The sequence below is a fragment of the Mycobacterium sp. IDUB_24 genome, from assembly GCF_055419385.1.
In genome coordinates this window covers 961,339-1,014,311 of the sequence record NZ_JBVAXO010000002.1, presented here as the reverse complement: position 1 = coordinate 1,014,311, position 52,973 = coordinate 961,339, and the positions used below count along the sequence as shown (strand labels likewise).

42 protein-coding genes (1 of these 42 running past the window's edge) are annotated in these 52,973 nt (G+C 64.5%); 10 read left to right on the top strand and 32 right to left on the bottom strand.

Annotated elements, in window-relative coordinates:
• A partial coding sequence (locus ACZYZF_RS12500) for an AMP-binding protein (protein ID WP_463835835.1) occupies positions 1-1,860 on the bottom strand: 1,860 nt, incomplete at its 3' end.
• Positions 1,861-1,891: 31 nt separating this feature from the next.
• On the bottom strand, positions 1,892-2,122 hold the full coding sequence (locus ACZYZF_RS12495; protein WP_166904687.1) for an MbtH family protein: 231 nt from the start codon (positions 2,120-2,122) through the stop codon (positions 1,892-1,894).
• A gap of 661 nt (positions 2,123-2,783) precedes the next feature.
• Here ACZYZF_RS12495 and ACZYZF_RS12490 point away from each other — a divergent pair.
• Positions 2,784-4,190, top strand: coding sequence for a cytochrome P450 (locus tag ACZYZF_RS12490; protein ID WP_463745951.1), 1,407 nt, complete (start codon positions 2,784-2,786; stop codon positions 4,188-4,190).
• A gap of 16 nt (positions 4,191-4,206) precedes the next feature.
• On the opposite strand, the gene ACZYZF_RS12485 is transcribed toward ACZYZF_RS12490, so the two are convergent.
• The 3 genes from ACZYZF_RS12485 to ACZYZF_RS12475 form a co-directional block, all read right to left on the bottom strand.
• Positions 4,207-5,472, bottom strand: coding sequence for a glycosyltransferase (locus ACZYZF_RS12485; RefSeq protein WP_463835833.1), 1,266 nt, complete (start codon positions 5,470-5,472; stop codon positions 4,207-4,209).
• A 20-nt stretch (positions 5,473-5,492) separates the two neighbouring features.
• Entirely contained in the window at positions 5,493-6,332 is an 840-nt protein-coding gene (locus ACZYZF_RS12480) for a TylF/MycF/NovP-related O-methyltransferase (protein WP_463835832.1), read from the bottom strand.
• Positions 6,333-6,549: 217 nt separating this feature from the next.
• On the bottom strand, positions 6,550-7,458 hold the full coding sequence (locus ACZYZF_RS12475) for a class I SAM-dependent methyltransferase (RefSeq protein ID WP_463746003.1): 909 nt from the start codon (positions 7,456-7,458) through the stop codon (positions 6,550-6,552).
• 279 nt (positions 7,459-7,737) lie between these two features.
• On the opposite strand from ACZYZF_RS12475, the gene ACZYZF_RS12470 reads away from it, so the two are divergent.
• Complete coding sequence (locus ACZYZF_RS12470) at positions 7,738-8,526, top strand: GAP family protein (RefSeq protein ID WP_463745948.1); 789 nt, start codon at positions 7,738-7,740, stop codon at positions 8,524-8,526.
• Positions 8,527-8,566: 40 nt separating this feature from the next.
• Here the strand turns inward: ACZYZF_RS12470 and ACZYZF_RS12465 are convergent, their stop codons facing one another.
• Together ACZYZF_RS12465 and ACZYZF_RS12460 are read right to left on the bottom strand one after the other, a co-directional pair.
• Positions 8,567-9,349 carry a methyltransferase domain-containing protein gene (locus ACZYZF_RS12465; RefSeq protein ID WP_463746002.1) on the bottom strand — a complete coding sequence of 261 codons (783 nt, stop codon included), beginning with the start codon at positions 9,347-9,349 and terminating at the stop codon, positions 8,567-8,569.
• A gap of 160 nt (positions 9,350-9,509) precedes the next feature.
• Positions 9,510-10,790 (bottom strand): glycosyltransferase, encoded by a 1,281-nt coding sequence (locus ACZYZF_RS12460; RefSeq protein WP_463745947.1) that lies wholly within the window; start codon positions 10,788-10,790, stop codon positions 9,510-9,512.
• Between the two features lie 261 nt (positions 10,791-11,051).
• Between ACZYZF_RS12460 and ACZYZF_RS12455 the strand changes: the two genes are divergently transcribed.
• Positions 11,052-11,807 (top strand): GAP family protein, encoded by a 756-nt coding sequence (locus tag ACZYZF_RS12455; RefSeq protein ID WP_463745946.1) that lies wholly within the window; start codon positions 11,052-11,054, stop codon positions 11,805-11,807.
• Positions 11,808-11,828: 21 nt separating this feature from the next.
• On the opposite strand, the gene ACZYZF_RS12450 is transcribed toward ACZYZF_RS12455, so the two are convergent.
• The 9 genes from ACZYZF_RS12450 to ACZYZF_RS12410 form a co-directional block, all read right to left on the bottom strand.
• Complete coding sequence (locus tag ACZYZF_RS12450; RefSeq protein WP_463745945.1) at positions 11,829-13,106, bottom strand: glycosyltransferase; 1,278 nt, start codon at positions 13,104-13,106, stop codon at positions 11,829-11,831.
• Positions 13,107-13,214: 108 nt separating this feature from the next.
• The gene (locus ACZYZF_RS12445) at positions 13,215-14,639 is read right to left on the bottom strand and encodes a hypothetical protein (protein WP_463835830.1); all 1,425 of its coding nucleotides are present in this window, start codon (positions 14,637-14,639) and stop codon (positions 13,215-13,217) included.
• A gap of 3 nt (positions 14,640-14,642) precedes the next feature.
• Positions 14,643-15,611 (bottom strand): sulfotransferase family protein, encoded by a 969-nt coding sequence (locus tag ACZYZF_RS12440; RefSeq protein ID WP_463745943.1) that lies wholly within the window; start codon positions 15,609-15,611, stop codon positions 14,643-14,645.
• Positions 15,612-15,660: 49 nt separating this feature from the next.
• The gene (locus ACZYZF_RS12435; RefSeq protein ID WP_463745942.1) at positions 15,661-15,999 is read right to left on the bottom strand and encodes a hemophore-related protein; all 339 of its coding nucleotides are present in this window, start codon (positions 15,997-15,999) and stop codon (positions 15,661-15,663) included.
• Positions 16,000-16,099: 100 nt separating this feature from the next.
• Positions 16,100-18,967 carry an MMPL/RND family transporter gene (locus tag ACZYZF_RS12430; protein WP_463835887.1) on the bottom strand — a complete coding sequence of 956 codons (2,868 nt, stop codon included), beginning with the start codon at positions 18,965-18,967 and terminating at the stop codon, positions 16,100-16,102.
• Between the two features lie 40 nt (positions 18,968-19,007).
• The gene (locus ACZYZF_RS12425) at positions 19,008-21,908 is read right to left on the bottom strand and encodes an MMPL/RND family transporter (RefSeq protein WP_463835829.1); all 2,901 of its coding nucleotides are present in this window, start codon (positions 21,906-21,908) and stop codon (positions 19,008-19,010) included.
• Entirely contained in the window at positions 21,905-22,315 is a 411-nt protein-coding gene (locus tag ACZYZF_RS12420; RefSeq protein ID WP_463746001.1) for an MmpS family transport accessory protein, read from the bottom strand. Before ACZYZF_RS12420 ends, ACZYZF_RS12425 begins: the two co-directional genes overlap by 4 nt.
• Before the next feature lie 490 nt (positions 22,316-22,805).
• Complete coding sequence (locus ACZYZF_RS12415; protein WP_463835828.1) at positions 22,806-23,591, bottom strand: hypothetical protein; 786 nt, start codon at positions 23,589-23,591, stop codon at positions 22,806-22,808.
• 10 nt (positions 23,592-23,601) lie between these two features.
• Positions 23,602-24,498, bottom strand: coding sequence for a hypothetical protein (locus ACZYZF_RS12410; RefSeq protein ID WP_463745938.1), 897 nt, complete (start codon positions 24,496-24,498; stop codon positions 23,602-23,604).
• 224 nt (positions 24,499-24,722) lie between these two features.
• Here ACZYZF_RS12410 and ACZYZF_RS12405 point away from each other — a divergent pair, with 224 nt between their 5' ends.
• Complete coding sequence (locus ACZYZF_RS12405; protein WP_463835827.1) at positions 24,723-26,051, top strand: adenylate/guanylate cyclase domain-containing protein; 1,329 nt, start codon at positions 24,723-24,725, stop codon at positions 26,049-26,051.
• On the opposite strand, the gene ACZYZF_RS12400 is transcribed toward ACZYZF_RS12405, so the two are convergent.
• Genes ACZYZF_RS12400 through ACZYZF_RS12365 form a run of 8 tightly spaced genes read right to left on the bottom strand, consistent with a single transcriptional unit; the run spans position 26,048 to position 33,732 of the window.
• Positions 26,048-26,533: a Dps family protein gene (locus tag ACZYZF_RS12400; RefSeq protein ID WP_463835826.1), complete on the bottom strand. Its 486-nt coding sequence runs from the start codon at positions 26,531-26,533 to the stop codon at positions 26,048-26,050. The genes ACZYZF_RS12405 and ACZYZF_RS12400 overlap by 4 nt on opposite strands.
• Positions 26,534-26,592: 59 nt before the next feature.
• Positions 26,593-28,377: a DUF2339 domain-containing protein gene (locus tag ACZYZF_RS12395; protein ID WP_463835825.1), complete on the bottom strand. Its 1,785-nt coding sequence runs from the start codon at positions 28,375-28,377 to the stop codon at positions 26,593-26,595.
• A 43-nt stretch (positions 28,378-28,420) separates the two neighbouring features.
• A complete protein-coding gene (locus ACZYZF_RS12390; protein ID WP_463835824.1) occupies positions 28,421-29,080 on the bottom strand; it encodes a response regulator in 660 nt (219 codons plus the stop codon).
• The gene (gene macS / locus ACZYZF_RS12385) at positions 29,080-30,237 is read right to left on the bottom strand and encodes a MacS family sensor histidine kinase (protein WP_463835823.1); all 1,158 of its coding nucleotides are present in this window, start codon (positions 30,235-30,237) and stop codon (positions 29,080-29,082) included. Before macS ends, ACZYZF_RS12390 begins: the two co-directional genes overlap by 1 nt.
• Positions 30,238-30,293: 56 nt before the next feature.
• Positions 30,294-31,151: a sulfurtransferase gene (locus tag ACZYZF_RS12380; RefSeq protein ID WP_463835822.1), complete on the bottom strand. Its 858-nt coding sequence runs from the start codon at positions 31,149-31,151 to the stop codon at positions 30,294-30,296.
• Between the two features lie 10 nt (positions 31,152-31,161).
• Positions 31,162-31,914 carry an amino acid ABC transporter ATP-binding protein gene (locus tag ACZYZF_RS12375; RefSeq protein ID WP_463745999.1) on the bottom strand — a complete coding sequence of 251 codons (753 nt, stop codon included), beginning with the start codon at positions 31,912-31,914 and terminating at the stop codon, positions 31,162-31,164.
• 17 nt (positions 31,915-31,931) lie between these two features.
• Positions 31,932-32,837 (bottom strand): amino acid ABC transporter permease, encoded by a 906-nt coding sequence (locus tag ACZYZF_RS12370; protein WP_463835821.1) that lies wholly within the window; start codon positions 32,835-32,837, stop codon positions 31,932-31,934.
• Between the two features lie 7 nt (positions 32,838-32,844).
• The gene (locus ACZYZF_RS12365; protein ID WP_463745931.1) at positions 32,845-33,732 is read right to left on the bottom strand and encodes an ABC transporter substrate-binding protein; all 888 of its coding nucleotides are present in this window, start codon (positions 33,730-33,732) and stop codon (positions 32,845-32,847) included.
• Between the two features lie 207 nt (positions 33,733-33,939).
• Here ACZYZF_RS12365 and ACZYZF_RS12360 point away from each other — a divergent pair, with 207 nt between their 5' ends.
• The 6 genes from ACZYZF_RS12360 (at position 33,940) to ACZYZF_RS12335 (ending at position 40,867) form a co-directional block, all read left to right on the top strand.
• Positions 33,940-34,530: an HdeD family acid-resistance protein gene (locus ACZYZF_RS12360; RefSeq protein WP_463745930.1), complete on the top strand. Its 591-nt coding sequence runs from the start codon at positions 33,940-33,942 to the stop codon at positions 34,528-34,530.
• Positions 34,531-34,615: 85 nt separating this feature from the next.
• Positions 34,616-36,115, top strand: a complete 1,500-nt coding sequence (locus tag ACZYZF_RS12355) for a cytochrome ubiquinol oxidase subunit I (protein WP_463745929.1) — start codon at positions 34,616-34,618, stop codon at positions 36,113-36,115.
• An 11-nt stretch (positions 36,116-36,126) separates the two neighbouring features.
• Positions 36,127-37,176 carry a cytochrome d ubiquinol oxidase subunit II gene (gene cydB / locus ACZYZF_RS12350; RefSeq protein ID WP_463835820.1) on the top strand — a complete coding sequence of 350 codons (1,050 nt, stop codon included), beginning with the start codon at positions 36,127-36,129 and terminating at the stop codon, positions 37,174-37,176.
• A 50-nt stretch (positions 37,177-37,226) separates the two neighbouring features.
• The gene (gene cydD, locus ACZYZF_RS12345; protein WP_463745998.1) at positions 37,227-38,780 is read left to right on the top strand and encodes a thiol reductant ABC exporter subunit CydD; all 1,554 of its coding nucleotides are present in this window, start codon (positions 37,227-37,229) and stop codon (positions 38,778-38,780) included.
• The gene (locus tag ACZYZF_RS12340) at positions 38,767-40,299 is read left to right on the top strand and encodes an ATP-binding cassette domain-containing protein (protein WP_463745927.1); all 1,533 of its coding nucleotides are present in this window, start codon (positions 38,767-38,769) and stop codon (positions 40,297-40,299) included. The genes cydD and ACZYZF_RS12340 overlap by 14 nt, the downstream gene beginning before the upstream one ends.
• Before the next feature lie 10 nt (positions 40,300-40,309).
• Entirely contained in the window at positions 40,310-40,867 is a 558-nt protein-coding gene (locus tag ACZYZF_RS12335; protein ID WP_463835819.1) for a DUF4190 domain-containing protein, read from the top strand.
• 6 nt (positions 40,868-40,873) lie between these two features.
• Here ACZYZF_RS12335 and ACZYZF_RS12330 read toward each other — a convergent pair whose 3' ends face one another.
• The 8 genes from ACZYZF_RS12330 to trpA form a co-directional block, all read right to left on the bottom strand.
• Complete coding sequence (locus tag ACZYZF_RS12330; protein WP_463745925.1) at positions 40,874-41,746, bottom strand: acyl-CoA thioesterase domain-containing protein; 873 nt, start codon at positions 41,744-41,746, stop codon at positions 40,874-40,876.
• Between the two features lie 15 nt (positions 41,747-41,761).
• Positions 41,762-43,180, bottom strand: coding sequence for a pyruvate kinase (gene pyk / locus ACZYZF_RS12325; RefSeq protein ID WP_463745924.1), 1,419 nt, complete (start codon positions 43,178-43,180; stop codon positions 41,762-41,764).
• Between the two features lie 24 nt (positions 43,181-43,204).
• Positions 43,205-44,707 (bottom strand): glutamate synthase subunit beta, encoded by a 1,503-nt coding sequence (locus ACZYZF_RS12320; protein WP_463745923.1) that lies wholly within the window; start codon positions 44,705-44,707, stop codon positions 43,205-43,207.
• Positions 44,700-49,265, bottom strand: coding sequence for a glutamate synthase large subunit (gene gltB / locus ACZYZF_RS12315; protein ID WP_463835818.1), 4,566 nt, complete (start codon positions 49,263-49,265; stop codon positions 44,700-44,702). Before gltB ends, ACZYZF_RS12320 begins: the two co-directional genes overlap by 8 nt.
• Before the next feature lie 85 nt (positions 49,266-49,350).
• Entirely contained in the window at positions 49,351-49,764 is a 414-nt protein-coding gene (locus ACZYZF_RS12310) for a DUF2752 domain-containing protein (RefSeq protein ID WP_463835885.1), read from the bottom strand.
• Positions 49,754-50,152 carry a TM2 domain-containing protein gene (locus ACZYZF_RS12305; RefSeq protein ID WP_463835817.1) on the bottom strand — a complete coding sequence of 133 codons (399 nt, stop codon included), beginning with the start codon at positions 50,150-50,152 and terminating at the stop codon, positions 49,754-49,756. The genes ACZYZF_RS12310 and ACZYZF_RS12305 overlap by 11 nt, the downstream gene beginning before the upstream one ends.
• Before the next feature lie 27 nt (positions 50,153-50,179).
• Positions 50,180-52,675, bottom strand: coding sequence for a prolipoprotein diacylglyceryl transferase (gene lgt, locus ACZYZF_RS12300; protein ID WP_463835815.1), 2,496 nt, complete (start codon positions 52,673-52,675; stop codon positions 50,180-50,182).
• A protein-coding gene (trpA, locus tag ACZYZF_RS12295) for a tryptophan synthase subunit alpha (protein ID WP_463835814.1) crosses the window boundary here: on the bottom strand, positions 52,672-52,973 show its final stretch. 487 nt of this gene lie beyond the right edge of the window; 302 of the gene's 789 nt are visible here — the last part of the coding sequence; its start codon lies off the right edge, out of view; its stop codon occupies positions 52,672-52,674. Before trpA ends, lgt begins: the two co-directional genes overlap by 4 nt.

Here is a 52,973-nt window from a genome sequence, read left to right as displayed (position 1 = left end):
CCGCGTCACATTGCGATGCGGAATCGCCACCCCCTTGGGCACACCCGTGGTGCCCGAGGTGTAGATCAGATACGCAATGTCGTCGGGCGCCGGCACCACCGACAGCGGAGTGCTCGGCTGCCCGTACACCGCACGGTCGTGAACATCGATCACCGTCAACCCATGTCCGTCGAGCCGATCTACCAGCTCGGCGGTGGTCACGGCGACGACCGGACGGGCATCGGCCAGCACGAATTCCAGCCGTGCATCGGGCACCGAGGGATCGATCGGAACATAAGCCGCACCGGTTTTCAGCACACCCATGATCGCCACGATCGCGTCGACCGAACGCGGAAAAAGCACCGCCACCCGCCGACCCGGACCGACACCCAGCTCGACAAGCAAGTGCGCCAACCGATTCGCAGCCGCATCGAGCCCGCGATACGACATCGAACGATCGCCGAAACTGACCGCCACCGCACCAGGATCACGAGCCACCTGCGCGGCGAACAACGCGGGGATTGCGGCTGGAGACCCCGCCGCCGCCCCATTTAGCGCCGCCCGGTTATCCCAGCTGTCCAGCTCGGTGAGCTCATCACGGACGCCGATCGCGGAAATCGACCGTCCCGGGTCGACTGTCATGGCCATCAGCACCCGTTGGAAACGGTCCGCCAAGTCGCTTGCGTCGCAGCCCGCGAACAGCTGACCTACGCCAGTCATGCTGAGAAGGAGATCCTCACCCTCCTGGAGGAACACGAGACCGAACTGATCCACCAGACCGGTGTGGGTCACCGTCCCCGACCCGAAGGCACTGCCGAAGTAGGCCACGGGGATCGTCGGGATGAAATTGATCGCGGCCCGGGTCGACGGCTGTCCTGTCCCCTGGAAGCGCGCTTTGTTCTCGATCGCGCGGAGCGGGAATCGCTGATGGCGCATCGCTTCCTGGATCCGCGTGTCGACATGCTTGCAGAACTCGGCCACCGTCGACTGCGGTGACGTTGTCAAAACCAATGGCAAAACTCCGGAAACCATCCCGGGCATCAGCAGTACTTCGGGACGCACCCGTCGACTCACCGGAAAGTCGAGTACAACCTCGGATCCTCCGGCCTCGCCATGTACGAGCAGCGCGTACGCCGCGGCGATGACCGAGGCTCGACGCACCCCGAGCGCTTTCGAAAGCTCGCGCGCCCTGCCAACGGCGAAACGATCCAACCGGATTGGCGCAGAAGGCTCGTATTCATCGACTGAGTTTGCGACTCCGGAGGCCGGTCCAGGACGAGGCTCAGCTTCAGGCGGTACATTCTTGGACCAATAAGCCTGATCATCGAGGTAATCGTCGGTAGCCTCGTATTCGGACTCGCAATCGATGATGCTCTTCAGTGGCCCGAAGATCGTGGGCGGTATCGGCTCACCGGCATCGATTGCTGTATAGGCAGCGGCAATCTGGTGAATGACGAGACCCATGCCGATGCCGTCGATCGCGATGTGGTGGCAGCACACAAAAAAGTAGAACTCGTCGGCTCGCGTCTGCATCAACGCGAACTTGAACAGCGGACCGTCAAGCGGCATCGGCGTTCGCCGGATCGCTGCAATCACCCGATAGGCGTCCCCTACCGGGTCGGTCGACCCTGTCAGGTCGTAGCGGGCAAGCTCGACATCGGGATCAACGACCCTCTGGAAAACCTGGCCGTCTGCCTCGAAAAAGGTAGCTCTGAGGGGTTCGGCCTCATGGACGACGTGACGAATCGCCCGCTCGAGCACGTCATGTTCGATGGCGCCGTCGAGCCGCGCGAGCATGCCGAGCTGCCACTTGACACCAGCGCGCCCGGACTCCTCGGAAAGCCAAATGTCCAGCTGGCCCCGGGTGAGCGGAAGTGCCACAGGATCACTTCCAGAAGTTCCAGCCGGCGGCTTACTGATCAACAGTCCGACCCTGTGCCAACCTCTCGCGAAGACTCTTCGGCCGGATGTCGGCCCAGTGTTGCTCGATGTACTCCAGGCAGGAGGCGCGATCCGCCTCGCCGTAAACCACGCGCCAGCCGGCCGGAACGTCTGCAAAGGCCGGCCACAAGCTGTGTTGCTCCTCGTCGTTGATCAGGACGAAAAAACTGCCGTTGTCGTCGTCGAATGGATTGATGCTCACCAGTTCTCCAGACCATCTGGGCGAGTTAAATGGAACACGTTCTAAACCTAACCCAAACACAGCGATCGGCAACCAGTTTTAGGAAAATCGTCAATATTTGCTGATACCCGCCCAGCCGACGACGCGCGGTGCCGCGCCACCCGCCACGGGCACCGTTAACATAGGGAATTAGCCACCAGCACTTGACTTGCGACGGGTTACGCCGCTGCGCACGCAGCCACCACCGCTGATCCGCATGGCGGGCCCGGTCGGTCGAAAGTTTGCCGAGTGACGAATCCTCTACCCCCGCCCGCCGGCCTCGCAGCACCGATTCGACCCCTTCGAGTCGCCGGAGAGACGAATTCAACTGATCAAATCTTGCTGAGCACCAGCACAGCATTTCGCTCGAGAAATGCGAACTAGAGGCCGTCACCCGGACCGGTTGCAGACAAACGTGCTCGTCACCCACCGGGGGTCGCCACGGCAGGTGGTGTCTCCGCCCGAAAGCGCCCCGTACCCAACCCGACACCGTACGGTTGGGAACTACCGTAGAACCCGGATCTGCGACCGTGGATCGAGCCGGGGCGGGTGTTCCCCCCGACCGGTGATCGGCGTCAGTTGCAGTCCGAGGCTGTCGGCCCGTCAGCACCCGTACCGTCTAGTAGCTAGGGATCACGAAAAAGTGAGCTATGCCGCGAAAACCGAACTGCCGCCTGGACCGCCCCTTCCCATGGTGGTGCAGTCCGCGTTGATGGCCGGCTTCGGTTTGCGCTTTCTGCGCGGATGTCAGCGTCGCTACGGGAAGATGTTCACGCTGCGTATTCCGCTGTCGGGCACGGTCGTATACCTCGCAGATCCCACCGACATCAAGTCGGTGTACGGCGGCGACCCTCGGGTCTTTCATTCCGGCGAAGCACATTGGTTTTTTCGTGGACTTTTAGGTGAGAGCTCGCTGTTTGTGCTCGACGGGGACGCCCACCACACCCTGCGCCGCCTGACGATGCCGGCGTTTCATCGCGACGCCGTCGCAAACCAGGCTGCTCAGATGGTCGAGATCGCGGCTGCGAACGTCGCCGGCTGGCAGGTCGGCAAGAGCTTCCCGGTGGCGCCCAAGACAACGGAGATCACGCTCGAGGTGATCTTGCGGACAGTCATCGGCGCCAGCGATCCGGCGCGTCTGGCTGCCCTGCGCAAGGTGGTGCCGCGGTTGCTCTACATGAAACCGTGGGAAACACCGGCGATTACGAAGCCGAGCCTGCGGCGCCATCGCCCGTGGCGAGGAGTTGGCCGGCGGTTCGCCGAAGCCGACGCCCTGCTCTACGCCGAAATCGCCGACCGCCGTGCCGACCCGAACCTGGCCGAACGCACCGATGTGCTGGCCATGCTGGTCCGCGCCACCGGCGATGACGGCCGCACGCTGTCTGACAGCGAACTACGTGACCAGCTCCTGACGGCCATCGCTGCCGGACACGAGACCACCGCGACGGCCCTGTCGTGGGCGTTGGAGCGGCTCACCCGCCATCCGGCAGCGCTGGCCAAGGCGGTGCGCGCCGCAGATGCCAGCGCAGCAGGCGACGCCGCCGGAGACGAGTACCTCGACGCGGTGATCAAGGAGACGTTGCGGATCCGCCCGGTTTTATTCAGCTCGGGCCGGGTTCTCAAGGAGCCGACCGAGATCGGCGGCTACCGGCTGCCGTCCGGCGTCATGGTCGACCCGGCGATCGGCTTGGTGCATTCGAGCGCCGATGTGTACCCGGATCCGGATCGGTTCGACCCGGACCGAATGCTCGACGCCTCGCTGAGCCCGACCACCTGGCTGCCCTTCGGCGGCGGAAACCGCCGCTGCCTCGGTGCCACGTTCGCGATGGTCGAGATACGACTCGTGCTACGTGAGATCCTGCGTCGGGTCGAGTTGAGCACCACCACTGCCGCAGACGAGAAGCAGCGGGCGAAACATGTGACGTTCGTTCCGCATCGTGGTGGGATGATCCATGTCCGCGCAATCCGAGACACCGCGCCGGCATCGCAGCCGGCAATGACGCAGCATTGCCCGGCGAATGTTCACGGGCCGCGCGACTCGCCGCAGTAACGCACCACGACTGGTGTCACGGCCGACCGCGACAAGCCAGTTTCTCCACGAGATCGGCCGTGGTCGCAATACTGTCGGCGGCGTCGGTCATCTGGGTGGACACCTCGCGGGCCCGGGCTGCATACTGCGGCTCGAGGATCGTGCGCAGATCCGCGACCAGGGACTTTTCGGTGGTGGCCGAAAAGCGCCGGGCAGTGCCCACTTTCAGTCGTTTGACTCGAGTTCCCCACAGCGTCTGGTCGAGATCCGTCGACAGGATCAACGTGGGGACCCCCGCACGTAAGCCCGCGGCGGTGGTACCCAACCCGCCGTGGTGCACGACCGCGCGGCAGGCGGGAAAGGCGGACGAGTAATTCATCGCACCGACGATCTTGACATCTTCAGAATGCGGGACGTGGCTGAAGTCCGTTCCGGCAGAACACACCAACGCCCGCTCCCCCAGCTGCGCGCAGGCGGAGCTGATCATGGCAAGGGTTTCAGCACCCGATTCCATCGGCAAACTGCCAAAGCCGAAGAATATGGGTGGGGTTCCGGCGGCGATCCATGCAGCAACCTCGTCATCTGAATCCCCGGGCAGATTCATCGTCAAGGCACCGACAAAGGGGCGTTGTCCAGACCATTGGGCCCATTCGGCGGCCAACCCGGGAAAGCAAGCTTCGTCATACCCCTGGATTTCCAGGCAACCGCGTTCGGTGAGCCGCCACGGCGACGGTGACGTGGCCTTCGGCAAAGCCAGTTCGCCGCGCTGAATGCCCTCGACTTTCTTGGCGTTGCGCCAGGCAACCCATTCGGAGGCTTTCATCGCGGTCCGGCCCAACGGCCCCGGCAGGAACGGTATGAACTGGCCATTGGCCCGAAGCGGGAACAGGTGCAGCGTGGCCAACGGAATGTCGTAGTACTCGGCGACGTTGCCCGCGGCATCCTCGAAATTCACGCCGGTGAACAGCAAGTCCGCACCATCGGCGAGCGATGTCAGCGTCGCGATGATGTCCTTCCAGCACTGATGGAAGGGCGCCACAACTTCGCGGCGCAGCCGGATCATTTCGCGGACCTTCCAGAAATTACGGAAGAAATGTGTCCAGAAGTCGCGGTGCGCATCCAGCACCGCCTGCAGATCCGGTCCGTACGGCACCGCCGTCGCCCCGGCCGCCTCGGCGAAGGCGACGAGGTCGGGCGGGACAGCCATGTGCACGTCGTGTCCCCGGCGCAGCAACTCGCGACCCACGGCGACACAGGGTTCGATGTCACCGCGTGTTCCGTAGCTTGCCAAAACGATCTTCATTGCAGACTCTGGTCTCTCACCTACTTGCGCCAAAGCACAGCAGTCCCGTCGATGTCGACGATCTCGGCAGTGATCCCATGTTCCTCCCGGTAGTCGGTGACGGCCTGCCGGCATGGCTTGAGATCGTGATAGTCGTCGATGATGCAGAAGCCCTGCGGGGACAGCCGCGGGTAGAGCGCCTCGAGTGCTTGGATCGTGGATTCGTACAGATCGCCATCGACCCGCAGTACGGCGATGCGATCGATCGGCGCATCGTGCAGGGTGTCCTTGAACCAACCGGGAAGAAAGCGGACCCGCTCGTCCAGGAGTCCGTAGCGCTGAAAGTTTGCCCTGACCTCAGTTTCGGACACACCGAGGATTCCGGCAAGGCTCTGCGTCCTGAGGCCCTTGTCCGCTTTGTAGTTCTCGGGGTCTGCGGGTGGCAGGCCCTCGAATGAATCCGCCACCCAGACACTTCGCGTCTCATCGCCATAGGCGGCCAGTACGGCACGCATCAGGATGCAGGCCCCGCCGCGCCACACGCCACATTCGATCAGGTCGCCTGGGACGTCCTCAGCCAGTACGGCCTCGACGCAATGCTGCAGGCTGGTGAGCCTCTGCATGCCGATCATGGTCTCGGCCTCGGCCGGCCAATCTATGCCCAAGTCTCGCTTCTGCTGAGCGACCGCGCCGTAGTCTCCGTTCGACGTAGCGCGTGCGAGTCGATGTGCCCCGCCGCGAACCATCATGCGATTGAGAGTTTTGAAATAGAGCCGCCGCCGCAGGGTCCACTGGGCGGGCATGCGCTCCGGCATCCCGTACCTGGTGAGGTTGCCTCGGATCAGGTCGAGATACAGAGATCGAACGTCGTGGTCGGTCACGTGAAATGGGGCCCCTAGTTCGTATTCCAGTAGGTTCGAGTGACTCTAGCCTCGAGCCGGCACTACCCGGATCGGTTTGCTGATTGACTCAGCAGAAATTGATGCACCCGTTGCACGGGACAAGATGAGCCAACCGCAGCGCCTCGCACAGAACAGCTGGATCGATTGTGGCAGAGACGTTTTCCGGCATCAGTATCGCTCGCAGTGGTCCGATGCCTCACATCGCCTGTAAGACAAACCCCGTCTGGTCGCCGCGGCTCTGCCGGTTGAGCATTTGTGCGCGTTTCTCCCAGTCCCACAGCTGCTTGGGTCCAAACATCCGAAGAACCTTGGGGTCGGTCACTGGGACGTCCCGTCGATAGGCTTCGCTGCCGAGGAACTGACCCAAATTCGAATCATCGAACGTCCGAACCACGCGCATTCCAGCCCTCTCTGCCGCCATCGCCATTCCCTGTCGTGAAGGTATGACCATGTGACGAGGTGCGTCGGCCTGCACCCAATCGGCCTGGTAGGTGGTCCAGGCTTCTGATGAGGTCGTCGGCACCCGCGCCAGGCACATGCCTCCTACCGCGAGCTTCTCGGAGGCGACCTTGAGCGTCTCGACCGGGTCGGGAACGTGTTCGAGCGAATGATTGAACATGATGAGGTCGTATCTGCCGGCGACATCGGGCAAATCTGCCTTCATCAGTGGCACGCCTTCAGCGGACTCGCCATCGGCCTCGATGAACGGGTCCGCGCCGCACAAATTATTGAATCCAATTCTCGTCAGACGGTCCAACAGTCCCCCGGTGCCGCACCCTACGTCCAGAATTCGCGCGTCGTGCTCAACCGGCAATTGAGCGAGCATCCTTACGACATCACCGCCGAGAAGCACACGGAAGATCCCCTCAGACAGCCTCGACGTCATGAATGCACGGAGTATCGGGTTGCCGCCGCGCAGCTTGCATTCGTCATGCTGTGTGACCAGCCATCGAAAAGTGCCTGGTTGCGCTGATGCGTTGTGCGAGTAGTAATTTGAGGGATAGTGGCGCATGAGCTCGGCGCCCTCGAGCGCATTGTGAATCTGCAATGTGTCGCACTCAGTGCAGCAGAAATATTCAAATGATTCCCGAGTGCCGAACATCATCTCGCGGACTTCGATTGCCGGATGGGGGCCAGTCGATCCGCATAACCGGCAATCTCTGGTTATCGCGGACACTCGGCCATCCTCAGAGAACTCCATGCCACCGCGGCAGCATAACGGGTGCGGCCCGCTGCCGGGCCGAAACCGGCACACCGCCCGAGCCTGTGCATGAGCCAAGTCTGCCCTGGCAAACCGACTTTGGCGTACCGGGGCGGGACCGCTGCGGGCACCGGCAGAGTGAAAACAGCTGACCGGTACGAGCAACCGGGTAGTGTTTCGGCCGTGTGGGGATCGGTGCTTGCGTTAGGGATTCTGGTCGGCCTCGATCCCATGCGCATCGGCATCACCCTTCTCGTGATCTCACGGCCGCGCCCCGTGCAGAACCTGCTGATGTTCGGCGCCGGGTGTATGACTGCATGCATTCCCACGCTGATAATTCCGCTGGCACTGTTGCACGCGACTCCGATGTTCAAATCGACTGCGGAAGCCTGGGCCAAGAGTTCCACCGGCGGTTATATACAAATCGGCATGGGTGCCATCGCGCTGACGACTGCGACGCTGCTGACAGTGCACTTCTGGGTGCGCCAGCGGGCGAAGGTGCCGACCACCGACGGTGGGGCGTCGACCATGGTCCTGGACAGCGATACGGCAACGCCCGTCTCGCGGCTCCTGGCCCGCGCGCAGGAAGTACCGGAAGGCGACATGTCCTTCTTCCGGCGCCTCCTCCGGCGCGGCCACGATGCGTGGGAGAGCGGAGCCTTGTGGGTTTCGTTCGTGATCGGCCTCTCGTTTGCCGGGGCACCACCCGACGTAGCGCTGTTCCTGCTCGCGATCGTGGTCGTCTCGGGAGCAGCGGTCGGCACGCAGATCACCGCTGCCATCGCCTTCATCATCGGAATGCTTGCCGTTGTCGAGATCGTCCTCGTCAGCTATCTGGCCGCACCTACGAAAACCGAAGCCGTCCTGCAACGGCTACACGACTGGGCATGGGCCCATCACCGGAAGATCCTGGTGGCCATGTGCGTATTGGCTGGTGTCATGTTGATTGCCAAGGGTTTGAACACCATCTGAGTCGGGACACGAACCGACGTACCGGAAAATTCAACCCCACTCAGCTGTCGCTGTGCCGGGAGCGGCTGGCCACCGCCACCGTCGGACCCAGCCCTCGCCTGGTCCGAAACTCGACGGTGATCTCCGGGTCCGCATGCCGGCCCAGCGCACGCAGCGCCGCCGGACTGTAGGCACGCAGTGAGCTGATGAACCCGTCATGTTGCAGCGGCGAAACCTTGACGAGTGGGAGCACCACCGCCAACAGCGCAACGTGCAAAGGCGCCGGCGGCCTGGGGAGGTCGACGATCAGTAGTTTCCTCGCCGCCCGCGTACCCGCCGCAAACACCCGCGCGGCCAGTTCGGGGGCCAGGTGGTGCAACGACAACGCAAACACCGCCAAGTCGTAATAGCCTTCCGGCGCATCGATTTCGGTGGCGTCCATCTCCCGGACCACCGCGCGCGGGTGACGGCCGAGATCGCCGGCGGCCATACCCGCGACAAACGCGGGCTCGACGTCGGTGACCGTAATCTGAGCGGTGGGATGCATCTCCAGCAGCTTGCGCGACAGCCCGCCGAGGCCCGCCCCGAGTTCTAGGATCTTCGGGGCAGGCACCTCGGCCACCTCGCGAATCACCATTCGAGCACACTTTTCGTGGATACCGATCCTCCGCCGCCCTCCGGCGCGGTCGAGCGAATCCATGACCTTGCGTTTGAGGTCATCGACGTCGTCGCGGTCCAGATACTCCAGCCGGTTGGTCTGCAATCGCCGGTCCAGCCAGGACGCGTCCGGGCCACCCCGGGGCATGTTCGCAATGTCGGAGGTTCTGCTGTTCACGTCGACCATCATGGGTCATCGCGGTGGCGATGAAGAATAGAAGTCGCAAAGTCACCGCGATTACCGACTGCCTGGATCGCCCAACGCGCTAATACTCAGAGATCAAAGGGTTTTGAGGCACGACGAAGGCCCTCCACCGCAGCGATGTCATTGTCGCGGGCTGGGGCGATCAGCCGGCCCGGTTGAGTCGGGCGAACTTTTCCAAGAGATCGGCGGTCTTCGCCACGCTTTCGGCGGGCTTGGTCATGTGAGTGGCCACCTCGCGGGCGCGAGCCCGATACTCCGGCCCGAGTACGGTACGCAGGTCTGCGACCAACGTCTTCTGGGTCGTGGCCGAAAGACGCCGAGCGGTACCCACTTTCAAGCGTTTGATGCGAGCTCCCCACAGGGTCTGATCCAAGTCCGTCGAAAGGATCAGGGTGGGAACCCCGGCACGTAGACCCGCGGCGGTAGTGCCCGCGCCGCCGTGGTGCACGACCGCGCGGCAAACCGGGAAGGCCGCCGCATAGTTCATCGTGCTCACCACCTTGACATGATCGGAATGCGGGACGTCGCTGAAGTCACTCGCGCCGGCGCACACCAGCGCGCGTACGCCCAACTCGACACAAGCGGCACTGATCATCGCCAGTGTCTCAGCGCCGGAGTCGACCGGCATACTGCCGAAACCGAAGCAGATCGGCGGAGTTCCCGCGGCAATCCAGGCAGCGACCTCGTCATCCGTATCGGTCGGCAACTCCATCGTCAATGCACCGACAAACGGCCTTTGCCCCTCCCATTGCGCCCATTCCTCCGCGAGCCCGGGAAAGTAGATCTCGTCGTAGGCCTGTATTTCCAGCGAGCCGCGGGCGGCCACCCGCCACGCTGAGGGACCGGTTGCCTTTGGCAAGCCCAGATCGCGGCGCTGCGGATCCTCCAGCCTTTTCATCATGGGCCAGCTCAGCCACTCCGAGGCCTTCATCATCGCGCGAGCCAGCCGTGCCGGCAGCGCCGGAACCAGCTGCCCGTTGGGCCGCATCGGGAACACATGCAACATGGCCAGCGGAACGCCGCAACCCTCCGCGACATTGCCGGCGGCCTCCTCGCCGATCACCCCGGTAAAGAGCACATCAGCCCCGTCCACCAACGACGTCAGCGTCTTGCTGACGTCCTGCCAGTACTGGTCGAAGAGATGCCAATCCTCGCGCAGCAAATCCGCCAGATCCCGGACCCGCCAGAAGTTCTTCCAGAACTTGCGCAAGAAGCGCGCCCAGAAGTCCCGGTTCAGGTCCTGCCACACCCGCACATCTGGCCCGCAGGCAATGGCTTCCGGGCCGGCCGCCGCCACGAAGTCGACCAGATCGGGCGAGACGGCCATGCGTACTTCGTGACCGCGCCGCACCAACTCACGACCGACCGCCACTCCAGGCTCTACATCACCACGAGTCCCATAGAAAGCAAGCACAAATTTCATCGCGGAGCCTCAAGCCCTTTCAGTTGTCGCACCCGTAAGCCGGCCGAAGACATCGGTCATTATCCCCATCCCCTCTCCGTTGCGTTTCAAAACGGCGGAGCTGAATCCGGAAGAAGCTACGCAAGATTCGAGCGAGCTCCGGGGTGTCCGGCACCCCGTTGGTGGTGTCGACCCGGAGCAAGGTCAACCAGGTTCCAAAAGGCCCAAAAAATAATTAACTACCAGGTAATGTTCCCCGCCGTGTGGGGCTCACTGCTGGGTATGGCGATTCTGATGGCGTTCAATCCCGCGCTTCTGGCACTCATCCTTCTCGTGATCTCTCGCCCGCGGCCGGTACAGAACCTACTCGTATGCTGGATCGGCTGCCTCACAACGAATATTCCCGCTCTCGTGGTCCCAGTGGTGTTGCTGCACCGTGCGCCGATGTTCAGTCCTCAGGCTCCGGCTGCCAGCGCCGCAGCCCGGCACATCCAACTCGGCATGGGGGTGCTCGTGCTGCTGGTCGCTCTGCTCATCGCAGTGCGTTTCTGGGTGCGTCGGCGAGCGCCGGTGCCGGCAGCTGTCGGCAACACCTCCGGCTCGGGGCTGGAATCCGAGGGGCCCGGCCAAATCTCGTCGCCGTTCGCCGGCGTGGGAGATGTGACAGACGGCAAATCTGCAATTCGGCGTCTGTTCGGTCGTCTTCAAAAAGCCTGGGACAGTGGCGCCTTGTGGGTCGCACTGGTGTGCGGCATGGGATTTTTGCCCGGGTTTCCCCTGGTCTTCTTCGTGGCGACCACTGTGGCCTCTTCCGGGGCCACCACGGGCACGCAGATCATTGCCGTCATCATGTTCGTTGTCGCGATGTTCGCAGTTTTCGAGGTCGCTGTCGTCAGCCATCTGATTGCCCCCGTGCGAACCCAAGCTGTGTTGCAGCCCGTGCACGACTGGGCGCTGGCCAACCGGCGCCAGGTGATGATCGGCATCTTCGTGATGATTGGATTACTGCAGGTGGTCAGAGGTCTCGGCATCATCTGAGCGGAAGCTCAGATGGCCGGGTCAGGCAGATCGCCCGGTTCGGGCGAACCGTTCCAGGTGGTCGGCCGTGCTGGCAACGCTGTCGTCCGGTTTGGTCATCTCGGTAGCGATCTCGCGGGCCCGGGCGACGTACTTCGGGTCGAGAATCGTACGCAGGTCTGCCACGAGCCGTTCCGTGGTAGCGGCCGAGATACGCCTTCCGAAACCAACTTTCAGCTGTTCGACGCGGCCTGCCCAGATCGCCTGATCGAGCGCCGTCCAGTAGACGAGCATCGGCACACCGGCGCGCAGACCCGCGGACATGGTTCCCATCCCACCGTGGTGCACAAGTACGCGGCAGGCCGGAAACACGGCCGCGAAATTCATCGTGCCCACGACCTTGACCTGGTCGGAGTCAGAGACCTGGCTGAAGTCGCTGGAGCCGGCGCACACCAACGCCCGCTCCCCCAGCTCCGCACAAGCCGCCTTGATCATCGCCAGCGTGTCAGCGGCAGATTTGACCGGCGTACTGCCAAAGCTGAAGAAGATGGGCGGTGTTCCCGCCGCAACCCACGACGCGACCTCGTCATCCGTGTCGGTTCTCAGCTCCATCGTCAGCGCACCGACAAAAGGCCTTCGGCCATTCCATGGCGCCCACTCCGCAGCCAGACCGGGAAAGCAAACCTGATCGTAGGCCTGTATTTCCAGTGATCCTCGTTCGGTGATCCGTCGTGTCGAGGAACCGGAGGCCTTCGGCAGACCCAGTTCGCGACGCTGCGCGTCGTCGAACTTCTTCACCCCGCGCCAATTCGCCCACTGGTACACCTTCAACGCGGCTCGGCCCAACGAGGGCGGTAGGAACCCCAGCATCCGACCGTTGGGCCGTACCGGTGAGACATGCACCGTGGCCATCGGAATGCCGTAGTACTCGGCGACATTCACTGCGGGCGGCTCGAAGTTCAGAAAAGTGATGAGCAGGTCCGCCCCGTCGGTCAGCGACGTCAGCGTCGAAGTGATGTCCTCCCAGAAACGGACTACCGACTCGCCGATCTCACGCATCTCGCGAGTCAGTTTGATCAGTTCTCCGATCTTCCAGAAATTACCGAAGAACCGGACCCAGAAGTCCCGGTGCGCATCCGCCCACACCGCCGTGTCCGGACCGTAAGGGACTGTCGCCAGCCCAGCCGCCTCAGCGAAGGCGACCAGGTCGGGCGGGACGGCCAAGCGCACGTCATGTCCGCGGCGCAGCAGCTCACTACCCACTGCGACGCAGGGCTCCACATCACCGCGGGTGCCATAGCTTGCCAGCACCAACTTCATCGCGCATCTCTCGACATGAACTCTCCAGTCCGGCCGGTTGCGAACAACCCTGTGGCACTCGATCTTCGGGATTGAACGGTCAAGGCTGACCACACCTCAGCAGGTACGTCAGTGGATCTCGCCGGTGAGGTCGAAATCAGCCAACGTGCGCACAGCCAATTCACGCAACGCGAATGTCGTATTCTCCGCGCCGGGTTGGTAGGCGCCGACGCTGATGAAGATCTTGCCACTCAAACGTCCAGAGAGAATGACCATTCGGCCACCGGTCCGCTCAAGGAGCTGTCGCGATTCTCGCTGACCGGTGGTTCGTGCATTGGCGAATTCGGCTACGGTGCCATCGGCTTGGCTGATCAACGAGCTGAGATCGCCTAGGTAGGAACAAAACACCGCTTGGTCGGGGTCCGCGGGCGCTCTGGCGACCATTTGTTTCAGCATCCGCTTCGGCACAAACGACGGCAGCCACAGGAGCTGCTTGGACTCCTCTGATGTCTCCTTCAATGTCGCCAGCGTCTGCTTGATGGCCGCGCGGACGTCGCGCAGATCCGTTGTGACCGGTGTCGGGTCGATGGTGACACGGGCGTACGACAACGCCATCGCGCGGGTGTCGTCCTCTGTGCGGTCGCTCATCGGGATCTGAAGGGTGACTGCGCCATCCGGCTGGCGTACGCGGCCGATGCGCTCGCCGAACTTCGCGGCAAAAGCTGCGGCCAGGGTGTGGCTCGCTCCGCCGAGAGCTGCTGCTCGCGCGTCCCAGTCAGCCAGGTCAACGTAGATGGTCAGGGCCGGCACGAGGACAACGGCATCGGCGACAACTGGCTTACCCGGGACTGGCCGCGGCACCGATGAAGGTTGATCCTCACCCTTGGCGCCTTTGGTGCGAGTCTGCTCGCGGGCCGATTTCACTGCCGTGACAAGTGCTCGGGCGACCTGGGGCACGTCGCGCGCTGTTTGCCGGGCATCTTGGGCCAACGCTCGCAGTCGAGTACGTGACCGTGGGGGCGGGTACCCGAGATCGCGCGTTTTGCCCAGTGTCCCTTCGACTATCACCAGCGCGAGCCCAAGCCCGTCGATCAAGTTGTGCGAGAGCACCAGGCTGATCGCAGTCGAGCCATCATCGAGAGGAAGCACACCGATGTGCCAGCCCCGACCCGATTCGGCATCGACGGGAAGCTGCGAGCGTTCATCGACCCAGTTACTGAGATCAGCGCGTGGGCGGGTCGACTCGGCGATGTCGACATCTGACGGCCCCCGGTCCAGGACCCATCGATGCCGGGCGACGGGCAGCGCCGGACGCTCTATCCGTCGACCCAACAACCCCTCACCCAGATGGTGGTGAAAGCGTCGTAGCCCATCGAGATCGATGGCGCGGTCGTATAGCCACGTGACCTGTATGACCACGTTCATGCCGGCTGCGTGATGTTCTGCCAACAGCGCTTCGTCTGCCAACGCGAGCCGATTATCCGGTAGCACCGGATCTTTGACTGCGCGCCGCGCTCTCAACGATTCGCGTGCACGCGTTATTCGCCCTGGCACCGGTCAAGCCCAAGTTCCGCGACGCCGGTGGGCCAGTGCAACGGCCTCGTAGCGAAACTTCAGGAGTGACGGCCGGACGAATCTGTTGAGCTTGTTCAAGCGGACGGAATTCTCGAACACCGTCCGGAAACCCTGTTCGCTCGCGCGATATGCCGCATAGACGCGATCCAACGCGGGCTGGTCCAGGGGCTCATCGCGGGCGGCCGCACTCAGTGCCCCGTACACGACGGAAATCCAGTCTGTCCCGAAGGTTTCCGTCACCGGGCCGGTGTGTCGCTGGCGGTGGAGATCCGGGGTGAGGAACTCCTCGATTGCGCCCTCGTCCCGGCTGTCCAGATCGATCCCCAGTGCTACTGAAATCCGTTTGACTTCCCGCCGCCAATCCTCGAGGAGGTTGGCGTACTCGACGAACACACGCGGCAGGTCGCGGGTGTCCCTCTCGGCCAGCAGATTGAATTTCAGCCACAGCGCGCTCCCGAGCTCCGGTGAGGTCAGAAAGTCCGCCGCACCTGAAGCGATGACTTCCTGCGGGGGGCGCACCATGTTCACGACAGCGATATCGAACCCGGCCTGCCGCGTGGCTTCGAACCACAAACTGGACAGCAGCGTTATCTGCAGGTCCTTGATGAGCACGAGAGGCGCATCCGGCAACGTGGCCAGAAACTGTCCAATCTTGTTGATACAGGCGGCCTTCTGGCTGGCATCAAACCCGCCGTCCTCCTGCAGACGCAGCGACGAGTCGAACACCGCGCTCCCGTGGCTGCGCAATATCGTGTTGTTGAGATGGAGGGATGCTCGCGGCTCCCAGTAGCCACGCGGGTTGCGCGGGTCCGCTCCCGACAGCCCGGCCGGGAGCGTAGCGCCGCACAGGGAGAGGACCCGCGTCACCGCAGAGGTTCCAGATCGAGGCACACCCAACACGAACAATGCGACCGGACGGGCCGCGGAACCGCTGTTACCGGCAGGGTTCACAAGCACGACTCCTCGAATGGCGCGGTGGTACGACGCTGCTCACTTCAGATCAGAAGTTGCTGCAGGTGTTGAAGGCTTGTTCGATGGTGCCGAGGTACGGCTGAAACATCGGGGCATTCACCACATCTTGGGCTGTCCTCGCGCGCTTGGCCGGTGCGTCCGTGAGGAATTCACGCAGGCCGCGCTGCAGGATCGGCGATTGGTCAAACGCCATCCGGACTTGTGGATCCTGCGCATCGAGCGCTGACACCAACTGCGGATAAGTGCATGTCGTGTTGATGGCCGAATCCAGATTCGGCCCCGCGGACGCGATCCCGGCCCCAGCGGTCAAGGACAAAGCCAGACCCCCGAGCCCTACGGCCAGTCTGGTCAACGACAGACGGAACATATTCAAAACTCCCTTCCTACCATTGCTCCCGACCAGTCCGACTGTAATCGGCTTGGCCTGATATCACCCGTGGTTTGTGCAGGTCGACGATGGTTCGAAATCAGGCCTCCTGCTTGACCAGTGGATCAGCAGGAACTGTGACCGGGCCGAGAACCGCACTGGAAGGCCGCTGGCGAACCCTCAGCGGCCACCAGAACCAACGCCCCAGCAGCGCGGCGATCGCCGGTGTCATGAATGCACGTACCACCAGGGTGTCGAACAACAACCCCAAACCGATGGTGGAACCCACCTGACCGATGATGCGCAGATCACTGACCACCATCGACAACATCGTGAACGCGAACACCAGGCCCGCAGTCGTCACCACTTTGCCCGTGCCACCCATGGCCCGGATGATGCCCGTGTTGATGCCGGCCCCGACCTCTTCTTTCATCCGCGACACCAGCAACAGGTTGTAGTCGGAACCCACCGCCAAAAGGACGATCACCGACATCGCCAAGACGAGCCAGTGCAATTCGATGCCCAGAATGTGCTGCCACACCAGCACCGAAAGCCCGAACGCCGCACCGAGAGAGAGAGCCACCGTACCCACGATCACCAGAGCGGCAACGAAACTACGTGTGACAGCCAGCATGATGCCGAAGATCAGGCAGAGCGCCGCGACACCCGCGATCAAGAGGTCGTACTTTGACCCGTCTCGTAGATCCTTGTATGTCGCAGCGGTTCCGGCGAGATGGATGGAAGCGTTCTGCAGCGGCGTCACCTTGATGGCTTCCTCGGCTGCCGTCCGCACGGCGTCGACCCGAGAGATGCCCTCGGGAGTTCCAGGATCACCCCGGTGCGTGAGGATCAGCCGGACGGCCTTGCCGTCGGGCGAGAAGAACAGGCTCATCGCCCGTTGGAAGTCCTTGTTCTCGAACACTTCCGGAGGCAGATAAAAGGAGTCGTCGTTCTGGGCGCCGTCGTAGATCTTGCCCATCGCGCTGGCGTTCGACGTCGTCTCCTCCATGATGGCGATCATTCCGGACATGGTGCTGTGCATTGTCAGCATCATGGTTCGCATTGACTTCATGATCTCGATCATCGGCGGCAACTGAGTGACAAGCTGCGCCTGTAACCCGTCGACTTTCACCAAGTTGCCGAGAAGTTTGTGCATCTGAAGGCTGAGCTGGTCGGTGCTGTCAAGCGCGTCGAACACTGATCGAATGGCGAAGCAAATGGGAATGTCGTAGCAGTGGCCTTCCCAATACAAGTAATTGCGAATCGGCCGGAAGAAGTCGTCGAAATTCGAAACGGTGGCCATCAGATCATCAGTGAGTTCGGCTGTCTCCCCGGTCACCTCGACCGTGTTGTGGGTGATCGAGCCGATCAACTTCATCAGATTGTGAGTGCCCTCCATTTGGGTGATCATTCGCTGCATGTCGTCCGCCTGCTTCAACATGCCATCCATGCGATCTTTCGCGAAGGGCACGATCTGACGGAGGCCGGCGCTCTGCAGGCTGATTTGGAACGGTATCGACGTGCGCTCGATCGGGGTGCCCTCAGGCCGGGTGATGCTCTGCACCGTGGCAATCCCGGGAACCTCGAAGATCTTCTTGGCCAGCTTGTGCAGAACCAAAAAATCTGTCGGATTGCGCATATCGTGGTCGGCTTCGAGCATCAGAATGTCGGGTGTCATCCGCGACTCGGGAAAATGCCGCTCGGCCGCCGCATACCCGGCGTTGGCCGGGATGTCTTGGGGCACATAGAGGCGGTCGTCGTAGCTGGTTTGGTATCCGGGCAACGCCAATAGTCCGATAAACGCTACCGCACATGCTCCGGCGAGAATGGGCACCGGCCATCGAACCACCGCGGTGCCGATCTTGCGCCACCGGCGGACCAAGAGCCTGCGCTTCGGTTCGAACAAACCGAAACGGCCGCCGACGGCAATGACGGCCGGAACCAGTGTGACCGCCACTGCGACGGCGACCGCCATCCCCACAGCGGAAGGAATGCCCATCGTTTCGAAATACGGCAGCCGGGTGAAGCTCAGGCAGTAAATGGCTCCGGCAATCGTCAAACCTGAGGCCACGACCACCTTGGCCACACTGCGATAGGTGGTATAGAACGCTGTTTCGCGATCTTCGCCGGCCTGACGTGCCTCGTGATATCGCCCGATGAAGAAAATGCCGTAGTCGGTACCCACTGCGATTCCGAGCGATACCAGCAGATTGACCGCGAAAGTCGAAAGTCCGAGAATCTGGTGATCGCCGAGGAAGGCGACCACTCCCCGAGCCGCCTGCACCTGTATTCCGACCATCGCCAGCAAGAGAACGACGGTGATGATCGAGCGGTACACGAAGAGCAGCACCGTGCAGATCACCACCAGCGTCACCAGCGTGATTTTCATGATGGACGTATCGCCGGCGTGGTTCATGTCGGTGATCAGAGGGGAAGGGCCCGTCACATAGGCCTTCACTCCGGGCGGCGGTGGCGTCCGGTCCACGAGCCCCCGGACCGCTTCCACAGACTCATTCGCCAGGGCCTGGCCCTGGTTACCCGCGAGATTCAGCTGCACATAGACACTCAGATCATCGGCACTCTCAACACCCGATGCGGTGAGTGAATCCCCCCAGTAGTCCTGAACGTGCTGAACGTGTTTCGTATCGGCTCGCAACTGCCGAACCAGATCGTCGTAATAGCGGTGCGCGTCCTCGCCGAGGGGTTTGTCTCCCTCCAAGACGATCATCGCCACACTGTCGGAATCGGATTCCTTGAACTTCTGCCCCATGCGCTGCATCGCCTGAAACGACGGCGCATCATTGGGAACCAGCGATACGGCGCTTTCCCGCCCGACTTGTTCCAGGGAAGGGACGGCGAATGTGACGACGGCGATGATCGCCAACCAGCCGAGAATGATCGGCACCGACAGCCGATAAATCACCCGAGCGATCAACGGCGGCCGGTCGCTTGTGTGCCGACTGCTCATACGGCCTTCACCGCACAGAAGGAAGACGCATCCATGGCTGTCAGCGCTCTTCCCTCTGCAGGATCGATCGCACAAGCTGGCCTCGGCCGGAGGGACGCCCCGCTGCACTGAGCGGCCGTGGATGCACCTGCTGAGGCCACCAGAACCACCGCCCCAGCAGCGCCGCGATCGCCGGTGTCATGAACGCGCGCACGATCAGGGTGTCGAACAACAGGCCGACGCCGATGGTGGCACCCAGCTGCCCGATGGTGACGAGGTCACTGACGACCATCACCAGCATCGTGAACGCAAACACCAGGCCGGCGGCCGTCACCACCTTGCCGCTGCCGCCCATGGCCCGGATGATGCCGGTGTTGATCCCGGCACCGATCTCCTCTTTCATCCGGGACACCAGCAGCAGGTTGTAGTCGGAACCCACTGCCAACAGAACGATCACCGACATCGCCAGCACGACCCAGTTCAACGGCATACCGAGGATGTGCTGCCAGATGAGCACGGAAAGACCGAAGGCCGCGCCGAGCGAAAGTGCCACCGTGCCCACGATCACGAGGGCCGCGACAAAGCTCCGCGTGACCACCAGCATGATGCCGAAAATGAGGCAGAGCGCAGCGACAGCCGCGATCAGTAGATCGTATTTGGAGGCTTCGACCAGGTCTTTCACCGACGCCGCGGTGCCCGTGAGATAGATCGAGGCATTTTGTAGCGGCGTGCCCTTGAGCGCTTCTTCGGCCGCGGTTTCGATCGGGTCGACCAACGACATGCCCTCAGTCGTCGCCGGATCGCCCCGTTGGGTGATGAGCATGCGGGCCGCTTTCCCGTCCGGTGACAGGAAGATGTCCATGACGCGCTGGAAGTCCTTGTTCTCGAAGACTTCCGGAGGCAGATAGAAGGAGTCGTCGTTCTGAGCGGCGTCGAATGCCTTGCCCATCGCGGTGGCATTGTCGTTCGACGTCGCCATTTGATCCATGATCCCGGACATGGTGCTGTGCATCGTCAGCATCATGGTTCGGGTGGATTCCATGGTCGAGATCATCACCGGAAACTGAGCCGCCAATTGCGGCAGAATTGCGTCGAGTTGATCGAGATTGTCGACCAGGCTGACCATCTTGACGGTAATTTGGTCAATACCGTCGAGCGTGTCGAAAACCCCTCTGATCGACGAACATATCGGAATCGTGTAGCAGTGCGGTTCCCAGTAGAAGTAGTTCCGGATCGGCCGGAAGAAATCGTCGAAGTTCGCAACGTGATCGCGCAGTTGACTGGTCACCGTTTGCAGCTCGTGGGTATCGGCGACCATTTGATGCGTGGTGCTGACCATTTCTTCTGTCAGTGCCTGCATGCGCTTGACGATGGCGATCGTTTTGGTCATGTCGTCGGCCTGCACCAGCAGGTCTTCCATTCGATCCTTCTGGAACGGCATCAAATGGGTCTGAGACGCGTTGCTCATGCTGAGCATGAACGGAATCGTCGAGTGTTTGAGCGGCTCGCCGGCGGGACGCGTCGGCGCCTGGACCATGGAGACTCCCGGCACGGATTGCACACCCTTGGCCAGCTTGTTCAGGACCAGAAAGTCGATCGGATTCCGCATGTCGTGGTCGGCCTCGACCAACAGAATATCGGGCGCCATCATCAATGATTGCGGAAAATGTCGGGTCGCCGCCGCGTACCCCACATTGGCGGGGATGTCCTGCGGGATGTAATTCTGGTCGTTGTAGCTCGGTTTGTACGCGGGCAGCGCCAACAGGCCGATGAGCGAAACTGCGCATGTCGCTACGAGAATGGGCCCGGGCCAGCGAACGACCGCCGTGCCCACCTTCCGCCACCGACGGGTGGTGAGCTTGCGCTTGGGTTCGAACAGCCCGAAGCGGCTACCCACGGCGATGACTGCGGGAACGAGTGTGACGGCGACCAAGACGGCGGCAGCCATGCCCACGGCAGTGGGAATGCCGAGAGTTTGATAGACGGGCAGCCGGGTGAAGTGCAGACAGAGAATCGCCCCGGCGATCGTCAGACCGGAACCCACGACCACCTTCGCGACGCTGCTGAACGTCGTATAGAACGCCGCCTCTTTGTCCTCGCCGGCTTGGCGTGCCTCCTGGTAGCGCCCCGTGAAGAAGATGCCGTAGTCGGTTCCCGCCGCGATCGCGAGCGCTACCAACAGATTCACGACGAACGTCGTGATACCGATGACCCCGAGACTGCCGAGTAACGCCACCACCCCTCGGGCCACCGTCAGTTCGACGCCGACAACCACCAGCATGAGAATGACGGAGATGATCGACCGATAGACGAGCAGCAGCATCACGAAGATGACAGTGAGGCTCAAGGAGGTGACCAGCCCCACCGTCCTGTTGCCGGCCGGGCCCAGATCCGCGGCGAACGCCGCGGGTCCCGTGACATAGGTCTTGACTCCCGGCGGCGCCGATATCCGGTCAACGATCGCCCGCATCGCCTCAACGGACTTGACTGCCGAAATGTCCTGGTTGCTGGTGAGGGTCACCTGTACGTAGGTGGCCTTGCCGTCGACACTCTGCGCGGCGCCCTGGGTCATCGGGTCGCCCCAGAAATCCTGGACGTGCACCACGTGCGTGGTGTCGGCCTTCAGCTGACGAACCATCTCGTCGTAATAGCCGTGTGCAGCATCACCGAGGGGTTGATCCCCCTCCAGGACGATCATCGCCACGGCACCCGACCCGGCTTCGCCGAACAGTCGCCCCATGCGCTGCATCGCCTCGAACGACGGTGCGGCGGTGGGATCCATCGCTACCGGATGCTCTTTCTCCACCTGCTCGAGCGAGGGCACGGCAACACTCAGGAGGACCGTGATCGCCAACCATCCCAGGATGATCGGCACCGACAGCACCCGGACCATGCGTGCGATGAACGGGCGGCGCCTGGCTATGGGCAACGGCTCCGTTATCGGCTCACTGTCCGTGCTCATGCGGCCTTCAGCTGACAGAAGGTGAAGGCACTCACGCCAGTCCGGACCTTCTCGTCCTTCACCTCGTCGCCGACGAGGATGCGGCATCCGATCGAGTCAGTATTGCCTTGAGCGGAGATGTTTCCCATCGCCGTCGCATCGGAGATCGGGAAGTCCATCGACCATGGCAGCGGCGCATCCCTGACGAGTTTCGGTTCGGCATCGGCATCGAAATAACTGATGGTCGCCAGCGTCCCCGGAGGACCGAACACCTCGTAAACCAGGTGCTTGGGGTCGTGGGGCCGCTTCTCCTCACGCTCGGCGCTGGTGTACGCGGGGCGGCTCTGGCTGCCGAAGACGCCGTGCAGCCGCGACACAGTGAATCCGCCTGCGACTGCCACAACCACCAGCACGAGCGGAATCCACAGCCGCTTCAGGATCCTGAAAATCGCGCGTTCCTCCGACTGTCTCCGTGCCGGCACCCCGGCGGGTGCTCACTCATGCATTTGCAGATCGGATGCGAACGATCAAGCCCGGAATGCCGTGGCATTCCAGGCCAGACCCTGCACGAAGCTTCCGCAAACGTGCCGCGCCCCTCGATGAGCGCACCCGATCCCGAAGAGTAAACCATGCCCGCGCGTCAATATGGCGCAAACGACTCAGATGATCGGAATCGGTTCAACGCCTTGACAATCACCCAGATGCTGCATCGCTGGCACACCGGCTGGTACCGCCGATGGTCTCCACTGTTCGGGCACTGTTCGGCTGGTGCCAAACGGCCCTGAATATGGGAACCAGCTATGAATCACCGATGAAAGGCCCAGGAAGTGCGCCATTGGTGCAGCCTGCTACCCGGCGGTGATGAATCCATCCAAGCACACGCCTGGATCCGCAATCATGGCGGCAGCCCGACGGCACTCAGGTCACCTCGACGGCCGGCGCGAGTTCCCGGATCGCCTGGCGAATAAATCGGGGCCGGGGCACCGCGCCCGCGGGGTACATGACCGTGATGTGTGATCGCGGGTTGGTGGTGCGGATCGCCCATACGTGGGTGTACGCCACGCCGCGGGCATCGTGGGACGAGTGGGCGACAGCCGTGACACTGTCCCATCGCCGGAATCCCGGATCCTCCTCGGATGGCGGCGAGTAGCCGATCCCCTCGTGAGACAGCCAGAGGTGGGTTCGCCCGTACGACCGGATGGTTCGCGCTGGTATCGCAACAGCCGCCGCAACCAATCCCAGCACAGCCATCGCGGCGATGACCGTCATCCCGACCGCCGCCAACCCCGTCGTGTCAGGGCGGTCGAGACCACCGTGCTCGATCGCTCTCCGAACGAAACGGCCAACACCGGATGCCGTGACGGCGAGGACAACCGCGGCCATGGTCGCGAAGAGCCAGAACACCAGACCGAGCGGACTGCGAACCTGCAGCATGGCGTCGTCAGGGGCGTCCGGCGGTTCAGCCTTCGGTTCAGCGGTGGACGCGCAACGAAAGGCGACGACACCGAATCCCGTCGCCATGATCAGGACGCCCATCAGCGCGGCCCACGGTGAGCCCGACAATTCTCCGCGAGCCCAACCCAGCACTGCGAGTAGACCCCCGACGACCGAGGTGAGGGCCGCGGCGATGAACACCCAAACCAGTGGACCCATCCGGTACACGTCGGCCGTGGACCGCCTGCGGTCGTGCTTGCCGCGCGTCATCGCGGTGCCGCTATGGCAGGAACCGGGCGATCTGCGGTGACGGCAGCGTCTGCGCGGCACGCGCCTGCCGGAATCCCACAGCTCCACCTGCTGCAGTCATCAACAGCATGCCGCCGAGTCCGGGCAGCACCGCGAACAGCAGGTCACTTGTGCTCGCCATGCGCAGATAGTCGGCGTATCCGAGCCGGAAGGATTCCGGCACGGCAGGTACCGAAAGCGGTTGCGCCGCTGGCGGTTCTGACCGCGGTGCAGGATTGATCGGCGCGCTCGGGACCGCCGGCGGCACCCCTGCCGGCGGTCCCGCGGGCACCGGGACCGAGATGACCGGAGCGGGAGGCGCCACCACCGGCGCCGGAGCGGCCGGGGGTGCAGCGATCACCGGAGCGGGTGCGGCGGGAACCTTGGGCGGGGCCGACCGGATGACGATCGTCCGACTGCTCGGGGCCGTTGGCACCGGCGCGAGGTTGGGTGCCCGGCCGAGGTTTCCGTTGGTCGATACCCCTGCCGCTCCGCCTCCTCCGCCACCGGTGACGGCCGCAGTGGGCGCCTGCGCTGTCCCGCCCGACAGGACTGCCGACGGAGCCTGCCCGCTCGTGCCGACCCGGGCCGACTGCGGCGATTCGGCTAATGTCCCTGAGCGGGCCGCCGTCCCCTGAGCCTCGCCGACGCCCGCCGCGGTGGTTTCGGTCTTGGTGGTCCCGATCTTCGATTCGGGCTTGGAGTTCTTGGAAGCGTTCGGCCCGCCGAGGGCGCCACCGGAATTCTTGACTCCGCCGCGCTGCGGGCCCAGCTTGGCCGCGGGACCGGACTTCTTGTTCTTTTTCTTGTGATCGAAGATGTCGTGAATGTCGATACCGAACAAGTGAGCCGAGGCCACCGCGGTGCCGGTCACGCCAGGTCCGGCCACCATGGCACCACAAGCGATCGCACAGCCAGCTGCAGTGTTACGCACCCATGACTGATCCACGAAAGAGATCCCCCCAGAAGAGATCGGCGGCAGTACTGCCGCGCCCGCTGGAACAAGTTCCCATTCTGACATACCGACATTTCGCCGGGTTTGCTGGACCAGATTCGAAATAGCGGTTGCGTCAATGTCGGCCACCCCGTGGCCCACGGCGATAGGCTTTGTCAGTGGCGGTCAGCGAGTTCCGCCGCTCGGTGTGCATTCCCGAGATGGCGTTGGACAACCGCGTGCCGGCCCGCACTCGGCATTACGCCGAGAGCGTGTCGAGCCGACTTCGGGTGCTGACCATCGCGACGTGGATTGCGGCCGCGGTGTCCGGAGGATTCGGGGTCTTCCAACTGGTCCTCGGCGGGCCGATGTGGCGGTTCGGATTCGTCAACCTCGGATCCGCCGCGTTGTTCCTTCTGGTGCCGCTGCTGTACCGGTTCGGTGAACTGATTGCGCCGCTGGTGTTCTTCCTGTTCGCCTACGTATCGGTGTCGGTGATGTGTTTCGCGGTCGGGACCGGCTCGGGCCTGCAGTTCTACTTCGTGGTAGCGGCGTCACTGGCAGTGCTGGTGTTGGGAATCGAGCGCATCGTGCTGGCGGGAACATTGGCGGCACTGGCAGTGGCCGCCGCGATCGTGCTGGAGGTCCTGGTTCCCAACGATCGGGGCCTGGGGCCACCGTGGGCGCTGACAGCGGGCTTCGTCCTGTCAGCCGTCTCGGCCGGAGTAATGGTGTTTGCCACAGTCTGGATTTCGCTACGTGAGATCGCTCGGGCCGAGCATGCGATGGAGGCCGAATACCAGCGATCAGAGCAACTGCTGGGCAATATCCTGCCCATCACGATCGCGCAGCGGCTCAAGGACCCTTCGCGGACCATCATCGCCGACAACTACGACGACGCGTCGATCCTGTTCGCCGACATCGCCGGCTACACCGAACGGGCGAGCGACCTCACCCCGACAGATCTGGTGCGCTTCCTCGACCGGCTCTACACCGACCTCGATGCGCTGGTGGACCGCCACGGCCTGGAGAAGGTGAAGACCAGCGGTGACTCCTACATGGTGGTCGCCGGGGTGCCCAAGCCACGCACTGATCACATCGAGGCACTCGCCTGCCTGGCGCTCGATCTGGCCGACGCCGTAGCCGACCTCAAAGACCCGCGGGGACGCGCGGTGCCATTGCGGATCGGCCTGGCAGCCGGACCCGTGGTGGCCGGGGTGGTCGGGGCCCGCAAGTTCTTCTATGACGTCTGGGGCGACGCGGTCAACGTCGCCTCGCGGATGGAAGCCACCGACGTGGCGGGCCGAATCCAGGTGCCGCAGAACGTCTATGACCGCATCAGCCACGCGTTCGTGCTCGAGGAACGCGGCGATGTCGAGATCAAGGGCAAAGGTGTCATGCACACCTGGTACCTGGTGGGGCGCCGAGACGACGAAGCCGCACGCGCCCGGCTGGAGAATGCCGGTCCGACGCGTGCCGCCTCCTTCGTGCCGCCGATCAGTGGTTAAACCTTGCGGTTTTCCGACTTGATCAGCCACGCCAGCTTTTCCAAACCGTCGATCAACTGGTGCAGGATGTCGGCGGTGGTCGGGTCGAGTGCATCGACCTCATCGTGTATCCCGCGCATGGTCTCCACGGCCGCATAGATCCGCGTGGTGATGAGGTCGACCACCTCGTCGGTGCTGCGCTCGTAGGCCGGGAACTCCGGCAACGTGGTGCTGCCGACGACCGTGTCCGACCGACCGTCGGGTACGGCGTCCAGTGCGCGCATACGTTCGGCGATGGTGTCGCTGCCCTCCCTGGCGAAATCTACGAGCTCGTCGAGCTGCAGATGCAGATCCCGGAAGTTGGTGCCGACCACGTTCCAATGTGCCTGCTTGCCCTGTACGGCCAGCTCGATCAGGTCGACCAGCACCTGCTGCAGGTGGCCGCTGAGCTCGGGCGCGGCCTGGTACCCCTTGATATCGGATTCGATGCGTCGTGTACTCATGCCACCTACAACGGCCACTAATCTGGAATCACTCCAATTTAGAGTGGATGTGAGCACGTTCACACAGGCCGCTGGTCGGCCACCTGATCCTGCTGATTGAGCAACCGCGCATATCCCGCCCCCATACCCAGCAGCGCCAAGCCGACCACGATGAACACCGCGACCCGGAAGATTCCGTCAAGAGTCCCCAGATCGAACAGGAACAGTTTGGCCATGGCCGCCGCCACGAGCGCCATGCCGCCGCCGATCGGCAGCGACCGCTGCGCCTTCGGGCGTCGCGCCGCATGACCGAGCAGGCCGGCCGCCACCGCGATCCAGCAGATGGTCGCCAGCATGTGACCACCGAAGAAACCGGCCCCGGTGCCGGCGATGGCGACACCGGCCGTCACGGCGAACACGGTGACCGCATATCCGGCCACGAGAGCCGCCGCCGCCCACACCAGCCGAACCACTTCCTGATCCCCCACTCCCTCGACAGACCATGCCCAGGAGATCGCAGCGGCCGCGGTGATCGCCAGTACGCTGCCGATCAGCACCGAAACCGTAAGCGCTGCAGACAGTTTCGTGGCTTGGATCAAGGTGCCGGGGCCGCCGGAGTCGAGATAGATCAGGCCCCCGATCACAGCCAGCCCGATCGCAATCCACCGCGTCACACCCTGGCGACGCCCGGCGACGGCGACCACCGTAGCCATCGCCAACAACACCGGACCCGCCACCGGTCCGTCGAAGGCCACCAGCACCGCGATGAGCGCGGCAACCGCCGCGAGTACAGACCAGATCTGACGGACCACGACGCCCACCCCGGGAATGCGCTCGCCGATCGCCACGATCACCACCAAGGCCGCCGCAAGCGCCGCCACCATGAGGGCGGCGATCGCGCGATCGGCGCCGGCAGCGGCGACACACAGCACCGGCAGAACGCCGCAGGCGGTCAGCGCCGCCGTCGCCGACGGTCTGGTGCTCCAGCGCAGCACGAGCAGCCCACCCACCAATGCCAGCACTGCAGCCAGCCCGCAGGTCAGCACGAGTACGAGATCATGCCGACCATCGATTGAGGCCCCAGCCAGCGCGATCAACAACGGCAACGTGACCGCGGCGGTACGCGCGGCGTACAACCCGGTCCAGTCCCTGCCGTACTGGACCGGAAGTGCGGCGGCCGACAACGCCAGCATGAAACCGATCAACAACAGCGTCACGCCGTCGGTCACCACGGGCGCCAGCGCGATCAACGGCACCAGGACCAGCAATCCCAGCTGTTCGGAATTCCACCGCCGCGCCAGCATCAGTCCGCCGCCACTGATTCCGGCGGCCAACATCAGACCGACCGGCGCCGACACCCAGTCATAGATCGTGGTCACGGCGATGACGTCCATGTAAGCGGCCGCAACACCGGTCGCAGCCAACGCGATCGCCCCGATCCGGCCACCGGGCCGGCGATACAGCCGCCGCCCGGCCCCGACCAGCCCGGCCGCCAGCACTGCACCTGCCGCGACCCGGAACTCCGGACGCAGGATGCCCGCCTGGGCGGCCAGCACCAGCAGCAGCACCACACCGGTGAGCGTCACCGCCACCCCGGCCACCGCGAGCGCCTTGCCGATCCAGCCTTCCGAGCGCTCCGGACGGAACGCGGGCACGTGCCTCGGCGGCACCGGCGCGGGAGCGACAGGAGCGGCAGGCCAGGCGACAGGAGCCACAGAAGGCGCAGGGGGCGGTACGGCGGCCGGAGCCTGATCGAGCATTCGCCCCAACTCCCCCAGATCCGCGGACACCCGGTTCATATACGCCGAGATCGCGGCAAGATCGGACGACATCCTGGCGATGACGGCGCGATGCGGTTCACTCATGGGCTCATCGTGACAACAAAACCGGCTGCCGGGATGAGTAGGACTACTCGTCGAGTCCGTGTTCGATGGCGTAGCGGGCCAATTCGACACGGTTGGCCACCTGCAACTTACGGAACGTCGCCTGGACGTGGTTCTCCACCGTGCGATGGCTCAGGGACAGGCGCGTCGCAATCTGCTTGGCCGTCAACCCCTTTGCCACAAAACGCAGCACCTCGGTTTCCCGCTCGGTCAAGCTGGGGGTGGCCGGACCGTCGTCCGGATGTTGCGCGATGCGTCGGTACTCACCCAGGACCAATCCGGCCAACCCGGGGGTGAACACAGCACGACCCTCCGCGGTGGCCCGCACCGCGTCGGTCAGCTCGGCTTTCGACGCGCTCTTCACCAGATACCCGGTGGCCCCGGCTTTTACCGCTTCCAGAACGTCGTCACGCTCGTCAGACGCCGAAAGCACCAGAACCCGCGACGACGGCGACACGGTGAGCACCTCCGCGGTGGCCGTGGCGCCGCTGCCATCGGACAGGCTCATGTCCATCACCACGACGTCAGGCAGCACCACCCCGGCCCGCCTGCGGGCCGAAGCCACCCCATCGGCGGTGGCCACGACATCGAATCCGTCGTCGGCGAGGTCGCGCGCCACCGCGTCGCGCCAGATCGGATGATCGTCGACGACCATCACCTTCAGTGTGGTCTCCGTCTCCGTCATCACTGTCCTTTCTCGAGCGCGTCACGGCCTCCCGATGAGCGGGGCAGCGTGAGTTCCCATTCCGTGCCACATCCTGGCGCGGTGTTCAAATATGCCTGCCCGCCCAGCCAATCCATGCGACCCACAATCGATTTCGAGATTCCCACATGACCTTCGCGGGCTGCCTCCGCCAGCCGTCCGTCACCGATACCGACACCGTCGTCGCGAATGCTCACCGTCACCGAATCGCCCAGGTCCTCCAGTAGCACGAAAACCCGGGCATCCGGCCCGGCGTGTGCGGCGGCATTGTCGAGGGCATTACCGGTCGCGGCGAACAACTCATGGGCGACGTCGTGTTCGAGCAGCACTGGATCGGCCGGCAGGCTGACCGAGACCCGATCTGAGGCCCGCGACCGCAGCAGGGCGCCGATATCGGTGACGCCACCGGTGTGAACCTCCGGTTCGGGGGCGCTGACCAACCTGCGCAACGCGCGCTCCTGCTCCCCGGCGAGCTCAGCCAATTGAGCTGTCTCACCACCGATTTCCCGACCTCGTCGCGAAACCAGGGCGAGCACCTGAATGGCGCCGTCGTGGACCCTTCGTGACAACCGCTCGCGCTCTTCCAACGACGCCGCCAACCGCACCGCACGCTCCAGTTCGGCATGTGCGCGGCGCGCGGTCTGAGCGGCCATTCCCACGGCGAGGCCCACCGCCAGCTCGATGACGATGGTGGCGTTGCGGCCGAGATTGATGCTGACATAGCCCTTCAACGCAGCCGCGGCAGCCATCACGGCCAGCCCGGCTCCCATGCCGCCGACCGGACCGAATTGCAGCGCCGCCGAAATGGTGGCGTTCGTCGCCCACAAAGTGGTGGGCCACGACTGGTTGTCGGCGATCCAGTGCTCGGGTGCCACCAACTCGGTCGAGAGCATGAGCGCCAGGACCACCACGATCTCCGCGATGACCCATGACGGACGACGCCCGAAACCCTGCAGGTAGGCAACTGCACACGCGATGCTCCAGGCGATCAATACCGCGCACAGCACGCCGGCCAGTACCGGACTCGTCAGGTCATCGTTGATCGCGATCTGAAACCCCAGCGCGTACAGGCAACTCAGCAGCCGGAAGATCTGCGCGGCACGCCACAACGGAGTGACCGGGTCCGGGCGCCGCTGCATTGGCCCAGCATAAAGTCGCTCACCGCCGCGCAGGTGCACCGATCGTGAACCTGCGGCTACTGCTCTCCGAGTGCCACTGGCCGATCCGGATCCGACACCCACTCCGACCATGAACCGGGATACAACGCGGCATCCACGCCGGCGGCGGCCAGACCGGCAACCGCGAGCGCCGCGGTGACCCCCGACCCGCAGTAGGCACCGACATCGGTGTCATCTGCCACACCCCGATCGGCGAGCAGCGCCCGTAGCTGGACGTCCGCGGCCAATGTGCCGTGAGGGGAAAGCAACTCGGTGCTGGGCAGATTGACGGCCCCGGGAATGTGACCGGCCACCGGGTCCACGGGCTCGACATCGCCGCGGAACCGTTCCGGTGCCCTGGCGTCCAGCAGCACCTCGACCCCGCTCGTCGCTTGTTCGGCGGTCAGGGTGCGCAGTGCCCCGCGGTACAGGTCGTCATAACGCACCTCGACATCTCCGGGCTGCGGCGTGACCGGACCGGCCTGCAGGGCTTCACCCGCCGCGGACCACGCCGCCAGACCTCCGTCGAGTATGCGGACGTCCTCGATCCCGGCCGCGGTCAACACCCACCAGGCCCGGGCCGATCCGGCACGGTTCCAGTCGTCATAGACCACGGTGGGCACACCCATCCGCATCCCCCAACGGCGTGCGGCCGCCTGCAGGTCGGACCCCGACGGCAGCGGATGGCGGCCCCTACCGGTGACGCGATGGTCGGTCAGATCTGAGTCCAGCGAGACATAGACGGCGCCCGGCAGATGACCACTCAAGTAGGCCTGTTCGCCATCGGGCTCGGCCAACGACCAGCGCACGTCCAGCACAGTGACCGGGTCCCCGGAAGCGACGAGCTCACGAAGTTCACCGGCCGTGACGAACACCTTGTTTCGCGCGGAAGCCACATAGTCGAAGCTACATCACCTTCGACAGAAACTCCTTTGTGCGTTCATGTTTGGGGTTGGCCATCACCTCACGAGGATTACCGGTCTCCACGATGACTCCGCCGTCCATGAACACCAACTTGTCGGCGACTTCACGGGCGAAACCCATCTCGTGGGTGACCACCACCATCGTCATGCCCTCGCCCGCGAGTTTCTTGATGACCGTCAGTACCTCCCCGACCAGCTCGGGATCCAGTGCCGACGTCGGCTCGTCGAAAAGCATCAGCTTGGGGTTCATCGCCAGCGCCCGGGCGATGGCCACCCGCTGCTGCTGGCCGCCCGACAGCTGCGCGGGGTACGCATCGGCCTTGGCTGCCAGACCCACCTGATCGAGCAGATCCTTGGCCCGGGCCAGCGCGGCGTCCTTCTTCACCCGTTTGACGCGCATGGGCGCCTCGACGATGTTGTCCAACGCCGTACGGTGCGGGAACAGGTTGAAATGCTGGAACACCATGCCGATGTCACGGCGCTGCCGCGCGGCATCTCGCGGCGCCATCTCGTGCAGCTTGCCGCCACGTTCGCGATAGCCGATCAGGTCCCCGTCGACGTACAGACGGCCGGCGTTGACCTGCTCGAGATGGTTGATACACCGCAGGAACGTCGACTTGCCCGAACCCGACGGACCGACCATGCACAACACCTCGCCCCGGCCGACGTCCAACGTGACGCCTTTCAGGACCTTCAGGGCACCGAAGTTCTTGCAGACGCTCTCGGCCCGCACCATCGGTTCAGCGGCGGCGGTCATGGATGTGGCTCTCCCATCTGCGCTTTGGCCAGGGCCTGCAGCTGCTTGGAGGTCAGCTTGCGGGACGCACCACGCGCATAATGCCGCTCGAGGTAGTACTGGCCGACCATCAGAATGCTCGTGATCGCCAGGTACCAGGTGGACGCCACCAGCAGTAGCGGGACCGGCTGAAACAGACCGACACCGATATCCTTTGAGCGGCCGTACAACTCGAAGCTGTACGGAATGGCGGTGACCAGCGACGTCGTCTTCAGCATGCTGATGAACTCGTTGCCGGTGGGCGGGATGATGACCCGCATGGCCTGAGGAAGCACGGTACGTCGCATGGTCATGGTCCACGACATGCCAAGCGCGACCGAGGCTTCCGTCTGCCCTTCAGGCACCGAGTTGATACCGGCTCGGATGATCTCCGCCATGTAGGCGGCCTCGTTGAGACCCAGGCCGAGAACCGCCAGCCAGAACACATTCGGATCGGACAGGGTGAATTCGAAAAGCTTGGGGCCGAACGGTACGCCGAACTGAATATTCTTGTAGATCACGGGGACCAGGCCCCACAGCACCAACTGGACATAGATCGGGGTGCCGCGGAAGATCCACAGGTAGGTCCAGGACACCGCTTTGAGTACCGGATTCGGTGACAACCGCATCACCGCCAGGAGCACCCCCAGAACGAGCGCCAGAACCATCGAATAGATGGTCAGTTGCAGCGTGTTCCAAGCAGCTTCCGAGATGCGCTGATCGAACAGGTACTTGCCGTACGTCTCCCACCCGTACGCCTCGTTGGTCGCCGCGCCCCACAGGAACAGCCCGATCAGGACGAGGATGAGGATCGCCGCCACCCAACGCCACGGATGTCTCAGCGGGATGGCGTCGATAGCGGCCGGCGACGATTCATCACTCATGGGCGGCTCAGCTGGTCGCACCGTTGACGACTGGCTTCTCGATCATCCCGTTCTCCGCGCCCCAGTTCGCGGCCACCTGCTTGTACACACCGTTGTCGATCAGATGCTGAAGTGCCTGCTGCAGCGATGCTGCGAGAGGAGAGCCCTTCTGCACCGCCCAGCCGTACGGAGCGGAGTCGAAGATCTCCCCGGCCGCTTCGAGCTTCCCGTTGCTCTGTTTGATCGCGTATGCCGTCACCGGCGAATCAGCCGACATGGCGTCGGCCTGCCCCAGCATCACCGCACTGGTGGCGGCGGTCTGGTCATCGAACTTGACGACGTTGATGGCGGGCTTCCCCGCGTCGACGCATTTCTTGCTGCGCGCCGGCATTTCCTCGGTGTCCTGCACCGTTGCCGTCTGCACTGCGACCTTCATGCCGCACGCATTTTCGGGGTTGATCCCCGCACCTACCTTCTGCGCCCATGCGGAACCGGCGCTGAAATAGGTCACGAAATCAACCTGCTCTTCGCGCTTCTTCGAGTCGGTGAACGACGACATTCCGACGTTGTAGTTCCCGCCCTGAACCGAGGGGATGATCTTGTCGAACAACGACGCCCGGTACTCCGGAGCGAGACCCAGCGTCGCGGCGATCGCATTCATCAAATCGACATCGAAGCCGATGATCTGGCCGCCGGGATCCTTGAATTCGTTGGGCGGATAGGACGGGTCCGTCCCGATGACCAGCTTGCCGCTCGACTTGATCGGCTCCGGCACCGAATTGGCGATCGCATCGACCTTCTCAACCTTGGCCGCCGTCGTCGCCTTGGTTTCGGACCCACCGGATTCGGTATTGTTCGCGCAGCCCGACATCGCGAGCGCGCCACTGGCGGCGACCACCACCGCGAAACGCCACATCTTGCTCCGTCTGGGACGACATCCAACTGTCACGGTTGTCTCTTTTCTCTGTCTGCGGCTGCGGTCGGGCTGTTCCAGATCGAAGACGTTAACGGCCGCCGGGCTCGGATGCAGCGCCGGTAACGGAACCTTAACTACCAGGCTGCAACACCACAGCCTTAACGCAAAAACCGCGATCTACATCTGTGTTTGTGTCAAACTGCCTGCATGGAAACCACTGCTGCCCCAAGCTTGTTGCCACATCTGTGGAAATCGACGCTGGTTTCGGGAATTCTCGCCGTCATCCTCGGCATCCTGGCGTTGGTATGGCCCGGAATCACCATTCTGGTTGCGGCGATCTTCTTCGCCGCCTACCTGTTGATCACCGGTGTCTCCCAGCTCGTCCTGGCGTTCAGCATCCGGTCATCGGTCGGTGGGCGGGTGTTGCTGTTCATCGGTGGCGCCGCGGCGCTCGTGCTGGCCGTGCTCTGTTTCGTCAGCCTGCAGAATTCGTTCGAACTGCTGGCGATCTGGATCGGTGTCGGGTTCATCTTCCGTGGTGTCGCCACGGCGATGTCGGCCATCGGTGATCCCTCACTGCCCGGTCGGGTCTGGGAGATCATCATCGGCATCATCAGCGTGATCGCCGGCATCATCATGTTCGTGGCCCCGAAGGACGGCTTGGTCGCCCTCGCTCAGGTCAGCGGCATCATCCTGATCGTCGTCGGGGTATTCGAGGTGATCTCGGCGTTCGCAATCCGCAGCGAGGCCAAGAAACTCCACTCCTTGATCTCGCCGGAGTCCCCCACCGTGACGTAAGACACCGGTCACGGTCGGCGCTGGGATCCGGGATATCTACTACACTCCGTCGTAGATTGATCTGAGACCTCGAAAGTAGGGCCAGATGGACGCTTTGGACGTATCACGGTGGCAATTCGGCATCACCACCGTGTACCACTTCATTTTCGTTCCGCTGACCATCGGGTTGGCACCGCTGATCGCCATCATGCAGACGGTGTGGGTGGTCACCGGAAACGACAGCTGGTACCGGTTGACCCGGTTCTTCGGCAAGCTCTTCCTCATCAACTTCGCGATCGGCGTCGCGACCGGCCTGGTGCAGGAATTCCAGTTCGGCATGAACTGGAGCGAATACTCGCGATTCGTCGGAGACATCTTCGGTGCCCCGCTGGCCATGGAAGGCCTCGTCGCATTCTTCTTCGAATCCACATTCATCGGATTGTGGATCTTCGGCTGGTCGCGGCTGCCCCGGCTGGTTCACCTGGCCTGTATCTGGATCGTGGCTCTCGCAGTGAACATGTCGGCGTTCTTCATCATCGCCGCGAACTCGTTCATGCAGCATCCCGTCGGGGCGCAGTTCAATCCGGAGACCGGCCGCGCCGAACTGACCAGCATCGTCGCGCTCTTCACCAACAACACCGCGATCGCCGCCTTCAGCCACGCTGTCGCGGGCTCATTCCTGACCGCAGGCACGTTCGTAGCGTGCGTATGCGCGTGGTGGATGGTGCGCTCGCGGCACCGTGGTGAGGACGCGGAGGGCGCAAAAGGCACGGCCGCCGCTAACCCGATTGCCGGCACCGCCGGCTCGATGTTCCGCCCCGCCACGATCCTGGGCTGCTGGGTCATGCTGATCTCCGCGGTCGCGTTGTTCTTCACCGGAGACGCACAGGGCAAGCTGATGTTCCAACAGCAGCCCATGAAGATGGCCTCGGCAGAATCCTTGTGCAACAGCAAGACCGATCCCAACTTCTCAGTGCTGACGGTCGGCACCCACAACAACTGCGACAGTGTCGTACACCTCATCGAGGTGCCCTATGTGCTGCCGTTCCTGGCCGAGGGCAAGTTCACCGGCGTTCACCTCGACGGTGTCAAGGACCTGCAGGCGCAGTTCGAGGAGAAGTTCGGCCCCGGTGACTACCGTCCGAATCTCTTTGTCACGTACTGGTCATTCCGGGCGATGATCGGATTCCTGGCGGTGCCTGGGTTGTTCGCGCTCGCCGCGCTGTGGCTGACCCGGGGCGGGAGGATCCCGCGACACCGCTGGTTCAGCTGGTTCGCCCTGCTGACGATTCCCACCCCTTTCCTGGCCAACAGCGCCGGTTGGGTGTTCACCGAGATGGGTCGCCAGCCCTGGGTCGTGGTGCCGAATCCGACCGGTGATCAAGACATCCGGTTGACTGTCGCCCAGGGTGTCTCCGGGCATTCGGCGGGGCTGGTATGGCTTTCACTGATCACCTTCACCCTCCTGTACGCGGTACTGGCGGTCGTGTGGTTCTTCCTACTCCGCCGCTACATCGTCGAGGGACCGCTGGAACACGACTCCGAACCTGCCCCGCCGACGCCACCGGGCGATGACGAAGTCGCGCCGTTGTCGTTCGCCTACTGAGGAGCGGATCGATGGGATTACAAGAACTCTGGTTCATCCTGCTGACAGTCCTGTTCCTGGGATTCTTCATCCTCGAGGGATTCGACTTCGGCGTCGGGATGCTGATGGCATTCTTCGGCCGAACCGCCGCGGGCCGGGGCGAGGACCCCGAACCGTACCGCCGTGCCGCACTCAACACCATCGGCCCGGTATGGGACGGCAACGAAGTCTGGCTGATCACCGCGGGCGGAGCGATGTTCGCCGCCTTCCCGGAGATGTACGCCACGGTGTTCTCCGGGCTGTACCTACCGCTTCTGGCCATCCTGTTGTCGATGATCGTCCGCGTCGTGGCGATCGAATGGCGCGGCAAGATCGACGACCACGGGTGGAGGCGATGGGCCGACATCGCCATCGCGATCGGCTCCTGGGCACCCGCCATCCTGTGGGGCGTCGCGTTCGCCGGACTCGTGCGTGGCCTGCCGGTCGACGCCGATCGGCAGATGCACCTGTCGTTCGGTGACATCCTCAACCCCTACACACTGCTCGGCGGCTTGGCGACCGGTGCACTGTTCGCACTGCACGGCGCGGTGTTCGTCGCACTGAAGACCAGCGGCCAGATCCGCACGGACGCATTCCAATTCGCCGCGCGGTTGGCGATTCCGGCCACGGTTCTGGTGGCCGGTTTCGGCATCTGGACACAATTGGCCCACGGCAAGAGTTGGACGTGGTTCCTCCTCGCGGCTGCGGTGCTGGCACAGCTGGCGGCCGTCACCCGGATTTACCAACGCAGTGGCGAGGGATGGGCCTTCATCTATACGACCATTGTGGTTGCCGCCGTGATAATTCTGCTGTTCGGATCGTTGTTCCCGAATCTGGTGCCTTCGACCCTGAACCCCGACTGGAGCCTGACCATCCACAACGCCTCGTCCTCGCCCTACACGCTCAAGATCATGACGTGGGCGGCGCTGGTTTTCGCACCACTGGTGGTGATCTACCAAGCTTGGACGTACTGGGTGTTCAGCAAGCGGATCTCCGCCGATCGGATACCGGCACCGGTTGGACTGTCGCGGCGGTCAGCCTGAATCTCTGGCGCGCACTCGGCATCCGGGGAGCCACCGGGTCCACGGCGGCGCTGCGGCGCCACCTACTGGCGACAGTCGTATGCGGCTTCACCGTCAGTGCCTGCACCATTGCCGCAGCCGTTGTGCTGGCGCACATCGTCGCCGCGATCATCACCGAACCGGGCTCGGCGGCCGGCCACGGCGGTGCGCTCGTCGCGTTGTCGGCGCTCTGGATTCTGCGCGCCGCCGCCCACTGGCTTCAGGGCCGGCTCTCCCAGCGCGGCGCCACCGCGGTGATCGGAGAATTGTCCAGCCAGGTGCTGCGCTCGGTAACCGCGGCACCGCCAAGGCAATTGGCGGCCGACCGTGACGCCGCCGCCGCAGTGGTCACCCGTGGCCTCGACGGGCTCCGGCCCTACTTCACCGGCTATGTGCCCGCAATGGTGCAGGCGGCGGTCCTCACCCCGTTGGCAGTGGTGGTGATGGCGTGCTACGACCTTCAGGCCGCGGCGATCGTGGTGATCGCACTCCCCCTGATCCCGGTGTTCATGGTGCTGATCGGACTGGTCACCGCCGAGCGGTCGGCGGCTTCGCTGGCCGCGATGACGACGCTGCAGGCCCGGCTACTCGATCTGGTGGCCGGGATTCCGACGCTACGCGCCCTCGGCCGGGCTGCCGGTTCGGTCCAACGGATCACTGACTTGGCTGCCGCACACCGGCGTTCCGCCATGGCAACCCTGCGGATCGCATTCCTCTCCTCGTTGGTGCTCGAACTGCTGGCCACTTTGGGTGTGGCGCTGGTAGCAGTCAGCGTCGGCCTGCGACTCGTCTACGGCGAGATGACCCTGACGGCCGGCCTGACAGCGCTCCTGCTGGCCCCGGAGGTGTTCTGGCCGCTGCGCCGCGTGGGCGCGGCGTTTCACGCGGCACAGGATGGCAAAACCGCAGCAGAACAGGCCTTTCGGTTGTGCGATACGCACGCACCGACCGAAGGTGTTGTGCGCCCGAGCAATACCGCACCGACGATCGAGTTGAGCGGCCTGGGTCCAGTGGGCGAACCCGGTCGGGTCACCGTGCTGACCGGACCCAACGGGGCGGGAAAATCGACTGCGCTGCAAGCCATTCTCGGATTGGCCACGCTGCCCTCGGGGCCCGTGCGGGTTGACGGAGTTAATGTCGTGGACCTGGACCTGACGGCCTGGTGGCACTGCGTCGCCTGGCTGCCCCACCGGCCGGTGCTGATCCCGGGGACCGTCCGCGAGAACCTCGAACTACTCGGACCACTGGCCGACCCGGACCGGGCCTGCCGCGATTCGGGATTCGACGACGTGCTCGATGACCTACCCGACGGGCTCGACACCAGGATCGGCCGCACCGGGGTCGGGCTGTCACTGGGCCAGCGACAACGGTTGGGGCTCACCCGCGCACTCGGGTCATCGGCACGGGTGCTGCTGCTCGACGAGCCCACCGCCCACCTCGATCTCGCTCTGGAACAACGGGTGTTGCAGGCCATCGTCGCCCGGGCCCGTGCGGGCGCAACGGTCGTGGTAATCGGGCATCGGGATCCGGTGCTGGCCATCGGCGACCAGGTGATCACGATTGGTGCCGCACATGTTTCGTCGTGACCCGCTGCTGCGACTGACCCTGGACCTGCTGCGGCCCCGGTTGAGCCGGCTGATCCTGGCCGGCGTCCTCGGCGTGCTCTCACTGGGCAGTGCGCTGGCCCTGGCGGGCGTCTCGGCGTGGTTGATCACCCGGGCCTGGCAGATGCCTCCGATCCTGGACCTGTCGGTGGCCGTGGTCGCGGTTCGCGGGCTGGGCATTTCACGCGGGGTACTCGGGTACTGCCAGCGGCTGGCCGCCCACGACACGGCGCTACGGGCGGCGGCCAACGCCCGCACCGGGCTGTACCGCAGGCTCGCGACGGCACCCGACGACGACGCGACGCGGATGGACAGTGGCGAATTGGTGTCCCGAGTCGGTAGTTCCGTCGACGAACTGGCCGATGTAGTGGTGCGCTCTGTGCTGCCGATCGTGGTGGCCACAGTGCTCAGCGCGGTGTCCGTCGGTGTCATCGCGATCATCTCGCCCAGCGCGGCGGCGGTGTTGACGCTCTGCCTGCTGATCGCCGGCGTGGTGGCCCCGGCGCTCACCGCCCGCGCCGTGGCAGCCGCGGAATCCGTTGCTGTCCAACATCGTGGTGACCGCGACTCCGCCACGATGCTGGCCCTGGAGTACGCCCCGGAATTGCGGGTGAGTGGACGGCTCGACGACGTCATCGCCACCGCGGAGCACCACCACCGCGACTGGGGGCACACCGCTGACCGGGCCGCTGCCCCGGCAGCGCTGGCCGCCGCGATGCCCAGCATCGCCATCGGCGCCGGCGTTCTGGGCGCCGTCGTCGCGGGCATCGCACTGGCCCCCACGACCGCTCCGACCACCCTCGCCATCCTGATGCTGCTGCCGTTGTCGGCCTTCGAGGCCACCACCGCCCTTCCCGACGCCGCCGTCGGACTCACCCGATCTCGCATCGCGGCACGGCGCCTGCTCGAACTCACCGAGGGCGATCCTCTGGCCCGACGACGACCCCCGGCCCCCTCGGTCGATCTGCCCGACGGGGGTCGGCTCGCCGTCGTCGGACCCAGCGGCTCGGGAAAAACCACGCTGCTGATGGAGCTGGCCGAGCGGCTCGATGAAACCCCTGGACGCGCAGCATTTTTCGCCGAGGACGCGCACATCTTCGAGACCACGGTGCGGGACAATCTGCTTGTGGCCCGCGGGGATGCCACCGACCCCGAACTGCTGTCCGCGATCGAGCGTGTCGGCCTCGCCGAATGGCTGACCGCGCTGCCAGACGGGCTGTCGACCGTGCTCGAAGGTGGGCACACCGCGTTGTCGGCCGGGCAACGACGCCGGCTACTGCTGGCGAGGGTGCTCCTGTCAGATTTCTCTGTCGTCCTTCTCGACGAGCCGACCGAGAACCTCGATGCGGCCGACAGTCAACGCATCCTGGCCGAAATCCTCACTCCGGGTGACTGGTTCGCCGCAGACCGGACCGTCGTCGTCGCGACCCACCATCTGCCGGATACGCTCGGCTGTCCTGTCGTCCACTGCCCGCAACCCGGCGCCGTCATCGGCGGGTAGCCTCGCAGACATGACCGACGAGCGATCAAACCCGCCCGGGTCTGAGGAGCCACAGCCGACCGGACCTCCCCCACCACCGGCGTATCCCTACGGGCCGCCCCCTGGCGCATTTCCCGGGGCCTACCCGACACCTCCGCAACCGTACGGTGGGTACCCGATGCAGCCCAGCCCGCGCGGGCCGGCCAACGGGCTCGGTACCGCCGCCCTGATTCTGGCCATCGTTGCCCTGCTGCTGACGTGGTCGGTGATCGGTGGGCTGATATTCGGCATCGTCGCGCTGGTTCTCGGATTCCTCGCCCACGGCCGCTGCCGACGAGGAGAGGCCACCAATAGCGGGGTTGCCGTCACCGGAATCGCACTCGGCGCGATCGCCTGTGTGCTGTCCCTGGTATTCGTCGGCATCTGGGTGTACTTCGGCCAGCGCTGGTTCGACGATATCGGCGGCCGCGACTACGTGCACTGCCTGCAGCGGGCGGGCGACGACACCGCGGCCCAGCAGCGCTGCGAGAACGAGTTCGAGCGGCGGGTGGAGGATTCGTTCGGCGTGACGCCGACCACCAGCCGCTGAGCCGGCTCACGACTTGGCGGCGCCTGGGAAATGCTTGACGATTCCTTCTTGCACCACCGTCGCCACCAAGTGGCCCGACGCGTCGAAAAAGTGTCCGGTACCCAACCCCCGGGATTCCGCGGCCACCGGCGACGTGGTCGAGTACAGCACCCACTCGTCGAACTTGATCGGTCGGTGAAACCACACGGAGTGATTCATCGTCACCGCAAAGATCCGATCGAAACCCCATGACAACCCGTGGGTCGTGATGATCGAATCGAGCACCGTGGTATCCGAGGAGTACACCAGCGCCGCACCGTGCAGCACCGGATCGGAGGGCATGATGCCTTCGGTCTTGAGCCACACGCGGTTGTAATCGAGCTTGCCGCCCTTGTCCCGCATCACCCAGGACGGGTCGTTGGTGTACCGCCATTCGATCGGGCGCAACGCCTCGACGAACAACGGCACCGTCTTCTCGTAGCCGCGCAGCAGTTCATCGATCTTGGGCAGCGTGTCCGGATGCGGAACCTCAGGTGCGGGCACGCTGTGCTCCAGCCCGCGGCCGGCGTTCATGTAGGACAGCATCACGGTGGTCAGCAGGTTGCCGTCCTGCATGACATCCACCCGGCGGTTGGCGAACCGGCGCTCGTCACGCAGCCGCACCACGTGGAACTCCAGATCCTTCTCGGGATCGCCACCGGCGATGAAGTGCGCATTCAACGCACTCGGTGCCAGCTTGTGTTCCAGCGTGCGCCCGCCGGCGACGAACGCCTGCGCGATCATCTGGCCGCCGAAGGTACGCACCGGGTTCTTACTCGGATGTGAGCCGGTGAACAGGTTGTCGTCGACGCGATTCAGATCGAGAACAGCCAGCAGCTCCTCGAAATCCGGGTGTGTCAAGGAATGCCTTTCGCGCTAGACGTCGTCCTCCCCGATGCGGTGCACATGGATCAGATTCGTGGAGCCTACTGTGCCCGGAGGAGCGCCCGCGACGATGACCACCAGCTCACCGCGCTTGTAGCGGCCAAGATCCAGCAGCGACTTGTCGACTTGGCGGATCATGTCGTCGGTGCTCTTCATCTGAGCCACGATGAACGTCTCGGTGCCCCAGGTCAGGGCGAGCTGGCTGCGCACCTCGGGAAGCGCCGTGAACGCCAGCACCGGAAGCGGGGTGTGCAGCCGGGCCAAGCGTCGCACCGTATCCCCGGACTGGGTGAACGCGACCAGCGCCTTGGCGTCGAGCCGCTCCCCGATATCGCGGGCCGCGTACGAGATCACCCCGCGCTTGGTGCGCGGCGTGTGCGTCAGCGGCGGCACCGTCACCGAGTTGTCCTCGACGGCCTTGATGATGCGAGCCATCGTCTTGACGGCCTCCAGCGGGTACTTGCCGACCGAGGTCTCGCCCGAGAGCATCACCGCGTCCGCGCCGTCCAAGACGGCGTTGGCGACGTCAGAGGCCTCGGCCCGGGTGGGCCGGGAACTGTCGATCATCGACTCCAGCATCTGAGTGGCGACGATGACGGGTTTGGCGTTCTCCCTTGCCATCTGGATGGCGCGCTTCTGCACCAGCGGAACTTCTTCCAGCGGCAGCTCGACGCCGAGGTCACCTCGGGCCACCATGATCGCGTCGAATGCCAGCACGATGGCCTCGAGGTTTTCGACGGCCTCGGGCTTCTCCAGCTTGGCGATCACCGGCACCCGCCGGCCGACCCGGTCCATGACCTCGTGCACCAATTCGACGTCGGCGGGTGAACGCACGAACGACAACGCGACCAGGTCCACACCGAGCCGGAGCGCGAACTCGAGATCGTCGATGTCCTTCTCGGACAGCGCCGGCGCCGTCACGTTCATGCCGGGCAGCGACATGCCCTTGTTGTTGCTGACGGGACCGCCTTCGGTGACCGTGCAGACCACGTCGTTGCCCTCGATCTGGTCAACCACCAGACCGACGTTGCCGTCGTCGACAAGGACCCGATCCCCGGGCCGGGCATCCTCGGCCAACCGCTTGTAGGTGGTCGACACGCGATCGTGCGTGCCCTCGCAGTCGTCGACGGTGATCCGCACCGATTCGCCGCTCGCCCAGTACGTCGGGCCCTCCGTGAAACGGCCCAACCTGATCTTCGGCCCCTGCAGGTCAGCCAGCACACCCACTGCGTGGCCGGTGGCATCCGATGCCGCCCGGACCCGCTTGTAGGCGGCCTCATGGTCTGTGTAGTCACCGTGGCTGAAGTTCAGCCGAGCGACATCCATCCCGGCCTCGACCAGGGCCCGTACCGTGTCATCGGTGCTGGTAGCCGGGCCAAGCGTACAAACGATTTTTCCGCGTCTGCTCACGTCGTGCCAGTCTAGTTGATCGATTCAGAGAACGGCCAGAGGCAGGGTGCCGGGCCGTACCGGGGACGGCAGATCCGACTCACCCATCAGGTAGGCGTCCACCGCATGCGCCGCGCTACGGCCCTCGGCGATGGCCCACACCACCAGCGACGCGCCACGGTGCGCGTCACCACACACGAACACCCCGGGTGCGTCGGTCTGCCAGTCCGAACCACAGGACACGGTGCCGCGGGGGGTCAGTTTCAGGTCCAGCCCGTCGAGCAGCGCCATGTGCTCGACGCCCTCGAACCCGATGGCCAGCAGCGCCAGGTCACAGGGAATCTCCAACGACTCGCCCACCGGGGTGATCTCACGGCGCCCCTCCGCGTCGCGGGTCACCTGGACCTCGGCGATCTCGATGGCCCGCACATGACCGCTGTCGTCGCCGATGAACCGCTGCACCGCCACCTCGAACCGGCGCGCACCCCCTTCGGCGTGCGCCGGGGAGGTGCGCAGCACCAACGGCCACGTCGGCCACGGCGAGAGGTCGTCGTCGCGGGTCTCGGGCGGCTCGGTGTTGTAGTCGAGCTGAGTCACCGAAGCCGCACCCTGGCGGTGTGCGGTGCCCAGACAGTCCGCGCCGGTGTCGCCGCCACCGATGATCACGACGTGCTTGCCCGCCGCCGAGATCGGTGAGGACGCGTCGCCCTCGCATTCGCGGTTGGCGGGCACCAGATGGTCCATCGCCAGGTGCACGCCGTCGAGTTCACGGCCGGGCACCGCGTTGTCGCGGCCGCGCAGCGCGCCGACCGCCAGCACCACCGCCTGATGGCGCTGACGCAGCTGCTCGACGGTGACATCGACCCCCACCTCGCACTCGGTGACGAATCTCGTTCCCTCCGCCCGCATCTGGGCCAAACGCTGATTAAGTACCGACTTCTCCAGCTTGTACTCGGGGATCCCGTAGCGGAGCAGCCCGCCCACCCGGTCGTCACGCTCGTACACCGTCACCTCATGACCGGCGCGGGTGAGTTGTTGTGCGGCAGCCAGACCCGCAGGGCCCGAGCCGACGACTGCGACGCTCCTGCCCGTGGTGATCGCGGCGGGCTGTGGTTCCACGGTGCCGTTCATCCACGCGTGGTCGGCGATCGTCTGCTCGATCCGCTTGATCGTCACACTGCCGCCGGTCTGCTCCTCCGAGATCGAGAGCACGCAGGCCGATTCACACGGCGCCGGGCACAGCCGTCCGGTGAACTCCGGAAAGTTGTTGGTGGCGTGCAGGCGATCACTGGCCGCATCCCAACGCCCCCGCCGGACCAAGTCGTTCCATTCCGGGATCAGATTGCCCAACGGGCAGCCTGCCTTGCCGGAATGACAGAACGGGATCCCACAATCCATACAGCGCCGCGCCTGCTGCGACACCTCACCGGCGCGCGCATTGGGATCCTCGCGCTCGTACACCTCGCGCCAGTCCCCCACCCGCTCCTCGACCGGCCGCTTGGCCGCCTCGATCTTGGGAACACGAAGAAATCCGGTCGGATCAGCCACGGCTGGCCTCCATGATCGCGCTGTCCACATCACGTCCCTCGGCCTTGGCCATCCGGGTCGCCTGCAGAACACGCTGGTAGTCGGTGGGCATAACTTTGGTGAATTGCGCGCTTCGCCTTGGCCAGTCGGCCAGAAGCGAGTACGCCAGGGTGCTGCCGGTGTAGCGCGCGTGGCCGGCCACCACATCGTGCAGCCAGGCCAGATCCTCTGCTTCCAACTGCTGCAGCTGCACCATTTCGGTGTTGACCTTGGTCGGGTCCAGACCGAGCACGAACGCGATGCCACCGGACATACCGGCAGCCAGGTTGCGCCCGGTCCTACCCAGGATCACCACGCGGCCGCCGGTCATGTACTCGCACGCGTGGTCTCCGACACCCTCGACGACGGCCAAGGCCCCGGAATTGCGGGCGCAGAAGCGCTCACCGACCCGGCCCCGCAAGAACACCTCGCCCGAGGTCGCGCCGTAGAGCAGGGTGTTGCCGGCGATGACGTTGTCCTCGGGCAGGAACAGCACATCGTCGGGCGGCCGCACGATAACCCGACCGCCGGAAAGCCCTTTGCCCACATAGTCGTTGGCATCACCGATCAGATCCAGCGTGACTCCCGGCGGCAGAAATGCTCCGATCGACTGGCCGGCGGACCCGGTGAGGGTGACGTGAACGGTGTTGTCGGGCAGTCCGGCGGCACCGTAGCGGCGCGTGACTTCCGACCCGAGCAGGGTACCCACCGTCCGGTTGACGTTCCGGACGGGAAGCTCCAGCCGAACCGGTAGAGCATCCTCGAGTGCGCCCTCGGCAAGTTGGATCAGGGTCCGATCGAGGGCTTGCTCGAGTCCATGATCCTGATCGCGCACCCGTCGCCGCTGCGTCATGTTGCCGTGGGCATCGAGCGGTACGGCGAACACCGGACTGAGGTCGAGCCCCCGGCTCTTCCAGTGCGCCACGCCGGGTTCGGTGTCGAGCACCTCGGCATGGCCGACGGCCTCGTCGATGCTTCGGAATCCCAGCTCGGCGAGGTATCGGCGGATGTCCTCGGCAATGAACGTGAAGAAGTTCTCCACGAACTCGGGCTTGCCGTTGAACCGCGCCCGTAGTTCGGGGTTCTGTGTGGCCACCCCGACCGGGCAGGTATCCAGGTGACAGACCCGCATCATGATGCAGCCGGACACCACCAGCGGTGCCGTGGCGAAGCCGAACTCCTCGGCACCCAGGAGCGCCGCGACGATCACATCGCGGGCACTGCGCATCCCGCCGTCGCACTGCACGGTGATCCGGTCACGCAAACCGTTGAGCACCAACGTCTGCTGGGTGTCGGCGAGGCCGATCTCCCACGGCGCCCCGGCATGCTTGAGCGAGGTCAGCGGTGCGGCACCGGTGCCGCCGTCGTACCCGGAGATCAGCACCACATCGGCATGCGCCTTCGACACCCCGGCCGCAACCGTGCCGACCCCGACGCTGCTCACCAGCTTCACGTGAATCCGGGCGTCGGCGTTGGCGTTCTTCAGATCATGGATGAGCTGGGCCAGATCCTCGATCGAATAGATGTCGTGGTGCGGAGGCGGCGAGATCAACCCCACACCCGGTGTCGAGTGCCGGGTCTTGGCGATGTTCGGATACACCTTGTAGCCCGGAAGTTGACCGCCTTCACCCGGTTTGGCCCCCTGCGCCATCTTGATCTGGATGTCGGTGGCGTTCACCAAATAGTCGCTGGTGACGCCGAAGCGGCCCGAAGCAACCTGCTTGACGGCGCTGCGCCGCCGCGGATCGTAGAGCCGGTCGACATCCTCGCCGCCTTCGCCGCTGTTCGACCGGCCACCGAGGTTGTTCATGGCGATGGCCATGGTCTCGTGAGCCTCCGCCGAGATTGACCCGTAACTCATTGCACCGGTGTTGAACCGGGTCACGATCGACTCGACCGGCTCGACCTCGTCGAGCGGGACCGGGGGTCGCAGCCCCTGCTTGAACTCGAACAGGCCACGCAGCGTCCCACCTTCCCGGGACAGCCGATCGACCTCCTCGGAGTATTTGGAGAAGATGTCACGGCGCCCGGTACGGGTTGAATGCTGCAGCAGGAACACCACTTCCGGGGTGAACAGGTGCAGCTCCCCTTCCCGGCGGAACGCGTATTCGCCGCCGACCTCGAGACGACGATGCACCCGTTCGGTGGGGTTCTCCGGATACGCGCGCCGGTGGCGTAGCTTGACCTCCTCGGCCAGCACGTCCAGTCCCACGCCGCCGAGCTGGCTGGTGGTACCGGTGAAGTACTCATCGACGACTTCGCGGCTCAGCCCGATCGCCTCGAAAACCTGCGCGGCGGTGTACGACGCGACCGTGGAGATGCCCATCTTGCTCATCACCTTGACCACGCCCTTGCCGAGCGCCTTGACATAATTGCGCACCGCGGTGGCGGTTTCGATACCGGTCAGCTCACCCTCGCGGACCAGGTCCTCGATCGACTCGAAGGCCAGGTAGGGATTGACCGCGGCGGCCCCGTACCCGATGAGCATGGCGATGTGATGGACCTCGCGGGCATCACCGCTTTCCACCACCAGCGCCACCTTGGTGCGTTCCTTGGTCCGCACCAGGTGGTGGTGTACCGCCGAAACCGCCAGCAGCGACGGGACCGGAGCCCGCGTGTGATCGGAATCGCGATCGGAGATCACCAGTGTGCGAGCACCTTTGGCGATCGCCTCGGTGGCCCGCAACTGCAGGTCATCGAGCGCTTCGGCCAGCCCCTCGCCGCCGGCCTCGACGTCGTAGAGCGCACGCAGGACGGCGGTCCGCAGACCGGGATGGTCGCCGTCGTCGTTGATGTGGACGATCTTGCTCAGCTCATCGTTGTCGAGAACCGGCCAACGCAAGACGATTTGGCGGCAGGACGCGGCCGAGGGTTCCAGCAGATTCTCCTCGGGCCCCATCACCCGCGCCATCGAGGTGACCACCTCCTCGCGAATGGCATCCAGCGGCGGGTTGGTCACCTGGGCGAACAGTTCGATGAAATAGTCGTAGAGCAGCCGTGAGCGCTTCGACAGCACCGCGACGGGGGTATCGGTCCCCATCGAGCCGAGCGGCTCTCCACCCGACGCCGCCATCGGGGTCAGCAGGATCCGCAGTTCCTCCTCGGTGTAGCCGAACGCGATCTGCCGCCGCACCACCGAGTCGTGATTCGGCTGAATCCGGGACCGTTCGGGCAACGTGCCGAGATCCAGCAAGCCGGCATGCAGCCACTCACCGTAGGGTTCGGCCGCGGCCAGCTGCTCCTTGATCTCGTCGTCTCCGATGATGCGGCCGGCGGCGGTGTCGACCAGGAACATCTTTCCGGGTTGCAGCCGGCCCTTGGCGACGATCTCGCCCGACGGCACGTCGAGTACGCCGCTCTCACTCGCCAGGATGATCCGATCATCAACCGTGCGCCACCAGCGTCCCGGCCGTAAACCGTTGCGGTCCAACACCGCTCCCACCACCGTGCCATCGGTGAAGGTGACGCAGGCCGGCCCGTCCCATGGTTCCATCAGAGAGGCATGGAACTTCCAGAACGCGCGCTCCGCGGCATCCATGGTGGTGGCGTTCTGCCACGCCTCCGGGATCATCATCAGCACCGCGTGCGGCAGGCTGCGTCCGCCCAGGTGCAGCAGCTCGAGCACCTCGTCAAAGGACGCCGAATCGGAGGCATCCGGGGTGCAGATCGGCGACAACCGGCTCAGGTCACCGGGAATCCGGGCGCTGGCCAGTAGCGCCTCCCGGGCATGCATACGGTTGCGGTTCCCGCGAACGGTGTTGATCTCCCCGTTGTGCGCGACGAACCGGAACGGATGCGCCAGCGGCCAGGACGGAAATGTGTTGGTGGAGAAACGACTGTGCACGATCGCGATCGCACTCATGCAACGCGGGTCTCGCAGGTCCGGAAAGTATTGCGGCAGCTGCATTGTCGTCAGCATGCCCTTGTAGACGATTGTCCGGCTGGACAGCGATGCAAAGTACACCGCGTCGACACCGGTGCCCTGCTCGGCCCGCTTGCGCAGCGGGTAGACCTTGCGGTCCAGATCGATACCGCCCGCCCGGACGCCGTCGGACTCCGGCGCCGCGATGAACAACTGGGCCATGTGAGGCATGCACCCCAGCGCAGTCAGGCCGATACCGGCCCCGTCGGGATCGACAGGCACCGCGCGCCAGCCCAGCACCTCAAGACCTTCCTCGGCGGCCAGTGCCTCGATGCGGGCGCACGCGGCACTGCGCGCGTCCTCATCCTGCGGCAGGAAACAGATGCCGGTGGCGAAGGTATTGCTGCCGTCGGCGGCGGGGCCCGGCAGTGCGAAGTCGACCACGTGCCGCAACAACTCGACGGGCAACTGCAGCAGGATGCCGGCGCCATCCCCGCTGTTGGGCTCGGCCCCGGCGGCACCGCGGTGTTCGAGGTGTTCGAGCGCGGTCAGACCGTCACTGACGATGCCGTGGGAACGGCGGCCCTGAATATCGGTGATCATGGCCACGCCGCAGGAATCGGCCTCATTGGCCGGGTCATAGAGCCCCTGCGCGTCTGGCAATGCCGAGAACAGCACTTGATCGCACCTCCGCAAGTCCGGAACATCCTGGTCCCGGGACTGCACCGGCCCGAATTTTCAGTGTATCAGCGCAGGTGGGCTACTACAGAGTGCTTATCGTCGGGACCAACGGGAAGCCCGGGAGGTTCCGCACCACCGTCCAGACCACCACCGTGACCACGATCGTCACCACCGCCGCCACTGGGAACAGCGGCTTGCCCAGCCGCCACCGGACCAGCATCCACACGATCAGGACCGGAAGTCCCACCAGGGCGAATACGTTGTCGACGACAGCCGCACCCATATCACCGTGCAGCAGGTCATGGGTCATCCGCAGACCACCGCAGGCCGGACAATTCCACCCGGTCAGACCCTTGAACGGGCACTCAGGGAACAGAAAACCCGGGCGGTGTGGATCGGCCACACCGATATAGGTCAACGCGCCGGCACCGAGCACTCCCGCGGTCAGCAGCGAATACCGCCCCGCCGTCGTGGTGGTGAGGCCGCTAGGTTCCATCACGCAGGGGACGCCCGTACGGATCGCGGACCCTGTCGGTGAGGATCAGGATCGCATCGATGAGCCCCCAGATTATGGCGCCGATGCCACAAGTGGCCAAGCCCACGATCAGCTGGGCGACGCCCAATCCGGTCTGGCCCAGGTAGATCCGCCCGATGCCCACAAACCCGAACAGGCCGACCAACTGCAGCAGACCGGCAACCACCTTCGACTTGTCGGAGAGCGGCTCGCCGGTGACCGGATGACGACCAAATGGCGCACTCGGATCCACAAACGACGGCGGATACGGCTGGTAGCCGGCCGGTGGCGGCGGATATCCTGCGGGCGGCGGAAACCCGCCCGGCGACGGGATATCCGAGGGGCCTTCGGACTGCGACGGATCGGTCATACCGTCAGGATGCCAGACACCGGATCCTTACCGGTTACGGCGCAACCAGCGACGTACCCGGCCACCCTGCTTCACCGGTTCGGGATGCGCGACAGCAGCGTCCGCCTTCGGCTCTGGCTCCCCCGCAACCTCGTCCTCGGATTCGTCGTCCGCTTCATCCGCATCGTCAGCTACTTCGGCCTCAGATTCGTCGTCGACGTCATCGGTCACTTCGGGGTCTGACTCATCACCGGAGACCTCGTCGACTTCTTCATCGGTCTCTTCGGACGTCTCTTCGGCCAGCTCAGCGTCGTCTTCAGCCTCCACCGATTCGACAGATCCGGATGCGTCTTCGGCGTCGTCTGACGCTGCGGCGTCGGACCCTTCGACCTCATCGGTCACCGACTCGTCATCGGTATCGGACTCCGTCGGAGCCGCACCCTCAGCCACAGCCTCTTCCGTAACGGCAACCTCTTCGATGTCGTCCGCCGATTCAGGCTCAGCCTCGTCTTCGGTGCCCGTGGACTCCTCGTCGGTGCCCGTCTCGGACTCCTCGGTGGCCTGCTCGGCTGCAGCTTCGCCCGCTTCTGCGTCGTCGGGCTCCACGGCTTCGTCTACGGGGACCTCAACCTCGTCGACCTCGTCGGCGACATCCTCGTCGGCCTCAGCCTCGGTACCGGCGACGATTTCTTCGGCGTCGTCCGCCGATTCAGGCTCAGCCTCGTCATCGGTACTCGTGGACTCCTCGTCGGTGGTCTGCTCGGCTGCAACTTCGTCTGCTTCTGCGTCGTCGGACTCTTCGACCTCGTCGGTGCCCGACTCGTCGTCGGCATCGGACTCCGTCGGAGCCGCACCCTCAGCCACAGCCTCTTCCGTAACGGCAACCTCTTCGATGTCGTCCGCCGATTCAGGCTCAGCCTCGTCTTCGGTACTCGTGGACTCCTCGTCGGTGCCCGACTCGGGCTCCTCGGTGGCCTGCTCGGCTGCAACTTCGTCTGCTTCTGCGTCGTCGGACTCCACTGCTTCGTCTACGGGGACCTCAACCTCGTCGGCAGCATCCTCGTCGGCCTCAGCCTCGGTACCGGCGACGATTTCTTCGGCGTCTGCCTCCGACTGGGCGGTATCGGCGCCAACGGCCGCCTCGGCAGCCTCTAGGTCTGCGTCCTCGTCAGCTGCCGCACCGTCGGTGACTTCCTCGGATTCGGCGTCCTCGTCGCTTTCAGCTTCCGGCTCACCTTCAGCGGCGTCGGAATCATCGGCATCTTCGAGGGACTCGTCGACGACGTCAGCGTCAGGTTCAGCGGTCTCGGCCTCGTCATCGGCCTTAGCGTCGGCGGACCCGTCGTCGGCAACATCCTCGTCAGCGACCTCATCGGCCTCATCCTCAGATTCGGCTTCTGGCTCACCTTCGGCTTCTGCGGACTCCTCTTCGTCGCCCTCGGCTTCTTCAGCGTCACCAGACTCTGTGCTGATCGCCTTCAGTTCGATGGCCGCGGCCGCCTCGGCTCCGTCGTCTTCGCTGGCGCCGACCTCATCGGGATGCATGTGGTCGGCATCCTCGGCGTCCTCGTCATCGTCTTGCCCCGCCGCCGTTGCCGCCGCGACAACACCGGTGGTGGCCGCCGCGGCAACGAGTTCCTTGCCGAGTTCGTCCAGCGCCGACTCGTCCTCTTCGTCCTCGCGCTTACCTGCCAAGGTCGCCGGGTCTTCCCGGCCCTTGGTCGCCAACATGATGTAGACCACGGCGCCGATGAACACGAAGGTCGAGGTGAACGTATTGATACGGATGCCGGCGAACTCGGTTGCCGGGTCGCTGCGCATCAACTCGACCAGGAAACGGCCCGCGCAGTAGCCGGCCACATAAAGCGCGAACAGCCTTCCGTGGCCGAGTTTGAACTTGCGGTCGGCCCAAATGAGCAGCGCGAAAACCAGTAGGTTCCACAGCAATTCGTAGAGGAAGGTGGGGTGCACCACCCGTAGGACCTCGCCGGTCGACACTCCGTTGAGATCATCGACCCGGCCGAGGGAGTTCACGCGTTTGTAGATCTCCAGGCCCCACGGCAATGTGGTGTCGCCGCCGTACAGCTCCTGGTTGAAGTAGTTGCCGAGCCGGCCGATCGCCTGAGCCAAGATGATTCCCGGAGCGATCGCATCACCGAAGGCCGGCAGCGGAATTCCGTGCGAACGGCAACCGATCCAGGCTCCGACGCCGCCCAGTGCGACGGCGCCCCAGATTCCCAGACCGCCCTGCCAGACCTGGAATGCCGCCCCGAGTCCCTTTCCGGTCGGCCCGAAATAGGTGGGCCAGTCCGTCATGACGTGATACAACCGGCCACCGACGAGCCCGAAAGGCACTGCCCACAAGGCGATGTCATAGATGACGCCGGCCTGCCCACCCCGCGCCTGCCAACGCCGGTCGCCGATCACCAGCGCGGCGATGATGCCGACGATGATGCACAGCGCGTACGCGCGGATCGGCACCGGCCCCAGATGCCAGACGCCCTGCGACGGGCTGGGCAAATACGCGAGCACGGTAGTGGTCAAGCTGAAATCCTCTGCCTAACGCCGATGGCCAGTTCTTCGGTGAGGCGGCGGACGGCGTCCAACCCCTCGCTCAACGCCGACACCAGTGCCGACCCGACGATGACGCCGTCGGCGTAGGCGCCGATCTCGGCAGCCTGCGCTCCCGAGCGCACACCCAATCCGACCCCGACGGGGATATCGGACACTTCCTTGACGCGCCGCACCAACTCGGGTGCCGCGTTCGAGACCACATCGCGCGCGCCGGTGACGCCCATCGTCGAGGCGGCGTAGACGAAACCTCGCGATGCTTTCACCGTCG

Bases quoted from the DNA above. Each gene is read 5' to 3' on its own strand.
- ACZYZF_RS12455 (WP_463745946.1), top strand. From the start codon at position 11,052: ATGGCGATTCTGATGGCGTTCAATCCCGCGCTTCTGGCACTCATCCTT.
- ACZYZF_RS12395 (WP_463835825.1), bottom strand. From the start codon at position 28,377: ATGAGTGAACCGCATCGCGCCGTCATCGCCAGGATGTCGTCCGATCTT.
- ACZYZF_RS12390 (WP_463835824.1), bottom strand. From the start codon at position 29,080: ATGACGGAGACGGAGACCACACTGAAGGTGATGGTCGTCGACGATCAT.
- macS (WP_463835823.1), bottom strand. From the start codon at position 30,237: ATGCAGCGGCGCCCGGACCCGGTCACTCCGTTGTGGCGTGCCGCGCAG.
- ACZYZF_RS12475 (WP_463746003.1), bottom strand. From the start codon at position 7,458: ATGATGTTCGGCACTCGGGAATCATTTGAATATTTCTGCTGCACTGAG.
- ACZYZF_RS12310 (WP_463835885.1), bottom strand. From the start codon at position 49,764: ATGGAACCTAGCGGCCTCACCACCACGACGGCGGGGCGGTATTCGCTG.
- ACZYZF_RS12430 (WP_463835887.1), bottom strand. From the start codon at position 18,967: ATGAGCAGTCGGCACACAAGCGACCGGCCGCCGTTGATCGCTCGGGTG.
- ACZYZF_RS12375 (WP_463745999.1), bottom strand. From the start codon at position 31,914: ATGGTGCGGGCCGAGAGCGTCTGCAAGAACTTCGGTGCCCTGAAGGTC.
- ACZYZF_RS12415 (WP_463835828.1), bottom strand. From the start codon at position 23,591: ATGACGCGCGGCAAGCACGACCGCAGGCGGTCCACGGCCGACGTGTAC.
- ACZYZF_RS12335 (WP_463835819.1), top strand. From the start codon at position 40,310: ATGACCGACGAGCGATCAAACCCGCCCGGGTCTGAGGAGCCACAGCCG.
- ACZYZF_RS12370 (WP_463835821.1), bottom strand. From the start codon at position 32,837: ATGAGTGATGAATCGTCGCCGGCCGCTATCGACGCCATCCCGCTGAGA.
- ACZYZF_RS12360 (WP_463745930.1), top strand. From the start codon at position 33,940: ATGGAAACCACTGCTGCCCCAAGCTTGTTGCCACATCTGTGGAAATCG.
- ACZYZF_RS12485 (WP_463835833.1), bottom strand. From the start codon at position 5,472: ATGAAGATCGTTTTGGCAAGCTACGGAACACGCGGTGACATCGAACCC.
- ACZYZF_RS12340 (WP_463745927.1), top strand. From the start codon at position 38,767: ATGTTTCGTCGTGACCCGCTGCTGCGACTGACCCTGGACCTGCTGCGG.
- ACZYZF_RS12465 (WP_463746002.1), bottom strand. From the start codon at position 9,349: ATGGTCGACGTGAACAGCAGAACCTCCGACATTGCGAACATGCCCCGG.
- ACZYZF_RS12460 (WP_463745947.1), bottom strand. From the start codon at position 10,790: ATGAAATTTGTGCTTGCTTTCTATGGGACTCGTGGTGATGTAGAGCCT.
- ACZYZF_RS12355 (WP_463745929.1), top strand. From the start codon at position 34,616: ATGGACGCTTTGGACGTATCACGGTGGCAATTCGGCATCACCACCGTG.
- cydB (WP_463835820.1), top strand. From the start codon at position 36,127: ATGGGATTACAAGAACTCTGGTTCATCCTGCTGACAGTCCTGTTCCTG.
- ACZYZF_RS12305 (WP_463835817.1), bottom strand. From the start codon at position 50,152: ATGACCGATCCGTCGCAGTCCGAAGGCCCCTCGGATATCCCGTCGCCG.
- ACZYZF_RS12400 (WP_463835826.1), bottom strand. From the start codon at position 26,533: ATGAGTACACGACGCATCGAATCCGATATCAAGGGGTACCAGGCCGCG.
- ACZYZF_RS12365 (WP_463745931.1), bottom strand. From the start codon at position 33,732: ATGTGGCGTTTCGCGGTGGTGGTCGCCGCCAGTGGCGCGCTCGCGATG.
- ACZYZF_RS12435 (WP_463745942.1), bottom strand. From the start codon at position 15,999: ATGTTCCGTCTGTCGTTGACCAGACTGGCCGTAGGGCTCGGGGGTCTG.
- ACZYZF_RS12425 (WP_463835829.1), bottom strand. From the start codon at position 21,908: ATGAGCACGGACAGTGAGCCGATAACGGAGCCGTTGCCCATAGCCAGG.
- ACZYZF_RS12450 (WP_463745945.1), bottom strand. From the start codon at position 13,106: ATGAAGTTGGTGCTGGCAAGCTATGGCACCCGCGGTGATGTGGAGCCC.